The following is a 57671-nucleotide window of genomic DNA, read 5'->3' on the forward strand; positions in this document are numbered from 1 at the left end:
AGGACGTGGAGTTAATCGAAGTGACAAACCTTCTGAACGATTAAAAAATATGACTTTGGTTGCTTTCGGTCAGCAAAAAATGTTTAAACGACCAATTCCTGCTATTTTGCATTTTGCACTTTATTTTGCATTTGTGATTACGCAAATTGAATTAATTGAAATTATAATTGATGGAATTTTCGGAACACATCGTTTTTTTAAAGATGGTTTAGGAGGTTTTTATACTTTTATTATTAGTTTAATTGAAATTTTATCATTCCTAGCTTTAGTGGCAACAATTGCTTTTTTGGCGAGAAGAAATCTTTTAAAATTACCACGCTTTACAATGAAAGAAATGTTAGGTTGGCCAACGAAAGATGCCAATTTAATTTTAATTATGGAAGTTGTTTTAGTCGCTTGTATTTTTACAATGAATGGAACAGACGAGGTGCTGCATACTATGGGTAAATCTCATTATGAAGGAATCGGTTCTTTTAATTTCAGTATTTCACAATATTTAGGTCCGGCATTATTCGGCAGTTTATCTGAAGGTACGTTAGTCGTTTTAGAAAGAATAGGTTGGTGGGGACATTTTTTTATGGTAATGATTTTCTTAAACTATTTATATTTTTCTAAACATTTACATATTTTATTAGCTTTTCCGAACACTTATTTTGCTGATTTGAATCCTAAAGGAGAATTAGATAATTTAGAAAGTGTTACAAATGAAGTAAAATTGATGATGGATCCTACGGCAGATCCTTTCGCAGCTCCAACAAATTCAGATGAAGTTCCGGCTAAATTTGGTGCTTCAGATGTGCAAGATTTAAATTGGGTGCAGTTGTTAAATGCTTATAGTTGTACCGAATGTGGTAGGTGTACTTCGGTTTGTCCTGCAAATATTACAGGGAAGAAATTGTCTCCACGTAAAATTATGATGGATACAAGAGATCGACTGCAAGAAGTCGGTGAAAATATTGATCTTAATAAAGGTATTTTTGTTGCTGATGGAAAATCTTTGTTAAATGATTACATCACACCAGAAGAATTATGGGCTTGTACTTCTTGCAACGCTTGTGTAGAAGAATGTCCTATAAATATTAGTCCACTTTCAATTATTGTAGATATGCGTCGTTATTTAGTAATGGAACAAAGTGCTGCGCCAAAAGAATTAAATAATATGATGACTAATATTGAAAATAACGGAGCTCCTTGGCAGTATAACCAAATGGATCGATTAAACTGGGCTAACGAAGATTAGTGATAGCACGAAAAAAACATAATGAAGATGAAGAAAGATGAAATTGATGGTAAATTACAAGCAATATCCGTTAATGGAGAACAATTAAGTCCAATTTTACCAGAAGGAATTAAAAATTATCTTATTGATATAGATGGAACAATTTGCGATGATATTCCTAATGAAGAGCCGGAACGAATGGTTACGGCTGCAATTTATCCGGATGCTTTAGAAACTTTAAATAAATGGTATGATGAAGGGCATATTATATTTTTCTTCACATCAAGAACGGAAGCGCACAGAAAGGTTACGGAAGACTGGTTAAAAAAGCACGGTTTCAAATATCACGGAATGTTGATGGGAAAACCAAGAGGAGGCAATTATCATTGGATAGATAATCATCTAGTAAAAGCAACGCGTTACAAGGGAAAATTTACTGATTTAGTAGATAAAGAAGTGACAATTCAAGTATTTGATGACGAAAATAAATAGTAGTATTTATAACAAAGGGCAGCAGCCAAACTGATTTGGATAATTCATAAAATAAATAATTTAACATAATATAATATGTCTGAAAATTTAGTAGTTCCTACAATGGCCGAGATGATGGCGCAAGGAAAACAGCCAGATGTTTTGTTTTGGGTAGGATGCGCAGGAAGTTTTGATGATAGAGCCAAGAAAATTACAAAAGCTTTCGTTAAAATATTAAATAGAGCTAACGTCTCATTCGCAGTTCTGGGAACAGAAGAAAGCTGCATTGGAGATCCTGCAAAACGAGCAGGAAATGAATTTTTGTTTCAGATGCAAGCAATGACTAACATTGAAGTTATGAATGCTTATGAAGTAAAACGAATCGTTACCGCGTGTCCGCATTGTTTCAATACGATAAAAAATGAATATCCAGAATTAGGTGGAAAATATGAAGTCATGCATCATACTCAGTTTATCAAGGCGTTGTTTGACGAAGGTAAATTAGCAATCGAAGGCGGACAATTTAAAGGAAAACGTATCACTTTTCACGATCCTTGCTATTTAGGAAGAGCAAACAATGTGTATGAAGCACCAAGAGAATTAATCCAAAAGTTAGATGCAGAATTAGTTGAAATGAAACGTTCTCGTGCAAATGGATTATGTTGTGGAGCTGGCGGAGCTCAAATGTTTAAAGATGCAGAACCAGGAAATAAAGAGATCAACATCGAACGTACCGAAGATGCTTTAGAACTACAACCAGAAATTATTGCTGCAGGTTGTCCTTTCTGTAACACTATGTTAACGGATGGAATAAAAAATAAAGAAAAAGAAAATACTGTCAAAGTGATGGATATAGCTGAATTAATTGCAAATGCACAAGATTTATAAGATGAATAAAATTATTGTAGGTATTTTTTTATTGACATTTTCAATTTCGTTTGGTCAAAAATTGTCAAAATCACAATTAGATGAAAAATTAGGGGAAGCAGCCTGTGAATGTGCTACCAAAGGGGAATTAACCAAAGACAATATGGAGTTAACTTTAGGCTTATGTATTCTTGAAGCTGTGAACAAGTTTGAAAAAGATGTTGAAAAACATTATGGCAAGAATGTGGTCACTAATGATGCCAAAATGGAAGAACTAGGATATAATGTTGGTGCCAAAATGGGATTAAAATGCCCAACTATTTTTAAATTCATGGTTGACAATAATGCTGATGAAAATGAAGAAATGGTAGAGGAAGAATATGCAATAATAAGCGGCAAAGTTTTCGAAATTAAATCTGAACAGTTTATCACTTTTTCAGTAAAAGAAACATCAGGTAAAAATCATCATTTTATTTTATTAAGTAACTTTGAAAATTCTTTTTTGTTAACAGACAAAGTTTTAAAAACAAATGACAATGTTGATGTATCTTTCTATGAATGGGAATTGTTTGATGCTAAATTAGGTAAATTTATTACCTACAATGTAATAATAGATATTATAAAAAAGTAAAAATGTACGTACCATTTGATACATTACCAGAAGAGTCTAAAATTTGGATATATCAATCTAATAGAAAATTTTCAGACGAAGAAATACAAGATATTGAAACGGATCTATCTTCTTTTTTAGAAACTTGGTCAGCACATGGACAGCAATTAGAAGCTTCATTTATAACGAAATACAATCGTTTTATAATTATTGCCATAAATCAAGATGTGCAAGCAGCGACCGGTTGCTCTATAGATGCCTCCGTTGCGTTTATTCAAAATTTAGAGCAAAAATATAAGGTAGATTTGTTAGATAAAATGAATGTAACTTTCAAAATTGGAGAGCATGTTGCCTTCAAACCATTAATAGATTTCAAGAAGTTAGTGAAAGAGAAGGCAGTTTCTGAAAACACTATTGTTTTCAATAATTTACTGAATACTTTAGGAGAATGGCAAGATTTTTGGGAAGTTCCTGCTAGCGAAAGTTGGCATAATAGATTTTTCTAAAACGAATATTTAAACTATATTTGAGAATCATCATTAATTCAATTTTAATGATGATTTTTTCATTTCACAAAACATTGATTTCATGCGATATTTACTGATTTTTATTCTTTTTTCAGCTATTACATTTGGACAAAAAAAATCTAATCTTTCTAAAGAAGTATGGGTTGATAGCGTTTATAATCAACTTTCATTTGATGAAAAAGTAGGACAATTGTTTATGGTAGCTGCTTATTCTAATAAAGATGAAGCGCACAATAAGTCAATTGATAAATTGGTAGAAGAAAATAAAATAGGAGGGTTAATCTTTTTTCAAGGCGGACCTCTTCGGCAAGCAAAGTTAACAAATCGATACCAAGCAAAAGCTAAAGTTCCCTTGTTTGTTGGCATTGACGCTGAGTGGGGATTAAGTATGCGATTAGACTCTACTTATCGATACCCTTGGAATATGACACTTGGTGCAATTCAAGATATGAAATTGATTGAGAAAACAGGAAATCAAATGGGGAAGCAGTCAAAAAGAATGGGAATTCATTTCAATTTTGCGCCAGTGGTCGATATTAATACAAATCCTAAAAATCCGATTATTGGTAACCGTTCTTTTGGTGAAACTAAGGAAATTGTTGCTTTAAGAGCTTCGGCTTTAATGATTGGATTGCAAAATGAAGGCGTTTTTGCTACTGCGAAACATTTTCCTGGACATGGCGATACAGCTACGGATTCGCATCATACCTTGCCATTGGTAAAATTTGATAAAAAAAGGTTAGATGACGTTGAATTATATCCTTATCGAGAATTAATTAAAAATGGATTAGCCAGTATAATGGTTGCACATTTAGAAGTTCCAAGTATTGAACCACGTCCTAATTATCCCACATCAATTTCCTATAATGTAGTTACTAATATTTTAAAAAATGAATTAAAATTTACGGGTCTAATTTTTACAGATGCTTTGAATATGAAAGGAGCAAGTAATTTTAAAAAACCTGGCGATATTGATTTAGAAGCTTTTTTGGCAGGAAATGATGTGTTGCTGTTTTCCGAAAATGTTCCTACTGCTATTAAAAAATTTAACGAAGCTAGAGAAGATGGCAGATTGACAGCTGACCGTTTAGCATATTCTGTAAAGAAAATATTGGCCTATAAATACAAAGCAAATTTACAGAATTATCAACCAATTGCTCTAGAAAATTTATATGAAGATTTAAATGCGGTTGCATATGATGCGCTAAATTACAAATTATATGAAAATGCTATTACCGTAATAAAAAATGAAAAAAAATCGATTCCGATTGCACAATTAGACAAAGAAAAAATTGCATATGTTAAATTAGGAAACGATTCTTCGGATGTATTTTTGAACCAGTTAAAAAATTATGCAAATATTACTGAAATTAGGTCTCAAAATTTAGATTCTGTTCTGGTTCAATTGCAAAGTTTTACAAAAGTAATTGTTGGTTATCATAAAGCAGATGGCGCTTGGAAAAATCATGATTTAACTTTTAGAGAATTACTGTGGATCAATCAAATTGCGAAACAAAATGAAGTTATTTTAACTTTTTTTACCAAACCATATTCACTTTTAGGTATTAAAAATTTTGAAGCTGTAGAAACGATTATTTTGGGTTATCAAAACAATACTATCGCGCAAACAATTGTACCACAAATTATCTTTGGAGCCATTGGCTCTAAAGGGAAACTTCCTGTTTCTATAAATGAATATTTTAAAGTAGCCGAAGGAATTGAAACCTTGGCAATTCAACGTTTAGGATTTGAAATACCTGAAAATGTAGGAATGAGTTCCCAAGTTTTAAAGAAAATTGATTCTATTGCTAATTATGCAGTGGATAGAATGATTACGCCTGGTATGCAAATTTTGGTAGCCAGAAAAGGGAAGGTTATTTATCAAAAATCATTTGGAAATCACACTTATGAAAAAGACGCTTCAAAAGTAAAAAACACAGATTTATATGATATTGCATCATTAACAAAAATCATTGGAACATTACCAAATGTAATGCTCGAATTTGATAAAGGAAATTTAAAATTAGATACCAAACTAAAAAACATGTTACCTGTTTTTGAAGAATCTAATAAACAAGATGCCACTGTTTTAGATATGTTAACGCATCAAGCTCGCTTTCAGCCATGGATTCCATTTTATAAAGCTACGCTGGATAGTATAAATAGACCCAGTATTAAATATTATCGAAATAGAGGGTCGATAGAGTTCAAATTGAAAGTAGCTGATAATTTATACTTAAGAACTGATTACAATGATACGATTATAAAGATAATTGCAGCTAGTGATTTACTACCAAAAAAACAATACAAATACAGTGATTTTCCGTTCATATTGTTCAAAGAATATTTAGAGAAAGAAAACGGAAAGTCTTTAGATTTTCTTGCTAAAAATAATTTTTATAACGCTTTAGGTGCCAAAACTTTAACCTATAATCCACTACTTCAGTTTAATAAAAGTGTTATAATTCCAACGGAGAATGATACCTATTACAGACATCAAATTATTCAGGGTTATGTACACGATATGGCTGCCGCTATGCAAGGAGGAGTTTCAGGTCACGCAGGTTTATTTTCGAACGCTTTAGATGTAGCAAAAGTAATGCAGATGTATTTGCAAAAAGGGAGTTATGGTGGAAAAGAGTATATTAAAGAAGAAACAATTCAAAAATTTAATACGTGTTATTTCTGTAAAGAGGGAAATCGACGAGGCGTAGGATTCGACAAACCGCAATTAGGAACTGAAGGACCAACATGTGGTTGTGTTTCATTGACAAGTTTTGGACATACGGGCTTCACTGGAGGTATGACTTGGGCTGATCCCGACAAAGAAATTGTATATGTTTTCCTATCAAACCGAACCTTTCCAGATTCAAATGCTTCAAACAAATTATCGAAGGAAAATATTAGAGAAAATATTCAAAAAGTTATCTACGAAAGTATAATTGAGTAATTATGGCAGCAGCAACAGTTGAACAATATATGAATGAAATTCCTGAAGAGAGAAAAGAAGGTGTAAATAAATTAAGAGCCATAATTCTTGAGAATCTTCCCGAAGGATTTGAAGAAGGAATGAGTTATGGAATGGTTGGTTATTTTGTTCCTCATTCAATATATCCGCAGGGTTATCATTGCAATTCTGAATTACCTTTGCCTTTTATGTCTTTTGCAAATCAGAAAAATAGTATTAATCTTTATAATATGGAACTCTATGCAAATCCAAATTTGCACACTTGGTTTGTTACAGAATTTGCAAAGCATTCCAACGAAAAGCTAGACATGGGTAAAAGTTGTATTCGGTTTAAAAAATCTGCAAATATTCCTTTTGAATTAATAGCCGAATTAGTACGAAAAGTAACGGTTACAGATTGGATTTTAAGTTATGAATCTAAATTCAAAAAATAATTTAACATTTGTTTTATAAAAGCTCACCTTAGAAATAGTAATTTTAATAAAAATCAAGAATCAATGAAAATTGCTATAGTTTGTTATCCTACATTTGGCGGAAGTGGCGTTGTTGCTACTGAATTAGGTTTAGAATTAGCCAAAAGAGGTCACCAAATTCATTTCATAACCTACAGTCAACCAGTGCGTTTGGCATTGTTGAATCCAAATGTACATTATCATGAAGTACATGTTCCTGAATATCCATTATTTCATTATCAACCCTATGAATTAGCGCTTTCAAGCAAATTAGTTGATATGGTAAAGTTGTATAAAATTGATGTTTTGCATGTTCATTATGCTATTCCTCATGCTTATGCGGGCTATATGGCAAAACAAATGTTGGCCGATGAAGGTATTCGAATTCCTATCGTTACTACCTTACACGGAACAGATATTACTTTAGTTGGAAACCACCCGTTTTATAAGCCCGCGGTTAACTTTAGCATAAACAAATCAGATGTCGTAACAAGCGTTTCTGAAAGTTTGCGTGCTGATACTTACAGGCTATTTGACATCAAAAACGAAATCGTTGTTATTCCAAATTTTATTGAATTAAATAAAGAAAAAGCGATTAAAAATATTCCATGTCATCGGTCACTAATGGCCTTAGAAGATGAAATGATAATTACCCATATTTCTAATTTTAGGAAGGTAAAGCGCATTGATGATATTGTGAAAATTTTCTTTGAAATTCAAAAAGAAGTGCCCTCAAAATTAATGATGGTAGGTGAAGGTCCAGAAAAAGAAATTGCAGAACGAATGTGCGAAGAATTAGGTATTCAAAATAAAGTAATTTTCTTTGGGAATAGTAATGAAATTGACAAGATTTTGTGTTTTTCTGATTTGTTTTTATTGCCATCTGAAACCGAAAGTTTTGGTTTAGCAGCTCTAGAGGCTATGGCTTGCGGTGTGCCCGTGATTTCTAGTAATTCCGGCGGATTGCCAGAAGTGAATAAAGATGGTTTTTCAGGATACCTCAGTAATGTGGGCGATGTCGCTAAAATGAGTAAAGACGCAATAACATTATTACTAGATAAAGAACTCCTGAAACAATTTAAAAGCAATGCTTTGGCCACAGCTAAAATGTTTGATATTCAAGAAATTGTTCCTATGTACGAGCAAGTTTATAAACAAGCTATTGATTCAAAAAATGACTAAAATAGTACCTTTTTTTATTTTATTACTGGTTGCATGCTCAACCCCTAAACCACTCGTTATGAAAACGACATTTCATACCCTGTATAAAAGTGCTAATGGCGGCACAGAATATTCTGGTTATTTACATATTACAAATAATGAAGATTTTATTAAGTTAATAGATAATTTAAAAATTGATTCATCTGAATTTAATTCATTGGTAACCATCGATTTTAAAGAAAATGACGTAATTGTGTTAAACCAAGGGCAAAAATCATCAGGAGGTTATAGTATCGATATTGCTTCCGTAGAGTGGCAAAACGAGCTGCTTTTAGTTAAGAAATTAGAGAAAAGTCCGGGTAAAGGCGAAAGTGTTACGATGGCATTGACCTCACCTTATTCTATCAGCATAATTCCAAAAGCAAAAGAAATTAAAATTCTTTAAAAAAAAAATGGCTCTTGATAAAGAGCCATTTTTAATTTTATTTATTTAAAATCTGTAACGGATACCTAAAGCGATATCTGGACCGAAATTATCTTCTCTATAATCATCTGAATTAAAATAAAGTTCAGGACGAATGTCTAATGATAATTGAATTGGTGCTTCTTTGAAGTTGTATTCAATACCTAAATCACCTGCTACGAATAGAATAGTTCCGCTTCCGTCACCATATTCTTTATCAACACTCCACGAACCAATTCCACCTCCAACACCAGCATACCAGTTGAAACCACCTTCAATATTCCAAACCCATTGGTATAATCCAGTTAATTTGAATGCATCAACATGTTTGCTGTTTCTCCAACCTAAATCTAATTCCAAACGATTATTATCACCCAAACCTCTTTGGTAAGATAATTCTCCTCCAAAACCATCATTGTCACCTAAACGTAAACCCAATGCGTTTTTTGAAATATCCTGTGCTTGCGCGCTAAATGCCAAACCTAGTAGCATAAAAGCAGATAAAATTACTTTTTTCATATTTATTTATTTTAGCAAATATAAGGAAAAAATTAACAAATGGAGCGGCATTTTTTTAATTTATTAGATGGGTTTCTATAAACTCTTCTTACGTTTGAGTGGAAGAAGCTCGAATTTGTAATTCTGCGGCTGCTATACTATTTAAATTACAAGAAGTTACGGTGTTACTATAAACTACACCAATTCCATCGACAAATGTAAATCAAAGTTTAATGGTAAAGCAGCCGCAGCATTTAAAGACAAATCACCTGACAAGTATAATTTACCATTTTCTTAGCGAACACCATTATCTCTTACGGCCGAAGAGAAGAATCCTATTGCAAAATCATTTTTAGTTTTAAATTTTTTAAACGTCGTAGAAGCTATAATTGTATCGTTGGAAATAAATAAGGAATCTGTAGAAATTTCTTCCTCATTTTCAATAGTATAAGTCCAAAAGTTTCTAGTTGTTAGAGGCATTTCAAAGGTAGTTGAAGACGCTTTATCATCGTCATATTCTGAACAAGCAAACAATACCGGAGCTTCACAAAATAAAAAGAGATAAGATATTTTTTTCATAAACGTTATTTTAGAATAGTTAAATTATAAATTCTAAGCTAATATTGTTATAAATTTACTAGTAAAAACAAAATACTTATTGAAATATAGTAACTTTGCTATAAATGCAATTAATTAAATTATGGCTGGAAATACCTTTGGAAAATTATTCAAACTGACAACTTTTGGTGAATCGCACGGTGAAGCATTAGGTGGAATTATCGACGGTTGCCCAGCAGGAATTGCCCTTGATTTTGATACAATTCAGACTGAAATGCAAAGGCGAAAACCGGGACAATCAAGTATAGTAACCCAGAGAAAAGAAGCAGATGAAGTTCAATTTTTGTCGGGAATTTTTGAAGGAAAGACTACCGGAACTCCGATTGGATTTATAATTCCCAATACCAACCAAAAATCTGATGATTATTCGCATATAAAAGACTCTTACCGTCCTAGCCATGCGGATTATGTCTACGAAAAAAAATATGGTATTCGCGATTATCGTGGTGGCGGAAGAAGTTCAGCGCGCGAAACCGCAAGTAGAGTAGCAGCAGGAGCTATTGCAAAACAAATAATTCCCGAAATTAAAATTAATGCGTTTGTTTCTTCAGTAGGTGAGTTGTTTGTGGACAAACCTTATCAAGATTTAGATTTTTCTTTAACAGAAACGAATGCTGTGAGATGTCCTGATTTAGATACAGCTAAAAAAATGGAAAATTATATTAAGGAAATAAAAAAACAAGGTGACACCGTAGGTGGAACAATTACTTGCGTAATTCAAAATGTACCTATTGGTTTAGGAGAGCCGGTTTTTGACAAACTCCATGCAGAATTAGGAAAGGCAATGCTTTCTATAAATGCTGTAAAAGGTTTTGAATTTGGAAGCGGATTTTGTGGCGCTCGGATGAAAGGAAGTGAACATAACGATTTGTACAATGCTGATGGTACTACAAAATCTAATCTTTCTGGCGGAATCCAAGGTGGAATTTCTAATGGAATGGATATTTATTTCCGAGTTGCTTTTAAACCAGTGGCCACACTAATACAAAAGCAAGAAATTTTAACCACTACAGGAGCGATAATTGAACAACAAGGAAAAGGGCGTCATGATCCTTGTGTGGTTCCAAGAGCAGTTCCGATTGTTGAGGCAATGGCAGCGCTCGTCATAGCGGATTATTTTTTATTTGCGAAGTTAAATAAGTAAAATTTTATATTTTTCCAGTTACAATTTATATTTTTTTTTAAATATTAATTTAATAATAATGCTTTTAATATGCTATTTATTTAATAATACACCAAAAATTAAGCAAATTTTATGGATAATGTAATTTTTGACAAAGCATAAATTAGTTGTTTTTTGTATGTTTATTTGACTTAATTTTAGTTAAAATTATAAAACTTATAAATATGAAAAAAATTACTTTTTTAAAGCAGTCTATTATTGCTTTTTTACTCTTATTTACGCTAAATACATCAGCTCAGTCTGATTATTTTGATGTATTAGTAGGAGCATCAACTTCGGGATTAGGTAGAGCTCCTCAAGGTTCACAAGCAGTGACAAGAGCTGTGTTTTTAGTAACGGCGACAGAGATGTCAGACGCGGGTTTTACAACAGGTGATCAGATTAATGCATTATCTTTTTTTTATAGCGTAGCTCAAAATATTCCAACAACTGGAAATATGGTGGTTTATCTAGAAAACACAGCTGATGTTGCTAACAACAAATCTACTACTTGGGCAACAGCTTTAACAGGTATGACAACAGTAAGTAATTCTACTGCAACGATTCCTAACGTTGCCGGACCATTTTTTGTTCCCTTTTCTGGTGGTTCTAATTTTACTTATTCTGGAGGCGGGTTATACGTAGGTTTTGATTATCAGAATTTAACAAACCCAGTAGCAACAACTGGAAATATTGCTTTTTGTAATAATTTGTTAGCAGCAGGATTAAAAAGTGCAATGTCAGCACCAGGGACTACAACTCCGCCGACAACTATAGCGTCTTCTGCTTTTCGACCTATAATTAAATTAGGTAAACCTTCAGCTTGTTCAATGCCGGTAGCGCCAACTTACAAACAAAGTTTAAGTACTTTAAATTCAGCTACAGTATCGTGGATTGCTCCAGATGGAGGCTCTTCTTTTGATGTAGAATATGGTCCTTACAATTACGTTCAAGGTACTGGTACAACTGTTTCAGCTACTTCAAATGTTTTAGTAATTTCGGGACTTTTAGAGAGCTCGGTATATGATTTTTATGTTAGAAAAAATTGCGGATCTGGCGTTTATAGTGATTGGAGAAAAAGTTCGTTCGCAACATCATTCGCTGCTTCAACTCCATCTTATACCACAAGTTTTGAACAAGAAAATCTTAATTTTATTGGATGGGCTAATCCGAGTGCAACTTTAGTTGCTGGTGATTGGGCAATTGGAAAATATGGTGCTGGACCTTTAGTTCAGGATGGCGTAAGTTCTGTTGCTTCTGTAACTCCGACAACAGCTGCAGCAAATAATTTTATGTTTTCACGAGGTTTAAATCTTACCGCTGGAGAAACAGTTACAGTATCATTTTACTTAAGCAATTTTAGAGCTGCAGGAGTAACTACCTCGGGAGCATTGCAGGTTACTTATGGAACTGCACAAACAGTTGCATCTCAAACTAATATAATTAATACGCAAACAGGAATTACAGCAGCACCTTTCACATTACAAACCTATACTTTTGTGCCAGCAACAACTGGTGTTTATTTCATAGGTTTCAAAAACATTTCGCCTGCAAGTGCTGGTACACACGCTTTAATTATAGATAATTTTACAGTTTCACAAGTTTTATCTACTCAATCATTCTTAAATGATGCAATTAAAGTTTATCCAAATCCAGTAAATTCTGTTTTATCAATTGACACAAATAATTCGTTTGATATAGAAAAAATTAGTATTAGCGATGTTAATGGTAGATTTGTTAAAAGTCAAAAAGGTGCAAAAAATCAAATAAATGTTTCAGACTTAAACGCTGGTGTTTATTTTGTGACTATCGAATCTAACGATGGAATTACTACAAAGAAATTCATTAAACAATAAATTTTTAATTAATACCAATTAATCACTTGCAATATAAAATTTGCGAGTGATTTTTTTATAGTTTAAATTAATTTAGGCTTTTATTAATAACAGCGATAAGTTTAAATTTGAAAAGTATTTTATTTATTTGAGTTTGAGAATTATTATTAGAAAAAAACTCAATCTATAATTTATAGATTGAGTTTTTAATTTAACGAGCTTTTAAGTAAATACTCTAAAGTATTATTGTTTTATACTAACAAATTAAGCGCTTGGTTCTTCAAGTTTTTTAATCTCAATTGTGAGTTCTAAATTGTTTTCATCTAAATCCATAAAAATTTGATCACCTTCATGAATTTTGGAAGTTATAATTTCTTCTGCCAAAGCATCTTCAACATATTTTTGAATTGCTCTTTTTAATGGTCTTGCACCAAATTGCTTGTCGAATCCTTTGTCAGCGATATAATCCTTAGCCTTATCAGAAAGTTTTAATGTATAACCAATTTCCTTCACACGAAGGTATAATTTGTCTAATTCAATATCTATAATTTTGTTAATATCCTCTTTTTCAAGTGCATTGAAGACAATTACATCGTCAATTCGATTTAAAAATTCAGGTGCAAATGCTTTTTTCAAAGCGTTTTCGATAATTCCTTTCGAATTTTCATCAGTTTGTGCATTCTTAGAAGCAGTTCCAAAACCAACTCCTTGTCCAAAATCTTTTAATTGACGTGCACCAACGTTTGAAGTCATAATGATAATAGTATTTCTAAAATCAATTTTTCGACCTAAGCTGTCCGTTAAATGTCCGTCATCTAGTACTTGAAGCATCATGTTGAAAACATCTGGATGTGCTTTTTCAATCTCATCTAAAAGAACTACACAATATGGTTTTCTTCTTACTTTTTCTGTTAATTGCCCACCTTCTTCGTATCCAACGTATCCTGGAGGTGCTCCAACTAATCTAGATATTGCAAATTTCTCCATGTATTCACTCATGTCGATTCGGACTAAAGCATCTTCAGAATCAAATAATTCTTTTGCAAGAACTTTAGCTAATTGAGTTTTACCAACACCAGTTTGACCTAAGAAAATAAACGAACCAATAGGCTTGTTTGGATCTTTTAATCCTGCACGATTTCTTTGGATGGATTTTGCAATTTTCATTACTGCTTCATCTTGTCCAATAACCTTACCTTTAATAAGTTCGGGTAGTTTAGCTAACTTATTACTTTCAGTTTGTGCAATACGATTTACTGGAATTCCAGTCATCATTGAAACGACATCAGCAACATTATCTTCTGTAACTGTTACTTTGTTGTCTTTTGCGTCTTTTTCCCATTGCTCTTGCGCAATAGCTAAATCTTTTTCAATTTGTTTTTCATCATCGCGAAGTTTAGCCGCTTCTTCGTACTTCTGTTTTTTAACAACCGTATTTTTCAGTTCGCGAACTTCTTCTAATTTCTTTTCTAATTCTAAGATTTGCTTAGGCACATCAATATTAATAATATGAACGCGAGAACCCGACTCGTCTAAAGCGTCAATAGCTTTGTCTGGAAGAAATCGGTCTGTCATGTATCTATTAGTAAGTTTTACGCAAGCTTCAATTGCTTCTGGCGTATAAATTACGTTATGATGATCTTCGTATTTCGATTTGATATTGTTTAAAATTGTAATCGTCTCATCCACAGATGTTGGTTCCACAATTACTTTTTGAAAACGTCGTTCTAAAGCGCCATCTTTTTCAATATACTGACGGTATTCATCTAACGTTGTTGCTCCAACACATTGAATTTCTCCTCTGGCTAAAGCTGGTTTAAACATATTTGAAGCATCTAGCGAGCCTGTAGCTCCACCAGCGCCTACAATTGTATGGATTTCATCAATAAATAAAATAATGTCATCATTTTTCTCCAATTCATTCATTACGGCTTTCATGCGTTCCTCGAACTGACCGCGGTATTTTGTGCCAGCCACTAAACTAGCTAAATCAAGCGTAACGACCCGTTTGTTGAATAAATTTCGAGATACTTTCTTTTGGATAATACGAAGTGCTAAACCTTCTGCAATAGCAGATTTTCCCACACCTGGTTCACCAATTAAAAGTGGGTTGTTTTTCTTTCTACGGCTTAAGATTTGAGAAACACGCTCAATTTCTTTTTCTCTACCTACTACAGGGTCTAGTTTTCCTTCTTCGGCCATTTCGGTTAAGTCACGACCAAAATTATCTAGCACCGGAGTTTTAGATTTTTTATTTGTTTTATTTCCAGCAGGAGGCGTCGTAAATCCACCACCATCTTTCATACTGTCATCTTGTCCGGAATCTTCATTGAAAGATTCAGCTTTTGGAAAGTTTTCGATGTAATCGTCTTCGTTTGTCATCATGGCGGTGTATTGCTCTTTAACGGTTTCGTAATCTATTTTAATTTTATTCAGCAATTTCGTCGTTGGGTCAATATCGTTTCGTAAAATACAAAGCAATAAGTGAGCTGTTCCAATTTCTGAATTACTAAATAATTTGGCTTCTAAAAAGGTTGTTTTTAAAGCTCGTTCTGCCTGTCTTGTTAGATGTAAGTTTTTCTTTTCAATATTTTGAATACCATTAGGATTTGCTGGACTTAAGATCTCTACCTTTTTTCTTAAATGAGATAAGTCAACCGCTAAATTATTTAAAATATGTATAGCCTTTCCATTTCCATCTCGAAGTATTCCAAGTATTAAATGTTCCGTGCCAATGAAGTCGTGTCCTAGTCGTAAAGCTTCTTCTTTACTAAAGGTAATTACATCTTTAACTCTAGGTGAAAAATTATCATCCATAATTTAATATAATATAAGTAAAAGTAAAAATTTATTAAGGTAAGTGCAAAAACTATACCCTTCATTTATACTGATATGCTAAATGACAAAAAATAATTGAAATAACAAAAAAATAAGACAGTGAATTTCGAGTAATTTGTAAATAAAGTTGTTAATAAAATTTACAAATTAGTAGCTAAATAATTGTGCCAAACCTATAAAAAGCCGTATATTGTCGCGTTTTAGAAATAATCATAATTTTAATATAATTACTTATGTCAGAAGGAGAAAAGTTAATTCCTATCAACATTGAGGATGAAATGAAATCAGCTTACATCGACTATTCGATGTCTGTTATTGTGTCAAGAGCACTTCCTGATGTTAGAGATGGTTTAAAACCTGTACACCGTAGAGTTTTATACGGTATGTATGATTTGGGAGTTAACTCAAGATCTGCCCACAAAAAGTCGGCTAGAATTGTTGGAGAAGTTTTAGGTAAATATCACCCACATGGTGATACTTCAGTATATGATGCAATGGTGCGTATGGCTCAAGAATGGAGCATGCGATATTTATTAGTTGATGGTCAAGGTAACTTTGGTTCAGTTGATGGTGATAGTCCAGCAGCAATGCGTTATACTGAAGCAAGAATGAAGAAGATCTCTGAAGAAATGTTAGCAGACATTGACAAAGAAACAGTTGACTTCCAATTGAACTTTGATGATACGTTACAGGAGCCAACTGTAATGCCAACAAAAATCCCTACCTTATTAATAAATGGTGCGTCTGGAATTGCTGTAGGTATGGCTACAAATATGGCGCCTCATAACTTAAGAGAAGTTATTGATGGTACTTTAGCTTATATTGATAATCCTGAAATTGAAATTGACGAATTAATCAATTATATCAAAGCACCCGATTTTCCTACTGGTGGAATCATCTACGGAATGGAAGGCGTTAGAGAAGCTTTTAAAACCGGAAGAGGTCGTGTTGTAATGCGTGCTAAAGTTGGTTTTGAAGAAGTAAACGGAAGAGAAGCGATTATCGTTACTGAGATTCCTTACCAAGTGAATAAGGCAAATATGATTAAACATACTGCCGACTTAGTAAACGATAAAAAAATAGAAGGTATTTCAAATATCCGTGATGAATCGGATAGAAATGGAATGCGAGTTGTATACGAATTAAAACGTGATGCAGTTCCAAACGTAGTTTTAAATACCTTATATAAGTACACGCAATTACAATCTTCATTTAGTGTAAATAATATTGCATTAGTAAAAGGTCGTCCACAAATGTTGAATGTGAAAGATTTAATTCACTATTTTGTAGAACATCGTCATGAAGTTGTAATTCGTAGAGCTCAGTATGATTTGCGTAAAGCAGAAGAGAGAGCGCATATTTTAGAAGGTTTGATTATTGCTTCTGATAATATTGATGAAGTAATTAAAATTATTAGAGCTTCAAAAGATGGAGATCAAGCCAGAGCAGGATTAATTGAACGTTTCAAATTATCAGAAATTCAGGCTCGTGCGATTGTGGAAATGCGTTTAAGACAATTAACCGGTCTTGAACAAGATAAACTTCGTGCAGAATATGAAGAAATAATGAAACTAATCAACTACTTAAAAGAATTATTAGCAAGCGAAGAAATGCGTATGCAAGTAATTAAAGACGAGTTAGCAGATATGAGAGAGAAATATGGTGATGACCGTCGTTCTCAAATTGAATACTCTGGTGGTGATGTTAGTATTGAAGATTTAATTGCCGATGAAAGTGTTGTAATTACAATTTCGCATGCAGGTTACATCAAACGTACTTCTTTATCAGAATATAAAACACAAAATAGAGGAGGAGTTGGACAAAAAAGTGCAGGAACAAGAGATCAAGATTTCTTAGAGCATTTATTTGTGGCTACAAATCACCAATATTTAATGTATTTCACGCAAAAAGGTAAATGTTATTGGATGCGTGTTTACGAAATTCCAGAAGGAACTAAAACAAGTAAAGGGCGTGCTATTCAAAACTTAATCAACATTGAAAGTGATGATAAAGTTAAAGCTTTTATTTGTACGCAAGATTTAAAAGATCAAGATTATATCAATAGTCATTATGTGATTATGGCTACTAAACAAGGTCAAGTTAAGAAAACTTCTTTAGAACAATATTCACGTCCACGTCAAAATGGAATCAATGCAATTACGATTAAGGAAGATGATGAATTAATCGAAGCAAAATTAACAACTGGAAATAGTCAAGTTTTATTAGCTGTAAAATCTGGTAAAATGGTTCGTTTTGAAGAAGAGAAAACACGTCCGATGGGAAGAACTGCTTCTGGAGTTAGAGGAATTACTTTAGCAGATGACAAAGATGAAGTTATTGGAATGATTTCAATTGATAAAGATCAGGTTGCAGAATCTCAAATCTTGGTAGTTACAGAAAACGGCTACGGAAAACGCACACGATTAGTTGAAGAAGATGGAGAAGACGTTTACCGAATAACAAACAGAGGTGGTAAAGGTGTGAAAACACTTAATATTACTGAAAAAACGGGTGCTTTAATTGCCATTAATAATGTAACCGATGCTGATGATTTAATGATCATTAACAAATCTGGATTAACTATCAGAATGATGGTTTCTGATTTACGCGTTATGGGAAGAGCTACTCAAGGAGTTCGTCTAATCAATATCAAAGGATCAGATTCTATCGCTGCTGTAACAAAAGTACTTCGTGAAGATGAAGAAGTTATTGAAGAATTAGAAGGTGATCTAGAAGAATCAGAAGGTGAAGTTGAAAATGGCACAGCTATTGATGCGCCAGAAGATACCGAAGAATAATTTAAAGTAAATGCGCCCGAATTTATTTTCGGGCTTTTGTTTAACCCCAAGACAATAAAAATATGAAAAAACTTATTTTAAGCGCAGCGTTATTACTTTCAGTTGCCACCTTTGCTCAAAAAGAAGAGCTAAAAACATTAAAAAAAATTTACGCTAAAGAAACTATATCCGAAAAAGATTTAGAAACTTATAAAGCGACAAGCGATGCATTGCAAAATTTGGCTTCTGATGAATCTGATAAAGTTTATGCGAAATTTTATAAAACAATGTATCCAACAGTAGTTTTAGCTTCTAAAGGAACTAAGGCTGCGATGCAAGATCAAATGAACCTGTATAAACCTGAATTCATCAAAGAATACGGAACTACCATTGATGAAACTATAGAATTTGAAAAAAAATCAGGAAAAAAAATATATACGGATGAATTGATTGCTGAAAAAGCTGAATTTAAAAAAGGATTATCAGAATTAGCTATGACGTTCAATGGTGCTTCGAAGTTTAAAGAAGGTTCGGCAACTTTTTATAATTTATATATCTTTGATCCAAAAAATGAAGGAAAATCATTGCAAAATGCTGCTATTTTAGCTGTTCAAGCTAATGATTTTAAAATGGGTCAAAAATTATACGAAGAATTTTATAAAAGTGACTACTTCAATAATGGCATTAATTACCTTGCTACTAATTTAGCAACGGGCAAAGAAGAGGATATAGCTTCAAAAGAAGATAGAACAAAATTTGTTAGCTTAGGTCTTTATGAAAAACCAAGAGATGAAAGAGTAAATAAAATCAAACCAGATATTTTAAAAATTCTTGCAATTTTATACAATGGAAACGGTGAAATAGCGAAAGCAAAGGAAACTTACGCAGAAGCTAGAAACTTATCACCAAACGATGAAGAGTTAAAAATAAGTGAATTTACTTTGTATTTCAACGAAGGCTACGCATTACTTGCTGATGAATCTAAATTAGTAGATGGAATTAATGAAGCTTCACAAAAAAATGATAAAAAGAAATATGAAGAGTTAACATTAAAAAGAAAAGAGATGTTTCAAAAAACATTGCCTCTATTTGAAAAAGCTTATTCAATAAATCCAACGGATGCAAATACAATAAATATTTTAAAAATGGCCTACGAAATAACAGGACAACCTGAGAAAGCAAAAGCAATTAAATAAGTATTTTTAGTAAATGAAATCAGGGTGTTAGTGTCAAATCTAACACCTTTTTTATTTATATCTTGTATTAAAATTCCCTACATTTGTACTTCAAAAATTCATAAAGTGAATCAAACAAATAAACTTAAAATAATTAACGATCCCATTTATGGTTTTATTACCATTCCAAATGCTTTGATTTACGATTTAATACAGCATCCTTATTTTCAAAGGTTGCGAAGAATATCACAAATGGGTATGTCATATTTGGTTTATCCTGGAGCACATCATACACGCTTTCATCACGCTTTAGGCTGCATGCATATAATGCAAAAAGCAGTACAAACACTTCGCTTTAAAGATGTTCTCATTTCAAATGAAGAAGAAAATGCACTTTATATAGCAATTCTTCTCCATGATATAGGCCACGGTCCCTACAGTCATGCTATGGAACATAGTATTGTAGAAGAAGTGCATCATGAAGAATTATCACTGCTTTTTATGCAGCAATTAAATATAGAGTTTGATGGTCAATTAACTTTAGCAATTCAAGTTTTTAAGGGAGAATATCCACGACAGTTTATGCTGCAATTAATTTCAAGTCAATTAGATATGGATCGTATGGATTATCTTAAACGTGATAGTTTTTATAGTGGGGTAGCAGAAGGAAATATAAATAGTGACCGCTTAATTCAAATGATGAATGTTCAAAACGATATTCTAGTCATCGAAGAAAAGGGAATTTATTCAGTAGAAAAGTTTTTAGTAGCCAGAAGATTGATGTATTGGCAAACTTATTTGCACAAAACCAGTGTAGTTGCCGAATTAATTTTAACTAAAATTCTAAAAAGAGCAAAAGAATTAACACATAAAGGAGTCGTTTTACCATGCAGTGAATCGCTTAAATTCTTTATGGAAAATAAAATTACTTTATCAGATTTTGATAAAAAAATAGTTGATAAATTTTCTTATTTAGATGATTATGATGTAATGAGCGCTATCAAATCTTGGCAATTTAATGAAGATTATGTCTTGCAAAATTTATGCAGAATGATTTTAAATCGGGATTTATTAAAGATTCAAATAACTGAAGATAAACCAAACAAAGACAGGTTATTAAATTATAAAAATAAGTTTATCAGTTTGACGGATATTTCAGAGAAAGAAGCCTCTTACTTTGTTTTTAAAGGAAAGTTAAAAAATCAAGCGTACGACAAAGGAATTGAACCAATTTATATTCTTAAGAAAGATAAAACTATTGAGGACGTGGTGGAAGTTTCCGATCAAATGTATTTGAAAGCTCTCTCAAAAGAAGTTACTAAATATTACATTTGTTTTCCGAAAGTGTTGCTAGAATCTTAACATGATAATTAAATTTTATATTTTTGCCTTATTGAAATAGTCAAATTTGTATATTTGATACTTTTGAGTCGTTTTATATTTACTATTTCTTAGAAAGAACGGAATAAAAATTATAGCTAAAATGAAGTTTACAGCAGCGCAAATAGCAGGGATTTTAGAAGGTGAGGTGATAGGAAATCCTAATGCTGAAGTTTTTCGATTATCTAAAATAGAAGAAGGGACGGAAGGTTCTCTTACTTTTCTAGCCAATCAAAAATATGTTAATTTCATTTATTCAACGCAAGCAACTGTTACTATTGTTAGTAACACTTTTGAACCTGAACAAGTAATTACAACGACACTAATTAAGGTTGATGATGCCTACGAATCATTCTCAAAATTATTAGAATATTACAATCAAGTTAAACTAATGAAATCAGGAATCGAGCAACCTTCAGTCATTTCTGAAAATGTTACTTATGGAAGCGATTTATATTTAGGAAGTTTTAGTTACATTGGTATAAACGTAAAAATTGGGAATAACGTAAAAATTTATCCGAATAGTTTTATTGGTGATAATGTAACAATTGGCGATAATTGTGTTTTCTTTGCGGGTGTTAGAATTTATTCTGAAACTGTAATTGGCAATAATTGTACTATTCATTCAGGAGCTATCGTAGGATCAGATGGTTTTGGTTTTGCACCGCAAGATGATGGAACCTATAAAAAAATACCTCAAATCGGGAACGTAATCATCGAAAATGACGTTGAAATTGGCTCTTGTACTACAATTGATCGCGCTACTTTGGGTGCTACTTTTATCAGAAATGGTGTTAAACTAGACAATCACATTCAGGTAGCGCATAATGTTGAAATTGGAGAAAATACTGTAATTGCAGCGCAAACAGGAATAGCAGGTTCAACAAAGATTGGTAAACATGGAATGATTGGTGGCCAAGTCGGTTTTGCAGGACATCTAATTATAGGAGATAATGTAAAAATTCAGGCACAATCAGGAATTGCAAAAAATTTAGGTGATAATGAAGTCGTGCAAGGGAGTCCAGCTTTTAATTTTGGTGAATTCGCTAAATCGTACGTTCATTTTAAAAATTTACCAAAAATAGTTTCAGATTTAGAGGAAATAAAAAAAAACAATAATATATAAACTGAAGAATATCATGGTCAAACAAACAACCATTGCCAGTGAAATTTCATTATCTGGAGTAGGTCTACACACAGGAAAAGAAGTTACTATCACTTTTAAACCTGCGCCTATCAACAACGGTTTTACATTTGTTCGAGTCGATTTAGAGGGAAATCCAATTATTGAAGCCGATGCAAATTATGTAGTTAATACACAACGTGGAACAAATCTCGAAAAGAGAGGCGTAATGATTCAGACACCTGAGCACGTTTTAGCGGCTGTGGTAGGATGCGATTTAGACAACGTAATCATTGAGTTAAATGCGTCAGAATTACCTATTATGGACGGTTCTTCGAAATATTTTGTAGAAGCCATAGAAAAAGCCGGAATTACAGAACAAGAAGCCGAACGAAAAATATACGTTGTAAAAGACGTAATCACATATGCAGATGAAGCAACTGGTAGTGAAATTACTGTTATACCTAGTGATTACTATTGCGTGACTGCTATGGTTGATTTTGGTACAAAAGTTTTAGGTACACAAAATGCTACAATGAAAAATATTGCTGAATTTAAAGATGAAATTGCAAATTGTAGAACTTTCAGTTTTTTACATGAATTAGAAAGTTTATTAAATAACGGATTAATCAAAGGAGGCGATTTAAATAATGCAATTGTTTATGTAGATAAAGAAATATCTTCAGAAACAATGAATAATTTAAAAAAAGCATTTAACAAAGACACTATTTCTGTAAAAGAAAATGGAATTTTAGATAATCTTACTTTACATCATCCAAACGAAGCAGCACGTCACAAATTACTTGATATTGTAGGAGACTTATCCTTGATTGGTACCAGAATTCAAGGGAAAATTATCGCTAATAAACCAGGTCATTTTGTGAATACTCAGTTTGCTAAAAAAATTCAAAAAATAATTAAAATTGAAGAGAGAAATCAAGTTCCCGTGTATGATCTACACAAAGAACCTTTGATGGATATTCATCAAATAATGTCTATGTTACCTCATAGACCACCTTTTTTATTCATTGATAGAATATTAGAAATGTCTGAATCACACGTAGTTGGGTTGAAAAATGTTACAATGAACGAAAGTTTTTTTATTGGTCATTTTCCTGAAGCACCTGTTATGCCTGGCGTTATTATCGTCGAAGCTATGGCACAAACAGGAGGAATTTTGGTACTAAGTACTGTTCCAGATCCTGAAAATTATCTTACATTTTTTATGAAAATTGATAATGTAAAATTCAAACAAAAAGTTTTACCAGGTGATACATTAATTTTTAAATGCGATTTAATAACTCCTATTAGACGTGGAATTTGCCACATGCAGGCGAATGCCTATGCAAATGGAAAATTAGTAGCACAAGCAGAATTAATGGCACAAATAGCTAAAAAACAATAATTATGAATCAACCATTAGCATACGTTCATCCCGGAGCAAAAATAGCACGAAATGTTGTAATCGATCCTTTTACAACCATTCATAATAATGTAGAAGTTGGTGAAGGAACTTGGATTGGTTCTAACGTTACCATAATGGAAGGCGCGAGAATTGGTAAAAATTGTAATATTTTTCCAGGTGCCGTAATTTCCGCAGTGCCGCAAGATTTAAAATTTGGTGGCGAAGATTCGTTAGCAGTAATTGGTGACAATACCACTATTCGAGAATGTGTTACTATTAACCGAGGAACAGTAGCATCGGGTCAAACAAAAATCGGTAAAAACTGTTTAATTATGGCAACCGCACATATTGCACACGATTGTCATATTGGTGACAATGCCATCATTGTCAACGGTGTAGCTTTAGCAGGTCACGTTACCGTTGGAGATTATGCCATTATAGGAGGTTTAGCGGCTGTACATCAATTTATTTCCATTGGAGAACACGCTATGATTTCAGGCGGAAGTTTAGTACGTAAAGATGTGCCTCCGTTTTCAAAAGCAGCAAAAGAACCTTTATCATACGTAGGAATTAATTCGGTGGGATTAAGAAGAAGAGGTTTTTCAACCGATAAAATTAGAGAAATTCAAGATATTTACAGAATTCTTTACCAAAAAAATTACAATACAACACAAGCCTTAAGCATCATTGAAGCAGAAATGGAAGCAACTCCTGAACGCGATGATATCATTCAATTCATCCGAAATTCCTCTCGTGGAATTATGAAAGGATATACCAGCTCAATGTAATCTTCGAAAATAAACAAACTTCAAACAAAAAAATAAAATGGCAAGTACATCAGATATTAGAAACGGATTATGCATTAAATTTAATAACGACATCTATAAAATTGTTGAATTTCTTCACGTTAAACCAGGAAAAGGCCCAGCTTTTGTAAGAACAAAATTGAGATCCTTAACAAATGGTAGAGTTTTAGATAATACATTTTCTGCCGGACACAAGATTGAAGAAGTACGTGTTGAAACGCACACTTATCAGTACTTATATGCTGAAGGAGATCAATTTCATTTCATGAACAATGAATCTTTTGAACAAATTACTTTAGACAAAAAAGTATTAGATAATCCAGGTTTGTTAAAAGAAGGAACAAACGTTATGATTCAGATTAATGCTGAAACAGATGCTCCTTTATCAGTAGATATGCCCGCTTCTATCGTTTTAGAAGTAACTTATGCGGAGCCAGGAGTAAAAGGGAATACCGCCACAAATGCTACAAAACCAGCAACGGTTGAAACTGGAGCTTCGGTAAACGTTCCTTTGTTTATTAATGAGGGCGATAAAATTAAAATTGATACTGCTACTGGTAATTATATGGAAAGAGTAAAGGAATAATCATTGGGCGCTCTGTAAATTAATTATTTTTAGAACACTTGGCTTATTTTTTACTTTTAACGAATATATAACTGATGAAATTCAATAAAACGCATCCTCTTAAAGAAATAGCACAAATTATCAATTGTAATTTTGTGGGAGATGAAAATTTTCCTGTGGAAGGCATGAACGAAATTCATGTTGTCGAAACAGGAGATATAGTTTTTGTAGACCACCCAAAATACTATGATAAAGCTTTGCAATCAGCCGCTACTATTGTTTTAATTAATAAAGAAGTAGAATGTCCGCAAGGAAAGGCGCTGTTAATTTCAGATGATCCCTTTAGAGATTTTAATAAACTAACTAATCATTTCAGACCTTTTCAAGCGGCAAATTCAGCTATTTCTGAATCGGCTAAAATCGGAGAAGGAACAATAATTCAACCAAATTGTTTCATCGGACATAATGTTCAAATTGGAAAAAACTGCCTAATTCATCCGAATGTTACAATTTACGACAATACCATAATTGGTGATAATGTGATGATTCACGCTGGAACTATTTTAGGTGGTGATGCTTTTTATTACAAAAAACGACCAGAAGGTTATGATCAACTAATTTCGGGTGGAAGAGTTGTGATTGAAGATAATGTTGGGATTGGTGCGCTTTGCACTATAGATAAAGGAGTTACTGGTGACACAACCATTGGAGCTGGAACAAAAATTGACAATCAAGTACATGTCGGACACGATACTATAATTGGAAAAAAATGCCTTATTGCTTCTCAAACAGGAATTGCAGGCTGCGTAATCATTGAAGATGAAGTAACACTTTGGGGTCAAGTGGGAACTACAAGTGGCATCACAATTGGAACAAAAGCTGTAATTATGGGACAAACTGGCGTAACCAAATCGGTTGAAGGCGGAAAAACATATTTTGGAACTCCAATTGAAGAATCTCGTGAGAAATTAAAACAATTGGCTAATGTGAAGCGAATTCCTGAAATTATGGAAAAATTAAAACAATATGACAAATAAAGAAAATATAGAGTTTTTATTCAAAGAAGACGGAATGAGAAGTAAGGAGTTTCTAAACAACTTATTCCATCAAGATTTTGAATTAGAATGGGATAGTTCTTTTGGAAATTCTATTTCAGATAAAAGTTTTATTTTAAATTTAAGCGACGAAATAAATACAAATTACGAAATTTCTTATTTTGAAATTTTAGAACTAATTGAGGAAAAAAATCAAATAGTTGTAAAATATAATCACAAAGTAGCTACAATAGAAAATCCTAAAGAGCTAATGTTAATTACAAAAGCTGTTTCTATTTGGACATTTAAAGAAGAAAAAATTACAAATGGATACTTAATTAGCAAACCTAATTAAAAATATTAAAAAAACATAGTGACAATAGTTCGTAAAAAACTTACTTTTGCATAAAATTTAAACACAATCTAATTCATATATCATGAGCGTTTTAGTTAATAAAGATTCAAAAATAATTGTACAAGGTTTTACAGGTAGCGAAGGAACTTTCCACGCTTCACAAATGATTGAGTACGGAACGAATGTTGTAGGTGGTGTTACGCCAGGAAAAGGTGGAACAACTCATTTAGAAAGACCCGTTTTTAATACTGTTGCACAAGCAGTAAAAGAAGCAGGAGCAGACACTTCAATTATTTTTGTACCGCCAGCATTTGCTGCAGATGCAATTATGGAAGCTGCTGAAGCTGGAATTAAAGTAATTATTTGTATCACGGAAGGTATTCCTGTTGCAGATATGATTAAAGCAAACGAATACATCAAAAATAGAGACTGTAGATTAGTTGGTCCTAACTGTCCAGGAGTTATTACTCCAGGTGAAGCTAAAGTTGGTATTATGCCAGGTTTCGTTTTCAAAAAAGGTACAGTAGGAATTGTTTCTAAATCAGGAACATTAACTTATGAAGCAGCTGACCAAGTTGTGAAACAAGGTTTAGGAATTACAACAGCGATCGGAATTGGTGGTGATCCAATTATTGGAACTACTACAAAAGAAGCAGTTGAATTGTTAATGAACGATCCAGAAACTGAAATCATCATTATGATTGGTGAAATCGGTGGTCAATTAGAAGCTGATGCTGCTAAATGGGTAAAAGCTGATGGAAACCGCAAACCAGTTGTTGGATTCATTGCAGGTGAAACTGCTCCAAAAGGAAGAACAATGGGTCACGCAGGTGCAATTGTAGGTGGAGCTGATGATACAGCAGAAGCTAAAAAGAGAATTATGAGAGAATGTGGAATTCACGTTGTAGATTCTCCAGCAGAAATTGGTAAAAAAGTAAAAGAAGTTTTAGGATAATTTTACACCAAATAGTTAAAATAAAGCCTTACAATTTGTGAGGCTTTATTTTTTTAACAAACTAAAGTATTATATTTGTTACACTTATTTAAAAACTAGACATAATATGAAATTATTAGAAGGAAAAGTTGCAATTATCACTGGAGCTAGTCGTGGAATTGGTAGTGGAATTGCAAAAGTTTTTGCTGAACAAGGAGCAAATGTTGCTTTTACTTACAGTTCATCTGTAGAATCGGCAATGGCTTTAGAAAATGAATTAAACGCTTTAGGAATTAAAGCAAAAGGATATAAATCGAATGCTGCTGATTTTACTGAAGCTCAGAAATTAGTAGAAAATGTTTTGGCTGAATTCGGTACAGTTGATGTTTTAATCAACAATGCTGGAATCATAAAAGACAACCTATTAATGAGAATGTCTGAAGAAGATTTTGATAAAGTAATCGAAATCAACTTGAAGTCTGTTTTCAATATGACAAAAGCAGTACAAAAAATTATGTTGAAAAACCGTAAAGGTTCAATCATAAATATGAGTAGCGTTGTCGGTGTAAAAGGAAACGCAGGTCAAGCAAATTATGCCGCTTCTAAAGCCGGTATGATAGGTTTCACAAAATCAATTGCGTTAGAATTAGGTTCAAGAAACATTCGTTGCAACGCAATTGCTCCTGGATTTATTGAAACAGAAATGACTGCAAAATTAAACGAAGATGTAGTAAAAGGTTGGAGAGAAGCTATTCCTTTAAAAAGAGGTGGAACTCCTGAAGATGTAGCGAATGTTTGCGTATTTTTAGCTTCAGAAATGAGCGCATACGTAACAGGCCAAGTAATTAATGTTGATGGTGGAATGCTAACATAAAATAGTTGGCAGTGTTGAGTTTTTAGTTGGCAGTTATTTACTGTTTGCTAAACTGAACACTATTAACTGAACACTGAATACTAAAATAAAAATGACAACCAATACAATTCTCCTACTTATCTTATCAGTAATAATTGCTGTCGGCTTGTCCTTTTATCAATATATTTATAAAGTCAAAAACCAATCAAAAGTGTATTGGTTTTTGGCTTTTTTACGTTTTTTAAGTTTATTATCGATTTTCGTTTTACTAATTAATCCAATTATTAGTCGAAAAATTACCGAAATTAAGAAAACTCCGTTGCCAATTGTCGTTGATAATTCGAAATCTATTGCCGAATTAAAAGCTACAAAAGAAGCAAGTGAATTATATCAGAAAATTGCCAACAATAAAGACATCACAGAAAAATATGATGTCCAGTTGTTTTCGTTTGATGAAGATTTCAAATCTTTAGAACAATTAGATTTCAAAGGAACACAATCGCACATTGATGGTGTTGCAAAAAATCTAAAACAGTTATTCCGTAATGCTAATTATCCAGTTGTATTATTTACCGATGGAAATCAGACTATGGGAAATGATTATTTGTTTAGTTTCCAAGAAAACACGAGCGTTTTTCCAGTGGTTTTAGGCGATACTACCACAGTTTTCGATTTGAAAATTAATCAGATTAACGTAAATAAATACGCTTTTCTAAAGAATAAATTTCCGGTGGAAGTGTTTTTACAATACAACGGAAATCAAACAATTTCGACAACTTTTGCTATTCAAAATGGAAATCAAACGATTCACAAGCAAAATATTACCTTTTCAAAAGATAAAAAAGCACAATCCATTTCAGTTTTATTGAATGCAGATAAAGTAGGAATTGCCAAATACAAAGCCGTAATTTCATCTGAAGTAAAAGAAAAAAATACATTTAATAATAGTAAGAATTTTGCCGTTGAAGTGATTGATCAAAGAAGTGAAATCGCTTTAATTTCAACCATAAATCATCCAGATTTAAGTGCATTGAAAAGAAGTATTGAAGTTAATCAGCAACGTAAAGTAACTATTCTTAAACCAAATGAAATCAAAGCATTAGAAAATTATAATGTTTTAATTTTATATCAACCGGATGCTACTTTTAAAACAATAATTGATCAAAATAAAGTTACGCAATTAAATACGTTTATCATTACCGGAACGACTACCGATTTTAATTTCGTAAACCAAATACAATCGGATTTAACGTTTAAAATGTCGTCACAAAATGAAGATTATTTGGCTACATTTGATGCTGGTTTTAATCTTTTTGCACAACCAAATATTGGCTTTGAAAACTTTCCGCCCTTGCAACATAAATTTGGGACTATAATATCAAACAATAATGTTTCAACTTTACTTTCGGCAAGAATCCGAAATGTGGAATTGCAAAATCCTATCTTAACTTTCGCAGAAAATGGAAGTATAAGAAACGCTTATTTAGTAGGAGAAAACATTTGGAAATGGCGTTTGGAAACCAACATCAATAAAAAATCATTTGATGAATTCGATTTGTTTACCGATAAAATTATTCAGTTTTTAATGACGAATGCTTCAAAAAAGAACTTGAATGTAACGTATGAGAGTTTTTATAATTCTGGCGAAAACATTGAAATTTCAGCCGAATTCTTCAATAAAAACTATGAATTTGACGAAAAAGCACAATTAACCATCCAAGTAGTCAATACCAAAACGAAAGCGTCTAAAAAATATGATTTATTAAAAGCTACGAATAACTATAAAGTAAACTTAGATGGTTTAGAACCAGGAAATTATTCCTTCAAAATTACCGAAAAACAATCCAATTCAAGTTTTTCTGGAGTTTTTGAAGTCTTAGATTTTGATATCGAAAAGCAATTCGTAAACCCAGATAAAACCCGATTAGAACAATTGGCAAGCAATACAAATAGTGCGGTCTTTTATCCAAATCAAATGGAGCAGTTAATTAAATCGTTAGTTGAAAATGAAAATTATATTCCAATTCAAAAAACAACAATTAAGAAATCGCCACTTATTGATTGGACTTGGTTATTACTACTTTTAATCGCTTCTTTAGCAATCGAATGGTTCACCCGAAAATACAATGGCTTGTTATAACTTAAGTAAAAATTAAGTTGCAATTAAGTTAACCTTAAGCGAATTTTATCGGTATAACTTCAACTTTGTATAAAATTTATTATATGAAAGTTGGTGCCATTTTTTCTAATCGATATGCTCTTTTACTCGGATTTTCAGGTTGGTTTCTTTTGTTTTCATTGCTATTAAGAATCGTTTTTTTAGTTTGGCAATTAAACGATTTAGACCTCTCTGTAGTTAGTTTATTGAAGATTTTAGCTACCGGATTACTTTTTGATATCGGCGTTTTATCATTTCTATTTGTAATCAGCACTTTATATCTTTTACTAATTCCGCAAAGATTTGTTGGAAGTCTTTTAGATAAAATCGCTATTTTCTTCGGATTTAGTATCACTTTGTTAATTTTTGTATTTACTTTTTTCGCCGAAATCACATTTTGGGAAGAATTCAAATGCCGATTCAATTTCGTAGCCGTCGATTATTTGATATATACCTTCGAAGTAATTCAGAATATTAACGAATCGTATCCTTTATATATTTTAATTCCGTCAATGCTTTTCATTACGGGAATAATTTTTTATTATTTCTATAAAAACGACTTTTTTGCTAAAACTTTTAGTACAAAAACGCCTTTTAAAAATCGAATTATTCCTTTTGTAATTTCGTTATTTTTAATGTTGTTTTACGTTTTTTTTATCTCAAATTCAAATGCAGAATGGTCTGAAAATCGGTACAATAATGAAATATCTAAAGCTGGTATTTATTCCTTTTTTGCCGAATTCAGAAATAATAAATTAGATTATAAAACCTTTTATTCTTCCATTTCAGATGAAGAAGCTTTTAAATTAGTTCGAACAAATTTAAAAGAAGATAATGAACAATTTATCAACAACGATTATTCCATCAAACGCAAGATTTCGGATAGTTTAGATAGTAATTTAAAACCTAATGTTGTTTTTATTTTGATCGAAAGTTTGAGTGCTAGTTTTATGACTGAATTTGGAAATGAATACAAAATAACGCCTTTTTTAGACAGTATTTCCAATCAAAGTTTGTTTTTTAAAAACTTGTATGCTACCGGAAACAGAACTGTTCGAGGAATGGAAGCGGTAACCTTATCAATTCCACCAACTCCAGGTCAAAGTATCGTAAAACGACCAAATAATTCTAATTTATACACCGTTTCAAATGTGTTTAAAGACAAAAATTATCAATGTAATTTCTTTTATGGTGGCGATGGCTATTTTGACAATATGAACGCCTTTTATGGTGGAAATGGTTTTGATATTTACGATCGAGGAAGAGGAAGCATTTTAGGAAATGAAGTGAAAACTACGCGTCATAATATCGATGATTCCGAAGTGACTTTTGAAAATGCTTGGGGAATTTGCGATGAAGACATTTATAATAAAATGATAAAAGTGGCCGATGAATACCATCAAAAGAAAAAGCCTTTTTTGAATTTTATAATGACGACTTCTAATCACCGACCTTATACGTATCCAAATAACAAAATAGATATACCATCAGGAACGGGTAGAAATGGTGCCGTAAAATATTCTGATTATGCATTGCAACAAATGTTTGCAAAAGCTAAAAATAAACCGTGGTTTAAAAACACCATTTTTGTATTTATTGCTGATCATTGTGCAAGTAGTGCTGGTAAAGATGAAATTGACGTGGCAAATTACCATATTCCAGCAATTATTTATGGACAAAATCTAATTCAACCTCAAAAAGTCACCAAATTATGCAGTCAAATTGATATTTTTCCAACACTTTTTGGTCAACTGCATTGGAATTATACGTCTAACTTCTTCGGAACAAATGTTTTATCAAACAGCTATAAAGAACGAGCTTTGATGGGAACTTATCTAAAATTAGCACATAAAACCGATAACGACGTAATGATTTTATCAAACCAAAAGCACAATGCTAATTATTTATGGAATGCCACTTCAAATCATTTGCAACTAGTTCCTATGAATAAAGCTAAATTAGATGAAACTATTTCGTGGTATCAAACCGCAGACTATTTATTTATAAATGGAAAATTGAAGTAAAATTAAGATTCGCTTAAACAGATAATTATCTGTTTAAGCGACACCTATTTATACTATCTTAGAGTCGAGTTTTACTATTCAAAAATTCAATCAATAGCAAAAGTTAATTTAAAATGAAAAAAATACTATTTGTACTCCTAATTTTGCTTTCTAATATTGGATTTGCTCAAGAGTGGCAATACAATTTCGAGGAAGCAAAGAAAACCGCTACTGCAGAAGACAAGCCTATTATTGTCGTTTTTTCGGGATCAGATTGGTGTGCACCTTGTATCAAATTAGATCGAAATGTTTGGCAATCGGAAGCTTTTAAAAAAGAAGCTTCAAACTGGATTTTAGTTAGAGCTGATTTTCCTAGAAAAAAAGCCAATGAGCTGTCAAAAGAGCAAACAGAACACAACCAAAAATTAGCTGAAAAATACAATTTAGAAGGTAGTTTTCCGCTTGTTATTGTGATGGACAAAAACGGAAAAGTAATCGCTAAAATGGGATTTAAAAACGTTTCTCCAGAAGAGTATATTAAAATGATTTATACCCAAATTGAGAAATGAAAAAAATAACATTTCTTATATTTTTAATAAACTATTCAGTAGCTTTTAGTCAACAGATTTTCAAGAAACAGCAAAGTTTGTTAGGAAGTCCGTTTGAAATTACGGTTGTTGCAACTGATTCTGTTCAAGCTAAATTATATACTGATTTGGCGATTTTAGAAGTGAAAAGAATTGAAAATTTAGTTTCCGATTGGATTCCTACCACCCAAATTTCACAAGTAAATCAAAACGCAGGAATCAAACCTATAAAAGTAGACCAAGAAGTATTTGATTTGGTCGAAAGAGCGATTAAAATTTCGAAATTAACTTCAGGAGCTTTTGATATTAGCTATGCTTCAATGGATAAAATTTGGAAGTTTGACGGAAGTATGAAAAAAATACCAACAGAAGAAGCTATTAAAAAATCAGTTGCAAAAGTATGTTATCAAAACATAATTTTAAATCCCACAGACAAAACTATTTTCCTTAAGAATAAAGGAATGAAATTAGGTTTAGGCGGAATTGCTCAAGGATATATTGCTGATAAAATTAAAGAAGTATTGCAAGAAAAAGGATGCACTTCCGGATTAGTAAATGTTTCGGGTGATATCAATACTTGGGGAAAACAACCAAATGGCGAACCTTGGAGCGTTGGAATCATCAACCCAATGAATAAAAATAAGGTTTTTGCTACTTTCATTTTAGATGAAAGTGCGGTTGAAACATCTGGCAGTTATGAAAAGTTTGTAATATTTAAAGGAAAAAGATATTCACACATTATCGATCCACGAACAGGTTATCCGGCTTCGGGAATTGTAAGTGTTTCTGTTTTTGCCAAACAAACCGAATTAGCAGATGCTTTAGCCACAGGAATTTTCGTTTTAGGAATAGAAGTCGGCTTAGATTTAGTAAATCAATTAAACGGAATCGACTGCATTATTGTAGATGATAAAGGTGGCGTTCACGTTTCCAACAAAATAGACATTAAAAAACACCAATAAAATGAAAAAAATAATCTTAGCATCAGTAGTTGTAGTTTCAGCTATTTCTTGCAATTCCGTAAAAGAATACGACAAACAATATATTAATGATCCCGAAATGAAACTTTCCGCAAGAACTTCAGAACGTTATGAAACTACTTTTCAGGTCTATCGCGAAGGAGCTTCAGGAGCAAATGGTGGAAAAACCGGAGGCGGTTGTGGATGCAATTAATTCGAAGAAAATGAAAAAAATAACCACTATTTTAGTAACATTCTTGTCTTTGGCGTCTTTTTCACAAGAGCAAGATACAACCGAAGTTGTCTATAAAAAACGAGTTCTTGAAAACATAGAAGTCGATTTTTTAGCAAGTTATTATAAACAAGACGGAAAACATTCGGCTGTTTCTGGTGGAATAGGTTCAGAAAAACTAATGGATATAACTTCAAACATAATCATTGCAATGCCTTTAAATGAAGACGATGTTTTAACTGTTGATGCCGGACTTTCAGCTTATACTTCGGCATCATCCAGTAATATTAATCCTTATGATTCTAGTACTTTTTCTCCTTGGCAAGCTTCTTCCGGTGCTTCGGCTCAAGATGCATTAACTTCGGTTGCCGTAAATTATAGTCATAGTAGCGATGATAGAAATTTTATTTGGAATGCAGATGTCTCTTTTTCAAACGAATACGATTATACTTCAATTGGTTTTGGTGGGGGAATTAGTAAATTATTCAACAATAAAAATACCGAAATTTCTTTAAAAGCAAATGCATATTTAGACCAATGGCGACCAATTTATCCAAAAGAATTAGCTGGAAATTTTGGCGGTTTTACAATTTTTGATCAAAGTGGAAGTCCGTCATTAGGCTATTCGCCTTCAAATTTTTCAGAATGGGATAAAACAAACAGAAATTCATATTCGGCTTCATTGGGTTTTTCACAAGTGGCCACTAAAAAAATGCAATTTTCCTTATTTCTAGATATTTTACATCAAGAAGGAATGTTGTCAACGCCTTACCAAAGAGTTTATTTTGCCGATAAAGCCAACTATTATGTAGGTCAACCTTCGAATATTCCAGTTTATCAAACTACGCAAAATAATGGCGTTTATCAATTAGCTGATGATATCGAACGTTTGCCAGGAACTCGATTTAAAATTCCCGTAGGAGCAAGGCTAAATTATTATTTGAACGAACGCTTAACGCTTCGCACTTATTACAGATATTATTGGGACGATTGGGGAATTACTTCGCACACCGCAAGTATTGAAATTCCAATTAAATTGTCTGATAAATTCACGGTTTATCCTACATATCGTTATTATACACAGCAAAAATCAAAGTATTTTGCACCTTATGAAACACATTTATCGACTGAGAAATTCTATACTTCAGATTATGATTTGTCTTCATTTAATGCCAATCAATATGGATTTGGTATGAGTTATACTGATATTTTTACCAATGCAAAAATTTGGAAATTCGGACTAAAAAATATTGATTTGAGATTCAATCATTACGACAGAAATGATGGTTTAAAAGCCAATATTGTTACCTTTGGAATTAAATTTGTAGTTCAATAACACTAATTGCTATGCACATTCTAATAGTTGAAGATGAAAAAGGAATTGTCGATTTTCTAAAACAAGGTTTAGAAGAAGAAGGTTATACCGTTTCTACAGCTTTTAATGGGAAAGATGGTTTAGAGAAGGCGAAATCTTTAAAAGTCGATTTAATTCTTTTGGATTGGATGCTTCCAAATTTGACTGGAATTGAAGTATGCAAAGCAATTAGAAAGCAAAATATATTGACACCAATCATTTTTTTAACTGCAAAAGACACCGTTCAAGAAACGATTGAAGGTTTAAAAGCGGGTGCAAATGATTACATCAAAAAGCCATTTTCATTTGAAGAATTGCTGGAACGTATAAAAATTCACTTCCGATCGAAAGACGAAACAAAGATTTTAACTTTAGGAACAATCAAATTAGACAAATCAAAATTTCAGGTTTTCGTAGATAACAAAGAAGTTGCTTTAACCCAACGCGAATTTGAATTATTAGAATATTTGATCAAAAACAAAGGCAAAGTTTGCACGAGAAATAAAATTATTGAAGACGTTTGGAACATTCATTTCGAGTATGATACCGGAGTTATTGACGTATTTATGAACGCGATTCGAAAAAAACTAAATTTAACGAAGGAACAAGAATTAATAAAAACTATTAGAGGAGTAGGATATATCGCAAATGACTAAATATTTATCATTTTCATTCAAAAATAGAATCGCTTTTAACTACATTGTCAGTAGTTCAATTCTGATTGCTGTCGTTTTTCTATTTATATATAACATTGTGAAATACAGTGTAAATCTTCACGTAAATGGCGAACTTCAAGAAGAATTATTGACGCATTTAGATGATGTTTCTTTTGATAAAAACGATGCTTATATTGTTCAAATGGAGCAGTGGCGGGAACGCGAACATAATGCTATAAATGTGAATCCTGTTTTTGTTGAATTTTACGATGCTGAGCGTAAATTAATTGATAAATCACCAAACTTAAATAATTCAAAGCTTTCTCTTTTTGATAATTCAGAAAATGATAAATACCTTAATTCCACTCTAAACGGAATTCCAGTTAGACAAACTCAGAAGGCACTTGTTAATAATGATAAAATCGTTGGATATCTAGTTGTCGCTATGTCTTTAGAAGATTTTGAAATTGTTTTAATTCTGAAAAACATTCTATTGGTAACGTTCCCATTAATATTAATTGTATTGTTTTTAATCGCAAGATTCTTTGCAGGGAGAAGTATTAATCCTGTAAAAACAATAATTGATACTTCATCTAAAATCACAAGAGATAATCTGCAAACACGAATTCCATTGCCTGCAAATAAAGATGAATTATATGTTTTATCGGAGAATATCAACAATCTTTTAGATCGAGTAGAAAGTGCAATTGAGCGTGAAAAACAGTTTACTTCTGATGCTTCGCACGAATTGAGAACGCCATTAGCCGTCATAAAAGGAACAATGGAAGTTTTGATTAGAAAGCCCAGAAATCAAGAGGAATACGAAGAAAAAATCAATTTTTGTATTACAGAAGTGGATCGTTTGAATCATTTGGTCGACCAATTATTACTTTTAGCAAGATTCGAAAATCAGAAACAAAACATCAAAAATGAATCTATTTATCTGAATGCTTTAGTCTTAGATAATTTAGCACGTTATTCTGATAAAATTAAAAGTAAGCAAATTACAATTGAAACTAATTTTAAAGATGATTTTTATGTGAATTCCGACAATTATTTGCTTTCGATAGTTATTGGAAATTTAATTTCAAATGCGGTTAAATATTCGAATGATAATGGTAAAATCGGTATTTCTTTGCAGCAAGAAAATAGTAAGGTTTCCTTTTCAATTTCAGATACTGGAATTGGAATTTCAAAAGTTGATTTAGAAAAAATATTTAATTCATTTTACCGTTCGGATGCTACGAATCATACTAATATAAAAGGTACAGGATTAGGACTTTCCATCTTAAAACGCCTCTGCAACCTTTTAAAAATTGAAGTTTCAGTAACTAGCGAGCAAAATGAAGGAAGTGAATTCAAATTAAGCTTCTCTTTAGCCGAACTTAAGTAATTCTTAAGAGTTTTCCGATATTTTTGTGTTAATTTTGATAAAAATAGTAAAGCTACAATAAAGTAATACTTTGCTATATTTTCATTAAATTTGTCTTATGAATAAATTAGTCACATTTTTTTTAATAACCGTATTTTTGTGTGCAAACACATCAATAGGAGAGTTGTTGAAAGTGCCTAATTTAGTAGAACATTACAAACAACACATTCAACAAGCTTCAAATTCTTCTGCTTCATTTGTTGATTTCATCAAAGATCATTATGCTAAAAACACGGATAACGATTTAGACGAACATCAAAATTTACCTTTTAAAACGTTTGATCATACGTCAAATGTATTGTTTGTGTTTCCAATTTCACACTTTAAATTGGAAACTGAAAAAGTTGCTATTGTAACGAATGAAACATTTGTTTATAAAAATTCGTTCAAGTCGAACTTGTTTACTTCCATTTGGCTTCCGCCTAAAATAGCCTAACATATTAATCGTTTAAAATTCAAACGATTGCTTTAGTAATGTCCGTATTTATCTAATAAACAGATAAATGCTATTTATTAATTTTATTATTTTAATAAAATGTTAGAAAAAATTATCGCTTTTAGTTTAAAAAACAAACTAATCGTTTTACTATTTACATTAGGAATTTTCGGATTTGGATTGTTTTCCATTTTTCAAATTTCCATTGGTGCTGTGCCTGATATTACGAATAATCAAGTGCAAGTAATCACTACTTCAGCAAATTTATCAACACAAGATATTGAGCAATATATTACGTATCCTGTGGAAATTGAAATGGCTAATTTACCTGGAGTGGTAGAAATTCGTTCCATTTCGAAATTCGGTTTATCCGTAGTTACTATTGTTTTTAATGAAGAAATTGGAACTTATCTTCCAAGACAATTAATTGCCGAAAAGATAAAATCAGCCTCCGAAAAAATTCCAGCAGGGTTTGGAACACCAGAAATGGGACCAATTACAACCGGTTTGGGAGAAATCTATCAATATACGCTAGAAGTTAAGCCCGAATTTAAAGACAATTATACCGTTACCGACTTACGAACCATTCAAGATTGGGTTGTAAAAAGACAATTATCAGGAATCAAAGGGGTTGTTGAAATTAATACTTGGGGTGGTTATCTAAAACAATATGAAGTTGCTATAAATTCCGCAAGTTTAAAAGCGATGAATATCAATACAACTGATGTTTTCAAAGCTTTAGAAAATAACAACAGTATTGCCGGCGGAGCTTATATCGAAAAGGTAAATCAGAGTTATTTTATTCGTGGAGAAGGAAAAGTAACTTCGTTAGAAGACATTGAAAACATCGTAGTTAATAACAATTCCGGAACGCCAATTTATATAAAAAATATTGCCGAAGTGAAATTTGGTCACGCCAATCGTTTTGGAGCAATTACTGGAAATGGTGAAGGAGAGAAGGTTTTAGGTCAAGTTATGATGTTAAAAGGAGGAAACTCTAAACAAGTAATTGACGATGTAAAACATAGAGTTACTGAAATTGAAAAAACCTTACCAGAAGGCGTTTATATCAATGGTTTTTTAGAACGAAGTGAATTAGTAGGAAAAACAACATTTACAGTAGCTGAAAACTTAATTTTAGGTTGTTTAATCGTGATTTTTGTTGTTGTTTTATTATTAGGAAATTGGCGTTCAGGCTTAGTAGTTGCTTCCGTAATTCCGTTGTGTTTGCTTTTTGCGATTTCATTTATGAATATTTTCCATATCGATGCCAATCTAATGAGTTTAGGTGCAATTGATTTTGGAATTATAATCGATGGAGCCGTAATTATTGTCGAGTTTATAGCCTTTCAAATCGCCCATAAATCGAAACATTTAGTCGGATTATCCAGAGAAGACCAACAAATTCAAATTGATGAAATCACCTATAAAAGTGCTTCTAAAATGATGAATTCGGCCATTTTCGGTCAATTAATCATCTTAATTGTATTTATTCCGATTTTATCACTTTCTGGAGTAGAAGGAAAGATGTTTAAACCAATGGCAATGACATTTAGTTTTGCATTATTAGGTGCTATGTTGCTTTGTTTTACTTATGTTCCTGTAGTTTCTTCACTTTTTTTAAAACCAAAAGAAGAAAATCCGAAATCAATTTCAAACCGATTAATTGCTAAATTAAATGCACTTTATTTCCCTGTAATCAATTGGGCGTTGCATCATACTAAAAAAGTATTATACGGAGCAGTAGCATTATTCATTATCACTATTGGTGTTTTCACAACAATGGGAGGCGAATTTATTCCGACATTAGATGAGGGCGATTTCGTAATTCAACCTGTTTTAAAAACGGGAACTTCCTTGAGTAAAACTATTGAAATTACTACAAATATTGAAAAAATAATTCTTAAAAACTTTCCAGAAGTTTCTCAAGTGGTCAGTAGAATTGGTGCCGCAGAAGTGCCAACAGATCCAATGAGTATGGAAGAAAGTGATGTAATCGTTAAGTTAAAACCAAAATCAGAATGGGTTTCTGCTAAAAATAAAGATGATTTAGCCGATAAAATGAAAATTGCTATCGAGAAGAAAATTCCAAATATGGAAATCGAATTTACGCAACCTATCGAAATGCGATTTAACGAATTAATTTCGGGTTCGCGTTCAGATATTGCTGTGAAAGTTTTTGGAGAGGATTTAGAAATTTTAGCGAAAAAAGCAACTGAAATTGAAAAAGCAATAAAAAATGTGGAGGGAGCTTCAGACATAATTATTGAAAAAACAGAAGGTTTACCTCAAATGGTTGTTAATTATGACAGAAGTAAAGTGGCAAGATATGGTTTAAATATTTCCGATTTAAATGATGCAATCGCACTCGGTTTTGCAGGAAAAACAGTTGGAAATGTATTTGAAGGCGAAAAACGTTTTGATATGGTGGTTCGTTTGAAGCAAGAAAATCGGGAAGATATTGAAGATTTACGTAATTTATATGTGGCAACTCCAAATGGCGAACAAATTCCATTACGCGAATTGGCAAGCATTAAATATACAGAAGGTCCAGCGAAAATTTCTAGAGATGATACCAACCGCAGAATTGTTGTTGGAATTAACGTAAGAAACCGTGATTTACAAAGTGTTGTCGACGATGTAAAGAAGATTATCGATACAAAAATTAAAATGCCTAATGGTTACAGAGTAACTTATGGTGGACAATTTGAAAATTTAGAAAGTGCTAAGGCGAGATTACTAATCGCGGTTCCAGTTGCATTATTTTTGATATTTATCTTGTTGTATTTTGCTTTTGGCTCAATAAAAGAAGCTTTAATGGTTTATTCTGCGATTCCATTATCTGCTGTCGGAGGAATTTTGTTTCTTTGGATTAGAGATTTACCTTTTAGTATTTCAGCAGGAGTAGGGTTTATCGCCCTTTTCGGAATTGCAGTATTAAACGGAATCGTACTAATTGAGCATTTTAAAGAATTGAAACACCAAGGAATGAAAGATATGAATGAATTAATTTTAAAAGGAACAGCAGACCGACTAAGACCTGTTTTGTTAACCGCTTCGGCCGCCGCTTTGGGCTTTTTACCAATGGCAATTTCGTCATCGGCAGGAGCAGAAGTACAGCGTCCGTTAGCAACAGTAGTAATTGGAGGATTATTTACCGCAACAATTTTAACCTTGCTAGTTTTACCGGTTTTATTTAAAGTATTTGAAGAAAAACAATTAAAAAAACTTCAATCTAAAAATGCACTGAATAAAACGCTCCTTCTTTTATTTTTATTAGGATCAAGTTTTGGATTTGCTCAGAATGACAATCCAGAATTAGAAGAGCTTGTGTCGAAAGGAATTCAAAATAATAAAGGAATTAAATCTGGACAATTGCAGGTTGATAAATCGAAAGCTTCAATCAAAACAGCTTATGATTTTGAAAAGACAAATGTTTATTACAGTTATGATCAGAATAATTTAGCTGTTAATGATCAACCTTTAAAAGTATTTGGTGTGCAACAAAATTTCTCATTTCCTACAGTTTACGGTGCACAGAAAAAAGTGAATTCGGCCGTTTATGAAAAGGAAAAATCAGGTTTTGAAATTCAAAAAAACAAGCTTTCTTTAGAAATTTCAAAGACGTATTATCAAATCGTGTATTTGCAACATCAAGAGAAATCGTATACTTATTTAGATAGTTTATACCAAAATTTCACGAAAGCAAGTGATAGAAGATTTGAATTAGGAGAAACAAATTATTTAGAAAAAATTACAGCTCAAGCTAAATTCTATCAGATTAGATTGAAATTAAAACAATTGGAAAATGAGAAAATTAAACAATATGAAATTCTAAATTCATTAGTACAATCGGATGAAAAAATTTTGATCAAAACTACGAAACTTGAACCTTTATATAATTTGACTAATAATTTAAATAAAGAACTATATAATGCATATTTTGAGAGCATTACTAATACTTATAAAAGTAAAATTAAACGTGAAAATCAAAATTGGCTACCTGATTTGAATCTAGAATATTTCCAAGGGAAAAACACAGGAATATCACAATCTTTATACGGATTTCAAGTTGGCGTTGCTGTTCCGTTATTCTTCTCTGGAAATGTATCAAAATCAAAAGTTGCCAAATTAGAATTGCAATCCTGGGAACAACAAAAACTAGAGGAAGAACAAAAAATAGCCACTTATATTAAAGTTGCTAGCACTACTTTAGACCAACATTTACAAGCCATAAAGTATTATAATGAATATGGTTCAAAGTTAGTAACCGAAATTATTAAAGTGGGCGATATGAGTTACAAACACGGGGAAATCGACTTTTTTCAATACATTCTCAGTTTAGAAAATGCTACTACAATTCAAATGGAATATTTAGATGCATTAATAGAATATAACGGAACACAACTAGACTTACAATACCTAAATTATTAATAAGATGCTTAAAAAATATATACTATTAGCCGTTTTTTCACTTGTTATTTTTTCTTGTAAAAATAAAGAACAAGAGGAAGTTGCAACCGTTGACGAAAATATAATTATGGTTACTAAAGAGCAGTTTTCTTCTTCTAATATGAAGATTGAAACACCAATGGAACAAGATTTTGATGTGACTATAAAAACATCTGGAAAAATAGATGTGCCGCCACAATATCGTGCAAAAGTTACCCCGTTTTTAGGCGGTTATGTAAAGAATACAAAACTTTTAGTTGGCGATAGAGTTGTAAAGGGTCAAGCCTTAATTACATTAGAAAACACCGAGTATTTAGATTTACAAAAAGATTATTTAGAATTAGCCGAAAAGCTAACGTATTTAAAATCAGAATTTGAACGTCAGAAAACTTTGTTTGATGAGAAAATTTCTTCGCAGAAAAATTATCTTAAAGCAGAAAGTGATTACAAAAGTAGCCGTGGAATGTATCAAGGTTTAAAAGAAAAATTAGCACTTTTAAACATCAATCCAGCAAGCGTTGAAAGAGGGAATTTCACTTCACAAATTACGTTAACAGCACCTATTTCGGGTGATATAACCGTTATGAATGCTAATGTTGGAATGTTTATGTCGCCATCGGATGTTGTCTTAGAAATTGTAGATACCAACTATTTAAACTTAAATTTATCCATTTTTGAAAAGGATATTTTAAATGTGAAAGAAGGACAAAAAATTACTTTTTCAATACCAGAATCCAGCAAAGAAGTATTTACTTCAAAGGTTCATAAAGTTGGAAAATCTATTGAAAATAAAGACCGTACAATTCCTGTTTTTGGCGAATTGAATGCAGCTGACAAAGCTAAACTGCTTTCAGGAATGTTCGTCGAAGCCAATATAATCACGGCATCTAAGAAAGGTTTTGGAGTGCCATCGGAAGCTGTTATTTTAGAAGACAACAAAACATTTGTATTGGTAGTAACGGATGATAAAAACGACCTAATTTTCAAAAAAGTAGCAGTTACTTTAGGTGAAAAAACAGAAGGGTTTTCTGAAATCATTCTTTCTTCAAGCATCAATAAAAATACTAAAATTTTAACTAAAGGAGTTTTTGATCTAACAAATTAATTCTAGCTTAAACAAAACATAAAATTTTAAAACATTTTGTTTATTCGAAAAAATAGTTGTTACATTTGCAAAGTTAAAAATAACAATAGAACAATGTTTACAACTAATTTACATCATAACCATCATTTAAACCAAGCTCAAGCTAGGCAATGATGTTTTTGTGTAATAACCCAAAATAATTATAAACCCGTTTGAGTACATCAAACGGGTTTTTTGTTGGAAAACATTTTAAAACTTTTTTGGTGTACTTTTTTAAAAAATTAAAATAAAAAATGAACACCTTAAAAATTGCTATCCAAAAATCAGGTCGGTTACACGATGAAAGTATTCAACTTTTAAAAGACTGCGGTATCTCTGTTTACAACGGAAACGATCAATTAAAAGTAACTGCTTCCAATTTCCCATTAGAAGTTTATTATTTAAGAAATTCTGATATTCCTCAATATTTGATTGATGGCGTTGTAGATATCGCAATTGTGGGCGATAATCTGTTAGTCGAAAAAGCGCAAAATATTGTTGTTGCCGAACGATTAGGCTTTTCAAAATGTAAAGTTTCAGTGGCCGTTCCAAAGAATTTCGAGTATAATTCAATTCAAGATTTAAATGGATTACGCGTCGCAACATCTTATCCAAAAACAGTAATCGATTTCTTTTCTGCTAAAGGAATTTCAGTGGATATTCATCAAATTTCAGGTTCGGTTGAAATTGCTCCGAATATTGGCCTATCCAATGCCATTGTTGATATCGTTTCTAGCGGAAGCACTCTATTTAAAAATGGATTGAAAGAAGTGGAAGTTATTCTAAAAAGCGAAGCGGTTTTAGCGGTTTCTCCTCAAATTTCAGCCGATGTAAACGCCTTAGTTGCCAAACTTCAATTCCGAATGCAATCGGTTTTACGTTCTAGAAAATCGAAATATATTTTAATGAATGTTCCAAATGATAAAATTACGGAAATCAGTAGAATTTTACCCGTTTTGAAAAGTCCAACAGTTATGCCATTAGCCGAAGAAGGTTGGAGTAGCGTACATTCTGTTATTGACGAAGAACAATTTTGGGAAGTTATCGATCAATTAAAAGAAGCTGGTGCCGAAGGTATTCTGGTTTGTCCAATAGAAAAAATGGTTTTGTAATTATAAAACAACTAAAAAAGACATTTAAAATGAATAAAATATACAATCCACAACCCGAAACTTGGGCTACAATTTGCAAAAGACCCACGAAATCTTTCACCGATGTTGAAGAAACGGTAAAACAAATTTTCAAAGAAGTACAAACTAAAGGCGATCAAGCCATCATCAAATACGCTTCTTTTTTCGATAATGTAAATTTGCAAGCTCTGGAAGTAACCGCTCAAGAAATAGCTTCAGCAAAAAACGAAATTTCTTTAGAGTTAAAAGAAGCCATTCAATTGGCCAAATCGAATATCTACAACTTTCACAAAGCACAAAAAACAGAAAAAATTGAAATTGAAACTACAGTTGGCGTAACTTGTTGGCAAGAAAAACGAGCAATCCAAAAAGTTGGTTTGTATATTCCTGGCGGAACTGCTCCTTTGTTTTCAACGGTTTTGATGTTGGCAATTCCGGCAAAAATTGCGGGTTGCAAAGAAATTGTAATGTGTACGCCTCCCGATAAAAACGGAAATATCAATCCCGCAATTTTGTACACGACAGAATTATGTGGCGTGACTAAAATATATAAAGTTGGCGGAATTCAAGCCATTGCCGGAATGACATTTGGAACGGAAACACTTCCGAAAGTATATAAAATTTTCGGACCAGGAAATCAATTTGTTACGATTGCTAAACAATATGCTTCGCAAAATGGCGTTGCAATTGATATGCCAGCCGGTCCAAGTGAATTATTAGTTTATGCAGATGAAACTGCCAATCCAAAATTCGTGGCTTCTGATTTATTGAGTCAAGCCGAACACGGAAAAGACAGTCAAGTAATTTTGGTTACGACCAATAAAAACATCTTAAATGACGTTGAAGAAGAAGTGTACAAGCAACTAAAAGTCTTACCAAGACAGGAAATCGCTCAAGTTGCTATCAACAATTCGAAGTTAATTTATGTAGAAACCGAGCAAACGGCTTTGGATTTAATTAACGAATATGGTCCAGAACATTTTATTGTTTGTTCTAAAAATGAAGCTTTTTTTGTAAACCAAATTGAAAATGCAGGTTCGGTTTTCATCGGAAATTATACACCAGAAAGTGCAGGAGATTATGCTTCTGGAACCAATCACACCTTGCCAACAAATGGATATTCAAAAAGTTATAGCGGTGTAAATTTAGACAGTTTCTTAAAAGCAATGACATTTCAGAAAATTACGCAAGAAGGCATACAAAATATTGGAAAAGCCATTGAAGTTATGGCAGAAGCAGAAGGCCTACAAGCGCACAAAAATGCAGTTACATTACGTTTAAATCAGAAATAATTATGACGAATTTTAATTTAGAAGCCATAACTCGGGCTAACGTAAAAAGTATTAAGCCTTATTCTTCCGCAAGAGATGAATTCGACAATGCTACTTTAAATATGATTTATTTGGATGCCAATGAAAATCCGTTTTCTAACGGAATGAATCGTTATCCTGATCCGCAACAAAAAGAATTGAAGTTAATAATATCCGACAAAAATAACGTTCCAAAAGAGTCCATTTTATTAGGAAATGGAAGTGACGAAGTCTTAGATTTGGTTTACCGAGCGTTTTGCGAACCCAATAAAGACAACATCATCACGTTGCCACCAACTTACGGAATGTATGAAGTTTTAGCTTCCGTTAATGCAGTTGAAAACAGAGAAGTGCTATTGAATGAGGATTTTCAACCTAATGTTGATGCGATTTTAAATGCAGTCGATGAAAATACGAAAATTATCTTTCTATGTTCACCAAATAATCCAACAGGAAACTCTTTTACGGATTCTTCTGTAATTAAAATCTTGAATAGTTTTAACGGATTAGTAGTTTTAGACGAAGCCTATATCGATTTTTCGGAAGATCAGAGTTGGTTGAGTGTGTTGAGTGATTTTCCAAATTTAATTATCACACAAACGCTTTCAAAAGCTTATGCAATGGCAGGTTTACGCATCGGAATTTTGTATTCTTCCAAAGAAATTATTACCGTTTTAAATAAGATAAAACCTCCTTACAACATCAACGGTTTGTCGCAAGAAACTGCAGTTAAAAAGCTTTTGCAAAGTACAATGCCAGCTCAAGTAAAGAAAATAATTACCGAAAGAAAGAAGTTGATTGAATTGCTTGAAACTTGCGAATTTGTTGAAAAAATATATCCTTCAGATGCCAATTTTATATTGATAAGAGTAGATGATGCCAGTTTTAGATACAAACAATTTTTAGAAAATGGAGTAGTGGTTAGAAACAGAAGTAATCAGCCTTTGTGCGAAAACTGCTTACGAATTAGCATCGGAACAAAAGAAGAAAACGAACAAGTATTTGAATTAATAAAATCCATAAACAATGTCCAAAAAAGTATTATTTATTGATAGAGACGGCACTTTAGTGTTAGAACCCGAAAATTATCAATTAGACAGTTTATCCAAATTAGAGTTTTATCCGAAAGCTTTTCAATATATGAGTAAAATCGCTCAAGAATTAGATTTCGAACTGGTAATGGTAACAAATCAAGATGGTTTAGGAACTTCAAGTTTTCCCGAAGATACTTTTTGGCCAACTCAAAATTTTATTTTGAAAGCTTTTGAAAATGAATCAGTTAAGTTTGAAGAAATATTTATAGATCGAAGTTTTCCGGAAGAAAATGCACCAACCCGAAAGCCTAGAACTGGAATGTTAACCAAATATTTGAACAATTCGGATTATGATTTGGCTAATTCTTATGTGATTGGTGACCGAATTACCGATGTGGAATTAGCTAAAAACTTAGGTTCAAAAGCAATTTTTATCAAAAATGAAGCCGATTTAGGTGGAAGCGAAATTAGTGCTTCAGCTGAAGAATTACAAAATGTAATCGCTTTACAAACAACAGACTGGAAACAGATTTATGAATTCTTAAAGTTAGACGAAAGAACCGCTTCAATCACAAGAAAAACCAATGAAACGGATATTTTTATCCAATTGAATTTAGACGGAACAGGAAAAAGTAACATCGACACGGGAATTTCATTTTTCGATCATATGTTGGATCAAATCGCTCGTCACGGACAAATGGATTTAGACATTCAAGTCAAAGGGGATTTAGAAGTCGACGAACACCACACAATTGAAGACACGGCAATTGCACTTGGAGAAGTGTTTGCAACCGCTTTAGGAAATAAATTAGGAATTGAACGCTACGGATTTTCCTTACCAATGGACGATTGTTTAGCACAAGTCGCGATTGATTTTGGAGGAAGAAATTGGTTGGTTTGGGAAACCGAATTCAAACGCGAAATGATCGGAAAAATGCCAACTGAAATGTTTTTTCACTTCTTCAAATCGTTTACAGACGGTGCAAAAGCCAATTTAAACATCAAATGTGAAGGAACAAACGAACACCACAAAATTGAAGCGATTTTTAAAGCCTTTGCAAAAGCTATAAAAGTTGCCGTAAAACGCGATACCGAGAAAATGATTTTACCATCCACAAAAGGAATGCTATAATGAAGATTGCAATTATAGATTACGGAGCCGGAAATATTCAAAGTATCCAATTTGCTTTAGAACGTTTGGGTTTTGAAGGGATTTTGACAAATGATGTTACAATGATTCAATCCGCTGATAAAGTAATTTTTCCAGGTGTTGGCGAGGCGAGTAGTGCTATGAAAAAACTAAAAGCTTCCGGTTTGGCAGAAATTATTCCTAATTTAAAGCAACCAGTTTTAGGAATTTGCCTAGGAATGCAGTTGATGTGCAATAGTTCGGAAGAAGGAAATACCAAAGGTTTAGGAATTTTTGATGTTAACGTTCAACGCTTTTCAAATGCTGTAAAAGTGCCCCAAATGGGCTGGAATACCATTACAAATTTGAAGACCGACTTATTTAAAAACACCAAAGAAAATGAATATATGTATTTGGTTCATAGTTATTACGCACCGAAATGTGCTGAAATGATTGCTTCAACCAATTACGAATTCGAATATGCAAGTGCTTTACAAAAAAACAACTTTTACGGCGTTCAGTTTCATCCCGAAAAAAGTGGAAAAGCAGGTGAACAAATTTTAAAAAACTTTTTAATACTATAATTAAGATAGCAACACAGATTTTAAAAATTTTAGAAATTTATCCAATCTGTGTTGTAAAATTAAATTCCAAATTCAATATGAGAATCATCCCAGCCATAGATATAATTGAAGGAAAATGTGTTCGCTTGTCGAAAGGCGATTACAACACAAAAAAAATATACAACGAAAATCCGCTTGAAGTTGCGAAATCATTTGAAGACAGCGGGATAGAATATTTACATTTAGTAGATTTAGACGGAGCCAAATCCAGCCAGATTGTAAATTATAAAATATTAGAGCAAATAGCTTCAAAAACCAAACTAAAAATTGATTTTGGTGGCGGATTAAAGTCTGATGCTGATTTAAAAATTGCCTTTGAAAGTGGTGCCAATCAAATTACTGGCGGAAGTATTGCAGTGAAAAATCCGAATGATTTTAAAAACTGGATTACAACCTATGGTTCAGATAAAATCATATTAGGAGCTGATGCTAATAACAGGAAAATAGCGGTTTCAGGTTGGTTGGAAGAAAGTAACGAAGAAGTAATTCCGTTCATTCAAAACTATCAAAAAGAGGGAATTTCGTATGTAATATGTACCGATATCGCAAAAGATGGAATGTTGGAAGGTCCGAGTTTTGAACTCTATAAAGACATTCTTTCAAGTTGTGAAAATGTAAAATTAATTGCTTCAGGCGGAATTTCCACTTTTGATGAGTTACCAAAATTAGCCGAATTAGGTTGCGAAGGAACCATCATCGGAAAAGCAATTTACGAAGGCCGAATTACTTTAAAACAATTAGAAAACTTCATCTTAAATCAATAAAAATGCTAACAAAAAGAATAATTCCGTGTTTGGATATTAAAAATGGAAGAACCGTAAAAGGTGTGAATTTTGTAGACCTAAAAGATGCAGGAGATCCGGTTGAATTAGCAAAAAAACATGCAGAAACTGGAGCAGACGAACTCGTTTTCTTAGATATTTCAGCCACAGAAGAACGTCGAAAAACCTTAGTTGATTTGGTTCGAAAAGTAGCACAAAACATTAATATTCCGTTTACTGTTGGTGGTGGAATTTCATCAATTGAAGATGTTGAAATCTTGCTTAAAAATGGAGCCGATAAAGTTTCCATCAATTCATCAGCCGTAAAAAGACCTGAATTAATCAATGAATTAGCACGAAAATTTGGAAATCAATGTGTTGTAGTTGCAATCGATGCTAAAAAGATTAACAACGATTGGATTGTACATTTAGTTGGTGGAAAAGTTGAAACAGAATTAAACTTATTTGATTGGGCAAAAGAAGTTGAGCAAAGAGGAGCAGGCGAAATTCTTTTCACTTCTATGGACAACGACGGTACAAAAAATGGCTTTGCAAATGAAGCTTTAGCAAAACTATCAGAAATAGTAAATATTCCCATTATTGCTTCGGGAGGAGCAGGAACAATGCAAGATTTTGCAGACGCTTTCACAAATGGTAAAGCAGACGCCGCTTTGGCAGCTAGTGTTTTTCACTTTAAAGAAATTGAAATTCCAGTTTTGAAACAGTTTTTAGAGGATAGAAAAATAGCAGTTAGAATATAAACTTGTACATATTCAAAACAACTTATATGACTTAAATGTTAAAAAAAAAATGAAAATAGACTTCACAAAAAACACAGACAACTTAATTCCAGCGATCATTCAAGACAATGAAACTAAAAATGTTTTGATGTTGGGTTATATGAATCAAGAGGCGATTGATAAAACTTTGGAGACAAAAAAAGTAACATTTTTTAGCCGTTCTAAAAACAGATTATGGACAAAAGGCGAGGAAAGTGGCAACTTCTTAGAATTGGTTTCTATCAAAAATGATTGCGATACTGATACGCTTTTGATTCAGGTTAATCCAGTTGGACCAACTTGTCATACGGGTTTAAATACGTGCTGGCAAGAAGCTAACAATCAGGAATATGGTTTTATTTCAAAATTAGAAAATACAATTGCAGCACGTAAGGAAAATGCTAATTCTGAATCGAGTTATGTAGCTTCATTATTTGCTAAAGGAATCAATAAAATTGCTCAAAAAGTAGGCGAAGAAGCTGTTGAAGTTGTAATTGAAGCTAAAGACAATAACGACGATTTGTTCTTATCTGAAAGTGCTGATTTATTGTTTCACTATTTAATTTTATTGCAAGCAAAAGGATTTCAGTTGAATGATGTAGTGGAAGTCCTTAAAACAAGAGAAAAGTAATAATCAAAGGTTAAAAAAAGCTCTAATTTTCGGCAATTTCCTAAACTTTTGTATCTTTAAAATAAAAATGAGATTTCATACTAGAAAATGGATTAAGCCCGAAGATTTAAATGCAAACGGAACTCTTTTTGGAGGTAAATTATTAGCTTGGATTGACGAAGAAGCTGCTTTGTACGCGATTGTTCAATTGGAAAATGCGAAAGTGGTGACCAAATATATGAGTGAAATTAATTTTACAAGTGCAGCCAAACAAGGCGATATTGTTGAAATTGGGATTGATGTTGTAAAATTTGGAAGATCATCATTAGTCTTAAAATGTGAAGTACGCAATATGATGACTCGGGCTACTATTATTACGATTGAAAACATTACTATGGTGAATTTAGGCGATGACGAAAAACCAAAATCACACGGAAAAACCCAAATCGAATTCATTGACGATCGCATTAAAAAATAGAATTATGTTACAAAAATCAGTTTTAGATTTTCTTAAAATTCTTCAGGAAAATAACAATCGTGAATGGTTTGCTGAAAATAAAAAAGCATTTGAAGAAGAGCAAAAAATTGCTAAATCATTTTTCAATGAAGTAGGAGCAAATTTAGGCAAAATTGATAGTATTGAGCGAATTCAGATTTTTAGAATTTATCGTGATGTGCGATTTTCTAGAAATAAATTGCCCTATAAAAATCATTTCAGTGCGGGATTTACAAGAACAAAACCTTTACTTCGTGGTGGTTATTATTTGCACATTGAACCAGGAGCAAGCTTTGTAGGTGGTGGTTTTTGGGAACCAAATCCTGCCGATTTGAATCGAATTCGTAAGGAAATTGAATTGGATGACGAGGAAATGAGAACACTTATAGCTGATAAAACATTTCAAAGTTATTTCGAAGAATTGAAAGGCGAGGAGTTAAAAACAGCACCAAAAGGATTTGATAAAACGCATCCTGCCATCGATTTACTTCGCAAAAAACAATATTTATTAACGCGAAATTTTTCGGATAAAGAAGTTTTAGCGCCTAATTTTCAAGATGAAGTCCTAAAAACCTTTGAAGCAATGCGTCCGTTTTTTGATTACATCAGTGAAGTGCTTAGTACCGATTTAAATGGCGAATCTATTTATTAAGATATAATTTCTTTAAAGAATCTAGATGCATAGTTTCAGATAGTTGTACGAAATAATTATTTTGCCAAGCTTGTGTTTTTTGAGCTTGCTTGCTAACTGTTAAATCCCAACTTGGATAAACCCTAAAACCTCGTTTTCCTTCTTTTTTGGCAGAAGAAATAATTCCTTTCTTAATTAAAATGGCTTTTGGGAATACAAATTGGCCAAAATGAGTACTTGTGGAACAATTAATCACGAAAAAGTCAAAATCGTCATTTTCATTATAAGGTTCTATAGGTCCAAGTTCACTTCTTTTCCAAAAAGTGACAAATTGCCCCATTTTCTTTGGAGTTTCTTTGGATTTTCTATAAATAATTTTGTGTTCATTTAAAAGAAATGAACTGGCATTATATTCTATACTTTCAGAATCCAGAATTGTATTTTTAATAGTAAAATCACAATTGGTATAACATTCTTGTTCCAATAAACTTACTTCAGCAAATAACATAATTTATAATTTTTCAAGCAATTGCATTTGACTTTTAAAACGTTCCATCAACAAATTCCCGATTCTTTTATTGATATTCGAAGTGTTTAGGCTGTATTCTTTATATTCAGCAATCGTAAACAAACCAATTATCATTCCTTTTAAAGAATTACTAAACTTTACGTCTTTTTGAAGTGCATTTTCAATATAAAGTTGTTTTTTCGAAAGAGATAATTCAAAAAATACTCCTTTCTGAACTTTCGCATAATTAATAAAAACCTCCAAAAGTAATTCATTTTGAAGTTTTAAAATGGGACGTAAAGTTTGATTTTGAAAGCGTTCTTCGGCACTTGAATCTTCGTTAGTAATTCCCAGCGCAGTTCCTCTAAGTTCTAATAGTGCTTCGTCTTTCGTTTTCATAGTTTTGAATTTAATCTTTAAAGGTAAAAATAAAAAACCTCCAATTACTTGAAGGCCTATAAATTATGTGGTTTTGCATTTGAAGTACTAATAATCTCAAATACTTCTATATCAAAATAAGGAATCGACGCGATCGTATGATCAAAAATATCAGCCATAATATGCTCATAATTAGCCCATTGTTTGTCCTTTGAAAAACAATAAATTTCTAAAGGAATTCCGTTTTCGGTAGGCTGCAAATGTCTAACCATCATTGTCATTTCCTTATTTATTCCGGGATGCGAGATGATATACTGATTGATATATTTTCGAAATAAACCTAAATTAGTTAAATTTCTACCGTTAACAATTGTTGATTTATTGACATTATTGATTGCATTATATTTGTCAATATCCGCTTGTCTGTGCGTGATATAAGAAGTCAAATGGTGAATTTCTTTATATTTTTCTATTTCGTCTGGCGTAATGAATTTTATAGAATGTGCTTTTATTAATATGTGTCTTTTAATACGACGTCCGTCAGAATTAAGCATTCCTCTCCAGTTTTTAAAACTATCAGAAATTAGACTATACGTTGGAATGGTTGTGGTAGTATTATCAAAATTTCGAACTTTTACTGTAGCGAGATTAATTTCAATCACATCACCATCGGCGCCAAATTTGTCCATCGTAATCCAATCGCCAATTCGAACCATATCATTCACTGAAACCTGAATACTAGCCACAAATCCAAGTATTGTATCTTTAAAAATCAAGAAAATCAAGGCCGAAATTGCTCCGAAAGTTGTCAACAACGTTTTCATTGTTGTATTAAACATAATCAAGACAAAAGCAGTTATGCCAAAGACCCACAACACAATCATAATTACTTGAATGTAACTATCAATTGGTTTGTCGTTAAATCTGGGTTTGTGTTTTAAATAATCTTTCAGTGAATTAAAAATACTTCTAGTTATCCAAAGAGAAAGAATAATTATGTAGATTTTTACACCTTTTTCAAAAAAATCTTCCCAATAAGTAAATTTGCTTAATATTACAGGAACCGTTTTATATATAAATAAAAGCGGCACCAAGTGCGCAATGTATTTAGCTGTTTTATTAGCTACCAAAAAATCGTCAAAACTAGATTTAGTTTGAGTAGCAATAATAGCTAAAACAACGATAAATATTTTTTTAAAGATAAAATCCAACAAAGAGGCAACCAATATTAATATAACAAGGTTTACAAATAGATTTAGATATAGCGAAACATCATTACTAAAATCTAATTTTTTAAATAGTTGATATGCCCAGTTAAAAATTATCACGCTTTACGCTTGTTTAGGTTGTAAATATTTTTTATCAATATAAAAGGTGCCAAATGGAAACAACGATGCAGCACAAATAATTGCAAATTCTTTAAGCGTCCACTTTTCTTGACTTTTGTTAAAAAAAGCAAAAAGAATGTATAAAACAAAAAGAATTCCGTGCGCCATTCCAATGTTTTTAACGTAAATGGGATCACCTGCAATATATTTCATTGGCATCGCAAAAAAGTATAAAGCTATAGTTGAAAGTCCTTCTAATAAAGCAATTGATCTAAATGATTTCATCATGATAAAGCGGAATAAATTACAAATCCATAAATTATAAATCGTCCAAAACGTAATAAAGCAAATAAGAAGAAATGCTTCCGTGAGAAATTAATCATTCCTGCTGCCAAACATGCAATAGCAAATGGTAATGGTAATAAGGCACCAACAGCGATTAAGAATCCACCCCATTTTTGCATATTAATAATGTGTTTGGTCATTTTTCCATACAAATAGTTATTTACAGATGGAATTGCAGCAATAGCCATTCCAATGAAATATGCAATTACACCTCCTAAGTAGGATAAAAATGCTAAAATAGTTAAATAGAGTAGTGGTGATTCGGTGTTTTTGGTCCAAGCAATGAAAATATCCGGCGGAATTAAGCCTAAAATAGTTTCAGAGGCTAAGAAAACTGAAAAAATAAATAAATCACTAAAGTTTTTTGTTAAATAAATTAATCCATCATTTAGATTAATTACTTCGTAATTTACGTAAAATAAGATAGCGACAATTATGACTGTCGGAATAATTGCCTTACGAATTCCTTCCCAAATGAAGGAGTAAAAACCAGTATATTTATAATATTGGTGTAGTAATTTATATTTAGGCTTTCTAACTTTCGACATTATTAAAAATTTTGAGCAAAAATAAGCTATTAAAACACATTATAACGTTAATAAAAATAAAAAATCGATAGAAATACTATCGATTTTAAAATTATGTAAAATAGAGTTTTTTAATTAAAACGCTAAAAATGCTTTGTTATATTCTTTTAAGTCTAAGATGTTATTTTTCTTACTTAAATCTGTGAATAAAGTTAGAAAGTAATTTAAACTTTCTAAATTATTTTCTTCGGAGATATTTGCTACTACAACAGCATCTTTGACGTCAACTGGCTCGTCGTCTGGAATTCCTATTAAAAAGGCGTCGTTAGATTCTAAATGTTCGTAAGCTAATCGTAAAGCTTTTGTAACAACAGGATTATTCAATTCTAAGGTTATTTCTCTTACTTTTTTCAAATCAGCTACAGCATCTGTAAGAACTAATTTATTTTGTAATATCTCTTTTTGAATCTTTTCAATTAGTTTAAGGGCTTGTTTGTTTTCCATGACTTATTTAATAATGGTACAAATCTAAACTTTCTGAGCTATAAATACAAACGTTTTTTAGTCTTATTTGATAATATATTATTGAATTATAATATACATTATGTAAAATAGAATATTTAGAAATACGCTAATAAGAAATAAACCTAATTTTGTACCTTCGTCCCTAAATATACTTTCTATGAAAAATTCTATAGCAGAACGTATCACCGATTTTCTGAAGCAATATCCACCTTTTTCAAGTTTGCCTTATCATGATTTATTAAAAATAGCTAACAGTTCAAAAGTTTTGTATCTTGAAAAAAATCAACTTTTATTTAAAATTAACGATGCTACACACAGCTTTTTTTATGTGGTGAATTCCGGTGCTGTTGGATTATCAGTAACTTCGGATAGTGATGATGTTTTAATTGATAAATGTGATGAAGGTGATATTTTAGGATTGCGTCCGTTTTTTGCCAGAGATAATTACTTAATGACGGCAAAAGCTCGTGAAGAAAGTATTGTTTATGCGATTCCTATTGACATTTTCACACCTTATGTAGCATCAAATCCACCTGTTTTAAGTTTCTTATTAGAAAGTTTTGCTTCAAACACTCGAAATCCTTACGATAAAAATAACAAAGGAAAATTGATTTCAGAAAATGTCATTTATAATGATCAAAATGCTGAAATTCATTATTATCAGCCTATAAAATACACCGAGAATCCAATTACGGCATCTCCATCTGATATTGTTCGCTATGTAGCACAAACAATGTCTAGTAGTAAAATTGGAAGTATTATTATTCACGAAAATAGAAAACCAATCGGTATTGTAACGGATAAAGATTTACGATCGAAAATTGCTACTGGCTTATTCGGGATTGATGTTACGATTGATAAAATTATGTCTTCGCCCGTAATTACGGTTGCCGATAACTTATCTTTAGCTGAAGCCCAAATTATGATGTTGAAAAATAATGTTTCGCATTTATGTGTTACCAAAGATGGTTCAAGAGATTCAGAAATCACCGGAATTCTTACCGAACACGATATTGTTGTCGCTCAAGCCAATAATCCTGGTGTTTTATTGAAACAATGTAAAAGAGCAATGAAATCTGCAGATTTAAAAGAAGTTAGATTCAAATTATCTGATTTAATTCAGCATTCTTTGGATAAAAATGTGCCTATTCAACATATTACATCGATTGTTGGTGAAATTAATTTAGCGATTACAACGCGTGCGATCGAATTGGCGATTGAAAAAATAGGAACTCCTCCTCCAACCCAATTTGCTTGGATGAATATGGGAAGTCAAGGTAGAAAAGAGCAACTTTTAATGACAGATCAAGATAATGCAATTGTTTTTGAAGATGTTCCCGAAGAACAATATGATTTGGTGAAACAATATTATATAGAATTAGCCGAAAAAGTTACCAAAACATTAAATAAAGTCGGCTATATTTATTGTCCAGCTGGAATGATGGCAAGTAATCCGTTGTGGTGTAAATCAGTTACGGATTGGCAAAATCAATTCAAAGGTTGGATTAATACGCCAGGCGAAAAAGGTATTTTACATTGCACGATTTTCTTTGATTACGATTTTGTTTATGGCTCTGAAGCTTTGGTTGATGCAATTACTAAAACCATTCACGAAGAAAGCAATGATAATCAGTTGTTTTTTGCTTATTTAGGTGCCGATGCATTGAAAAATCCACCGCCTTTAGGCTTTTTTAGACAGTTTTTAGTCGAAAATGACGGCGAACACAAAGATACGTTTGATTTAAAAGCAAGAGCTTTGATGCCTTTGATTGATTCTGCTAGAATTTTAGCCTTAAGCAAAGGAATAAAAAATGTATCGAATACACTTTCAAGATATGCAAAACTAGCCGAATTAGAACCTCAAAATGCTCCTATTTATGAAGCTTGTGCCGATGCTTTTGCCGAATTATTAAAGTTTAGAACCGAAGAAGGTTTGCAAAATGATTCCGATGGTAGATATCTGAATTTAAACGAGTTATCGAAATTAGATAAACTAAAACTTAAGAATGATTTCCAACCAATTAATGATATTCAAGAAGTGATTAAAAATCGTTTTCAATTAACTTATT

53 protein-coding genes (2 of these 53 cut by a window edge) are annotated in these 57671 nt (G+C 32.2%); 44 read left to right on the forward strand and 9 right to left on the reverse strand.

Features of this window, described 5'->3' with window-relative positions; genetic code table 11:
* The 9 genes from T1L09_RS05315 to T1L09_RS05355 all read left to right on the forward strand — a co-directional run.
* Positions 1-1240, forward strand: partial view of a (Fe-S)-binding protein gene (locus T1L09_RS05315; RefSeq protein ID WP_322549915.1) — the 3' portion only. It extends 98 nt beyond the left edge of the window; the window shows 1240 of its 1338 coding nt (coding positions 99-1338); the start codon falls outside the window, past its left edge; its stop codon occupies positions 1238-1240.
* A 27-nt stretch (positions 1241-1267) separates the two neighbouring features.
* Positions 1268-1711, forward strand: coding sequence for an LNS2 domain-containing protein (locus T1L09_RS05320; protein ID WP_322549916.1), 444 nt, complete (start codon positions 1268-1270; stop codon positions 1709-1711).
* Positions 1712-1786: 75 nt separating this feature from the next.
* Positions 1787-2578: a (Fe-S)-binding protein gene (locus T1L09_RS05325; RefSeq protein WP_322549917.1), complete on the forward strand. Its 792-nt coding sequence runs from the start codon at positions 1787-1789 to the stop codon at positions 2576-2578.
* A gap of 1 nt (position 2579) precedes the next feature.
* Complete coding sequence (locus T1L09_RS05330; protein WP_322549918.1) at positions 2580-3188, forward strand: hypothetical protein; 609 nt, start codon at positions 2580-2582, stop codon at positions 3186-3188.
* Positions 3189-3190: 2 nt separating this feature from the next.
* The gene (locus tag T1L09_RS05335; RefSeq protein WP_322549919.1) at positions 3191-3673 is read left to right on the forward strand and encodes an ABC transporter ATPase; all 483 of its coding nucleotides are present in this window, start codon (positions 3191-3193) and stop codon (positions 3671-3673) included.
* A gap of 82 nt (positions 3674-3755) precedes the next feature.
* The gene (locus T1L09_RS05340) at positions 3756-6644 is read left to right on the forward strand and encodes a serine hydrolase domain-containing protein (protein WP_322549920.1); all 2889 of its coding nucleotides are present in this window, start codon (positions 3756-3758) and stop codon (positions 6642-6644) included.
* 2 nt (positions 6645-6646) lie between these two features.
* The gene (locus T1L09_RS05345) at positions 6647-7096 is read left to right on the forward strand and encodes a DUF1801 domain-containing protein (protein ID WP_322549921.1); all 450 of its coding nucleotides are present in this window, start codon (positions 6647-6649) and stop codon (positions 7094-7096) included.
* 63 nt (positions 7097-7159) lie between these two features.
* A complete protein-coding gene (bshA, locus tag T1L09_RS05350) occupies positions 7160-8296 on the forward strand; it encodes an N-acetyl-alpha-D-glucosaminyl L-malate synthase BshA (protein WP_322549922.1) in 1137 nt (378 codons plus the stop codon).
* Between the two features lie 58 nt (positions 8297-8354).
* Positions 8355-8720 (forward strand): protease complex subunit PrcB family protein, encoded by a 366-nt coding sequence (locus tag T1L09_RS05355; RefSeq protein WP_322549923.1) that lies wholly within the window; start codon positions 8355-8357, stop codon positions 8718-8720.
* A 45-nt stretch (positions 8721-8765) separates the two neighbouring features.
* Here T1L09_RS05355 and T1L09_RS05360 read toward each other — a convergent pair whose 3' ends face one another.
* Both T1L09_RS05360 and T1L09_RS05365 read right to left on the reverse strand, forming a co-directional pair.
* Positions 8766-9257 carry a hypothetical protein gene (locus T1L09_RS05360; RefSeq protein WP_322549924.1) on the reverse strand — a complete coding sequence of 164 codons (492 nt, stop codon included), beginning with the start codon at positions 9255-9257 and terminating at the stop codon, positions 8766-8768.
* A 273-nt stretch (positions 9258-9530) separates the two neighbouring features.
* On the reverse strand, positions 9531-9815 hold the full coding sequence (locus tag T1L09_RS05365; protein ID WP_322549925.1) for a hypothetical protein: 285 nt from the start codon (positions 9813-9815) through the stop codon (positions 9531-9533).
* Between the two features lie 121 nt (positions 9816-9936).
* Between T1L09_RS05365 and aroC the strand changes: the two genes are divergently transcribed.
* Together aroC and T1L09_RS05375 are read left to right on the forward strand one after the other, a co-directional pair.
* Positions 9937-10998: a chorismate synthase gene (gene aroC, locus T1L09_RS05370; protein ID WP_322549926.1), complete on the forward strand. Its 1062-nt coding sequence runs from the start codon at positions 9937-9939 to the stop codon at positions 10996-10998.
* 203 nt (positions 10999-11201) lie between these two features.
* Entirely contained in the window at positions 11202-12872 is a 1671-nt protein-coding gene (locus tag T1L09_RS05375; protein ID WP_322549927.1) for a T9SS type A sorting domain-containing protein, read from the forward strand.
* Positions 12873-13115: 243 nt separating this feature from the next.
* Here the strand turns inward: T1L09_RS05375 and T1L09_RS05380 are convergent, their stop codons facing one another.
* A complete protein-coding gene (locus tag T1L09_RS05380; protein WP_322549928.1) occupies positions 13116-15668 on the reverse strand; it encodes an ATP-dependent Clp protease ATP-binding subunit in 2553 nt (850 codons plus the stop codon).
* A gap of 254 nt (positions 15669-15922) precedes the next feature.
* Between T1L09_RS05380 and gyrA the strand changes: the two genes are divergently transcribed.
* The 32 genes from gyrA (at position 15923) to T1L09_RS05540 (ending at position 52012) form a co-directional block, all read left to right on the forward strand.
* Positions 15923-18487: a DNA gyrase subunit A gene (gene gyrA / locus T1L09_RS05385; RefSeq protein WP_322549929.1), complete on the forward strand. Its 2565-nt coding sequence runs from the start codon at positions 15923-15925 to the stop codon at positions 18485-18487.
* 62 nt (positions 18488-18549) lie between these two features.
* Positions 18550-19662, forward strand: coding sequence for a tetratricopeptide repeat protein (locus T1L09_RS05390; protein WP_322549930.1), 1113 nt, complete (start codon positions 18550-18552; stop codon positions 19660-19662).
* A gap of 105 nt (positions 19663-19767) precedes the next feature.
* Positions 19768-21003 (forward strand): HD domain-containing protein, encoded by a 1236-nt coding sequence (locus tag T1L09_RS05395; protein ID WP_322549931.1) that lies wholly within the window; start codon positions 19768-19770, stop codon positions 21001-21003.
* A gap of 121 nt (positions 21004-21124) precedes the next feature.
* Positions 21125-22147 carry a UDP-3-O-(3-hydroxymyristoyl)glucosamine N-acyltransferase gene (gene lpxD, locus T1L09_RS05400; RefSeq protein WP_322549932.1) on the forward strand — a complete coding sequence of 341 codons (1023 nt, stop codon included), beginning with the start codon at positions 21125-21127 and terminating at the stop codon, positions 22145-22147.
* Between the two features lie 13 nt (positions 22148-22160).
* Entirely contained in the window at positions 22161-23549 is a 1389-nt protein-coding gene (locus tag T1L09_RS05405) for a bifunctional UDP-3-O-[3-hydroxymyristoyl] N-acetylglucosamine deacetylase/3-hydroxyacyl-ACP dehydratase (protein WP_322549933.1), read from the forward strand.
* A 2-nt stretch (positions 23550-23551) separates the two neighbouring features.
* On the forward strand, positions 23552-24337 hold the full coding sequence (lpxA, locus tag T1L09_RS05410; RefSeq protein WP_322549934.1) for an acyl-ACP--UDP-N-acetylglucosamine O-acyltransferase: 786 nt from the start codon (positions 23552-23554) through the stop codon (positions 24335-24337).
* Between the two features lie 37 nt (positions 24338-24374).
* Complete coding sequence (efp, locus tag T1L09_RS05415) at positions 24375-24941, forward strand: elongation factor P (protein WP_322549935.1); 567 nt, start codon at positions 24375-24377, stop codon at positions 24939-24941.
* A gap of 74 nt (positions 24942-25015) precedes the next feature.
* On the forward strand, positions 25016-25957 hold the full coding sequence (locus tag T1L09_RS05420; RefSeq protein WP_322549936.1) for a UDP-3-O-(3-hydroxymyristoyl)glucosamine N-acyltransferase: 942 nt from the start codon (positions 25016-25018) through the stop codon (positions 25955-25957).
* A complete protein-coding gene (locus tag T1L09_RS05425; protein WP_322549937.1) occupies positions 25947-26309 on the forward strand; it encodes a hypothetical protein in 363 nt (120 codons plus the stop codon). The genes T1L09_RS05420 and T1L09_RS05425 overlap by 11 nt, the downstream gene beginning before the upstream one ends.
* Positions 26310-26391: 82 nt before the next feature.
* Positions 26392-27264: a succinate--CoA ligase subunit alpha gene (gene sucD / locus T1L09_RS05430; RefSeq protein WP_322549938.1), complete on the forward strand. Its 873-nt coding sequence runs from the start codon at positions 26392-26394 to the stop codon at positions 27262-27264.
* Positions 27265-27370: 106 nt separating this feature from the next.
* A complete protein-coding gene (fabG, locus tag T1L09_RS05435; RefSeq protein WP_322549939.1) occupies positions 27371-28117 on the forward strand; it encodes a 3-oxoacyl-[acyl-carrier-protein] reductase in 747 nt (248 codons plus the stop codon).
* A 91-nt stretch (positions 28118-28208) separates the two neighbouring features.
* Positions 28209-30236 (forward strand): hypothetical protein, encoded by a 2028-nt coding sequence (locus tag T1L09_RS05440; protein ID WP_322549940.1) that lies wholly within the window; start codon positions 28209-28211, stop codon positions 30234-30236.
* A gap of 83 nt (positions 30237-30319) precedes the next feature.
* Complete coding sequence (locus tag T1L09_RS05445) at positions 30320-32278, forward strand: LTA synthase family protein (RefSeq protein ID WP_322549941.1); 1959 nt, start codon at positions 30320-30322, stop codon at positions 32276-32278.
* A gap of 113 nt (positions 32279-32391) precedes the next feature.
* Entirely contained in the window at positions 32392-32826 is a 435-nt protein-coding gene (locus T1L09_RS05450) for a thioredoxin family protein (protein ID WP_322549942.1), read from the forward strand.
* Positions 32823-33806: an FAD:protein FMN transferase gene (locus T1L09_RS05455; protein ID WP_322549943.1), complete on the forward strand. Its 984-nt coding sequence runs from the start codon at positions 32823-32825 to the stop codon at positions 33804-33806. The genes T1L09_RS05450 and T1L09_RS05455 overlap by 4 nt, the downstream gene beginning before the upstream one ends.
* A 1-nt stretch (position 33807) precedes the next feature.
* Positions 33808-34017, forward strand: a complete 210-nt coding sequence (locus T1L09_RS05460) for a DUF4266 domain-containing protein (RefSeq protein WP_322549944.1) — start codon at positions 33808-33810, stop codon at positions 34015-34017.
* A gap of 10 nt (positions 34018-34027) precedes the next feature.
* Positions 34028-35371: a DUF3570 domain-containing protein gene (locus T1L09_RS05465; protein ID WP_322549945.1), complete on the forward strand. Its 1344-nt coding sequence runs from the start codon at positions 34028-34030 to the stop codon at positions 35369-35371.
* Positions 35372-35382: 11 nt separating this feature from the next.
* Positions 35383-36045: a response regulator transcription factor gene (locus T1L09_RS05470; RefSeq protein ID WP_322549946.1), complete on the forward strand. Its 663-nt coding sequence runs from the start codon at positions 35383-35385 to the stop codon at positions 36043-36045.
* A complete protein-coding gene (locus T1L09_RS05475; protein ID WP_322549947.1) occupies positions 36038-37438 on the forward strand; it encodes a sensor histidine kinase in 1401 nt (466 codons plus the stop codon). Before T1L09_RS05470 ends, T1L09_RS05475 begins: the two co-directional genes overlap by 8 nt.
* 97 nt (positions 37439-37535) lie before the next feature.
* Entirely contained in the window at positions 37536-37913 is a 378-nt protein-coding gene (locus T1L09_RS05480) for a hypothetical protein (protein ID WP_322549948.1), read from the forward strand.
* Positions 37914-38012: 99 nt separating this feature from the next.
* A complete protein-coding gene (locus tag T1L09_RS05485; RefSeq protein WP_322549949.1) occupies positions 38013-42347 on the forward strand; it encodes a CusA/CzcA family heavy metal efflux RND transporter in 4335 nt (1444 codons plus the stop codon).
* Between the two features lie 4 nt (positions 42348-42351).
* Positions 42352-43470 (forward strand): efflux RND transporter periplasmic adaptor subunit, encoded by a 1119-nt coding sequence (locus T1L09_RS05490; RefSeq protein ID WP_322549950.1) that lies wholly within the window; start codon positions 42352-42354, stop codon positions 43468-43470.
* 272 nt (positions 43471-43742) lie between these two features.
* Positions 43743-44600 carry an ATP phosphoribosyltransferase gene (hisG, locus tag T1L09_RS05495; protein ID WP_322549951.1) on the forward strand — a complete coding sequence of 286 codons (858 nt, stop codon included), beginning with the start codon at positions 43743-43745 and terminating at the stop codon, positions 44598-44600.
* A 29-nt stretch (positions 44601-44629) separates the two neighbouring features.
* A complete protein-coding gene (hisD, locus tag T1L09_RS05500) occupies positions 44630-45910 on the forward strand; it encodes a histidinol dehydrogenase (RefSeq protein WP_322549952.1) in 1281 nt (426 codons plus the stop codon).
* Between the two features lie 2 nt (positions 45911-45912).
* Positions 45913-46980, forward strand: coding sequence for a histidinol-phosphate transaminase (gene hisC, locus T1L09_RS05505; protein ID WP_322549953.1), 1068 nt, complete (start codon positions 45913-45915; stop codon positions 46978-46980).
* Complete coding sequence (hisB, locus tag T1L09_RS05510) at positions 46955-48094, forward strand: bifunctional histidinol-phosphatase/imidazoleglycerol-phosphate dehydratase HisB (RefSeq protein WP_322549954.1); 1140 nt, start codon at positions 46955-46957, stop codon at positions 48092-48094. Before hisC ends, hisB begins: the two co-directional genes overlap by 26 nt.
* Positions 48094-48675, forward strand: a complete 582-nt coding sequence (gene hisH, locus T1L09_RS05515; RefSeq protein WP_322549955.1) for an imidazole glycerol phosphate synthase subunit HisH — start codon at positions 48094-48096, stop codon at positions 48673-48675. The genes hisB and hisH overlap by 1 nt, the downstream gene beginning before the upstream one ends.
* 77 nt (positions 48676-48752) lie before the next feature.
* The gene (gene hisA / locus T1L09_RS05520; protein WP_322549956.1) at positions 48753-49478 is read left to right on the forward strand and encodes a 1-(5-phosphoribosyl)-5-[(5-phosphoribosylamino)methylideneamino]imidazole-4-carboxamide isomerase; all 726 of its coding nucleotides are present in this window, start codon (positions 48753-48755) and stop codon (positions 49476-49478) included.
* Positions 49479-49480: 2 nt separating this feature from the next.
* On the forward strand, positions 49481-50236 hold the full coding sequence (gene hisF / locus T1L09_RS05525; RefSeq protein ID WP_322549957.1) for an imidazole glycerol phosphate synthase subunit HisF: 756 nt from the start codon (positions 49481-49483) through the stop codon (positions 50234-50236).
* Positions 50237-50285: 49 nt separating this feature from the next.
* Entirely contained in the window at positions 50286-50885 is a 600-nt protein-coding gene (gene hisIE / locus T1L09_RS05530; protein WP_322549958.1) for a bifunctional phosphoribosyl-AMP cyclohydrolase/phosphoribosyl-ATP diphosphatase HisIE, read from the forward strand.
* Positions 50886-50952: 67 nt separating this feature from the next.
* Positions 50953-51342 (forward strand): acyl-CoA thioesterase, encoded by a 390-nt coding sequence (locus T1L09_RS05535; protein WP_322549959.1) that lies wholly within the window; start codon positions 50953-50955, stop codon positions 51340-51342.
* 4 nt (positions 51343-51346) lie between these two features.
* The gene (locus tag T1L09_RS05540) at positions 51347-52012 is read left to right on the forward strand and encodes a DUF2461 domain-containing protein (RefSeq protein WP_322549960.1); all 666 of its coding nucleotides are present in this window, start codon (positions 51347-51349) and stop codon (positions 52010-52012) included.
* On the opposite strand, the gene T1L09_RS05545 is transcribed toward T1L09_RS05540, so the two are convergent.
* From T1L09_RS05545 to T1L09_RS05570, 6 genes are all read right to left on the reverse strand, one after another.
* The gene (locus T1L09_RS05545; protein WP_322549961.1) at positions 52002-52499 is read right to left on the reverse strand and encodes a MepB family protein; all 498 of its coding nucleotides are present in this window, start codon (positions 52497-52499) and stop codon (positions 52002-52004) included. The two genes, T1L09_RS05540 and T1L09_RS05545, sit on opposite strands and share 11 nt — an antisense overlap.
* Before the next feature lie 3 nt (positions 52500-52502).
* Entirely contained in the window at positions 52503-52898 is a 396-nt protein-coding gene (locus tag T1L09_RS05550; protein ID WP_322549962.1) for a glyoxalase, read from the reverse strand.
* Between the two features lie 56 nt (positions 52899-52954).
* The gene (locus tag T1L09_RS05555; protein WP_322549963.1) at positions 52955-54205 is read right to left on the reverse strand and encodes a mechanosensitive ion channel family protein; all 1251 of its coding nucleotides are present in this window, start codon (positions 54203-54205) and stop codon (positions 52955-52957) included.
* 3 nt (positions 54206-54208) lie between these two features.
* Positions 54209-54493, reverse strand: coding sequence for a DUF3817 domain-containing protein (locus T1L09_RS05560; RefSeq protein ID WP_322549964.1), 285 nt, complete (start codon positions 54491-54493; stop codon positions 54209-54211).
* On the reverse strand, positions 54490-55098 hold the full coding sequence (locus T1L09_RS05565) for a YqaA family protein (RefSeq protein ID WP_322549965.1): 609 nt from the start codon (positions 55096-55098) through the stop codon (positions 54490-54492). Before T1L09_RS05565 ends, T1L09_RS05560 begins: the two co-directional genes overlap by 4 nt.
* A gap of 114 nt (positions 55099-55212) precedes the next feature.
* Positions 55213-55581, reverse strand: coding sequence for a hypothetical protein (locus T1L09_RS05570; protein ID WP_322549966.1), 369 nt, complete (start codon positions 55579-55581; stop codon positions 55213-55215).
* A gap of 178 nt (positions 55582-55759) precedes the next feature.
* Here T1L09_RS05570 and T1L09_RS05575 point away from each other — a divergent pair, with 178 nt between their 5' ends.
* Positions 55760-57671, forward strand: the 5' portion of a protein-coding gene (locus T1L09_RS05575) for a DUF294 nucleotidyltransferase-like domain-containing protein (RefSeq protein ID WP_322549967.1). Its footprint extends 8 nt past the window's final position; only the first 1912 of its 1920 coding nucleotides appear in the window; the start codon lies at positions 55760-55762; the stop codon falls past the right edge of the window.

It is taken from the genome of Flavobacterium psychraquaticum (genome assembly GCF_034497725.1).
GTDB lineage: Bacteria > Bacteroidota > Bacteroidia > Flavobacteriales > Flavobacteriaceae > Flavobacterium > Flavobacterium psychraquaticum.

Coding starts and splice junctions, on each gene's coding strand:
- aroC (WP_322549926.1), top strand. CDS start 9,937: ATGGCTGGAAATACCTTTGGAAAATTATTCAAACTGACAACTTTTGGT.
- hisC (WP_322549953.1), top strand. CDS start 45,913: ATGACGAATTTTAATTTAGAAGCCATAACTCGGGCTAACGTAAAAAGT.
- T1L09_RS05550 (WP_322549962.1), bottom strand. CDS start 52,898: ATGAAAACGAAAGACGAAGCACTATTAGAACTTAGAGGAACTGCGCTG.
- T1L09_RS05405 (WP_322549933.1), top strand. CDS start 22,161: ATGGTCAAACAAACAACCATTGCCAGTGAAATTTCATTATCTGGAGTA.
- T1L09_RS05325 (WP_322549917.1), top strand. CDS start 1,787: ATGTCTGAAAATTTAGTAGTTCCTACAATGGCCGAGATGATGGCGCAA.
- T1L09_RS05375 (WP_322549927.1), top strand. CDS start 11,202: ATGAAAAAAATTACTTTTTTAAAGCAGTCTATTATTGCTTTTTTACTC.
- T1L09_RS05490 (WP_322549950.1), top strand. CDS start 42,352: ATGCTTAAAAAATATATACTATTAGCCGTTTTTTCACTTGTTATTTTT.
- T1L09_RS05480 (WP_322549948.1), top strand. CDS start 37,536: ATGAATAAATTAGTCACATTTTTTTTAATAACCGTATTTTTGTGTGCA.
- T1L09_RS05390 (WP_322549930.1), top strand. CDS start 18,550: ATGAAAAAACTTATTTTAAGCGCAGCGTTATTACTTTCAGTTGCCACC.
- T1L09_RS05465 (WP_322549945.1), top strand. CDS start 34,028: ATGAAAAAAATAACCACTATTTTAGTAACATTCTTGTCTTTGGCGTCT.
- hisH (WP_322549955.1), top strand. CDS start 48,094: ATGAAGATTGCAATTATAGATTACGGAGCCGGAAATATTCAAAGTATC.
- T1L09_RS05560 (WP_322549964.1), bottom strand. CDS start 54,493: ATGATGAAATCATTTAGATCAATTGCTTTATTAGAAGGACTTTCAACT.
- T1L09_RS05360 (WP_322549924.1), bottom strand. CDS start 9,257: ATGAAAAAAGTAATTTTATCTGCTTTTATGCTACTAGGTTTGGCATTT.
- T1L09_RS05445 (WP_322549941.1), top strand. CDS start 30,320: ATGAAAGTTGGTGCCATTTTTTCTAATCGATATGCTCTTTTACTCGGA.
- T1L09_RS05540 (WP_322549960.1), top strand. CDS start 51,347: ATGTTACAAAAATCAGTTTTAGATTTTCTTAAAATTCTTCAGGAAAAT.
- hisD (WP_322549952.1), top strand. CDS start 44,630: ATGAATAAAATATACAATCCACAACCCGAAACTTGGGCTACAATTTGC.
- T1L09_RS05365 (WP_322549925.1), bottom strand. CDS start 9,815: ATGAAAAAAATATCTTATCTCTTTTTATTTTGTGAAGCTCCGGTATTG.
- lpxA (WP_322549934.1), top strand. CDS start 23,552: ATGAATCAACCATTAGCATACGTTCATCCCGGAGCAAAAATAGCACGA.
- T1L09_RS05330 (WP_322549918.1), top strand. CDS start 2,580: ATGAATAAAATTATTGTAGGTATTTTTTTATTGACATTTTCAATTTCG.
- hisB (WP_322549954.1), top strand. CDS start 46,955: ATGTCCAAAAAAGTATTATTTATTGATAGAGACGGCACTTTAGTGTTA.
- T1L09_RS05455 (WP_322549943.1), top strand. CDS start 32,823: ATGAAAAAAATAACATTTCTTATATTTTTAATAAACTATTCAGTAGCT.
- T1L09_RS05535 (WP_322549959.1), top strand. CDS start 50,953: ATGAGATTTCATACTAGAAAATGGATTAAGCCCGAAGATTTAAATGCA.
- sucD (WP_322549938.1), top strand. CDS start 26,392: ATGAGCGTTTTAGTTAATAAAGATTCAAAAATAATTGTACAAGGTTTT.
- T1L09_RS05420 (WP_322549936.1), top strand. CDS start 25,016: ATGAAATTCAATAAAACGCATCCTCTTAAAGAAATAGCACAAATTATC.
- T1L09_RS05340 (WP_322549920.1), top strand. CDS start 3,756: ATGCGATATTTACTGATTTTTATTCTTTTTTCAGCTATTACATTTGGA.
- T1L09_RS05450 (WP_322549942.1), top strand. CDS start 32,392: ATGAAAAAAATACTATTTGTACTCCTAATTTTGCTTTCTAATATTGGA.
- gyrA (WP_322549929.1), top strand. CDS start 15,923: ATGTCAGAAGGAGAAAAGTTAATTCCTATCAACATTGAGGATGAAATG.
- T1L09_RS05460 (WP_322549944.1), top strand. CDS start 33,808: ATGAAAAAAATAATCTTAGCATCAGTAGTTGTAGTTTCAGCTATTTCT.
- T1L09_RS05335 (WP_322549919.1), top strand. CDS start 3,191: ATGTACGTACCATTTGATACATTACCAGAAGAGTCTAAAATTTGGATA.
- T1L09_RS05470 (WP_322549946.1), top strand. CDS start 35,383: ATGCACATTCTAATAGTTGAAGATGAAAAAGGAATTGTCGATTTTCTA.
- T1L09_RS05440 (WP_322549940.1), top strand. CDS start 28,209: ATGACAACCAATACAATTCTCCTACTTATCTTATCAGTAATAATTGCT.
- T1L09_RS05425 (WP_322549937.1), top strand. CDS start 25,947: ATGACAAATAAAGAAAATATAGAGTTTTTATTCAAAGAAGACGGAATG.
- lpxD (WP_322549932.1), top strand. CDS start 21,125: ATGAAGTTTACAGCAGCGCAAATAGCAGGGATTTTAGAAGGTGAGGTG.
- T1L09_RS05485 (WP_322549949.1), top strand. CDS start 38,013: ATGTTAGAAAAAATTATCGCTTTTAGTTTAAAAAACAAACTAATCGTT.
- hisA (WP_322549956.1), top strand. CDS start 48,753: ATGAGAATCATCCCAGCCATAGATATAATTGAAGGAAAATGTGTTCGC.
- bshA (WP_322549922.1), top strand. CDS start 7,160: ATGAAAATTGCTATAGTTTGTTATCCTACATTTGGCGGAAGTGGCGTT.
- T1L09_RS05570 (WP_322549966.1), bottom strand. CDS start 55,581: ATGGAAAACAAACAAGCCCTTAAACTAATTGAAAAGATTCAAAAAGAG.
- fabG (WP_322549939.1), top strand. CDS start 27,371: ATGAAATTATTAGAAGGAAAAGTTGCAATTATCACTGGAGCTAGTCGT.
- T1L09_RS05545 (WP_322549961.1), bottom strand. CDS start 52,499: ATGTTATTTGCTGAAGTAAGTTTATTGGAACAAGAATGTTATACCAAT.
- efp (WP_322549935.1), top strand. CDS start 24,375: ATGGCAAGTACATCAGATATTAGAAACGGATTATGCATTAAATTTAAT.
- T1L09_RS05355 (WP_322549923.1), top strand. CDS start 8,355: ATGAAAACGACATTTCATACCCTGTATAAAAGTGCTAATGGCGGCACA.
- hisG (WP_322549951.1), top strand. CDS start 43,743: ATGAACACCTTAAAAATTGCTATCCAAAAATCAGGTCGGTTACACGAT.
- T1L09_RS05380 (WP_322549928.1), bottom strand. CDS start 15,668: ATGGATGATAATTTTTCACCTAGAGTTAAAGATGTAATTACCTTTAGT.
- T1L09_RS05565 (WP_322549965.1), bottom strand. CDS start 55,098: ATGTCGAAAGTTAGAAAGCCTAAATATAAATTACTACACCAATATTAT.
- hisF (WP_322549957.1), top strand. CDS start 49,481: ATGCTAACAAAAAGAATAATTCCGTGTTTGGATATTAAAAATGGAAGA.
- T1L09_RS05345 (WP_322549921.1), top strand. CDS start 6,647: ATGGCAGCAGCAACAGTTGAACAATATATGAATGAAATTCCTGAAGAG.
- hisIE (WP_322549958.1), top strand. CDS start 50,286: ATGAAAATAGACTTCACAAAAAACACAGACAACTTAATTCCAGCGATC.
- T1L09_RS05320 (WP_322549916.1), top strand. CDS start 1,268: ATGAAGAAAGATGAAATTGATGGTAAATTACAAGCAATATCCGTTAAT.
- T1L09_RS05475 (WP_322549947.1), top strand. CDS start 36,038: ATGACTAAATATTTATCATTTTCATTCAAAAATAGAATCGCTTTTAAC.